Source organism: Robertmurraya massiliosenegalensis JC6, assembly GCF_000311725.1.
GTDB classification, from domain to species: Bacteria; Bacillota; Bacilli; order Bacillales; family Cytobacillaceae; genus Robertmurraya; species Robertmurraya massiliosenegalensis.
Genome location: NZ_HE978515.1, coordinates 80,310 through 137,980, shown reverse-complemented (window position 1 = coordinate 137,980; position 57,671 = coordinate 80,310). Strand labels below are relative to the sequence as shown.

Sequence of the window (57,671 nt, the reverse complement as noted above, 5' to 3'; positions counted from 1 at the left end):
TACCTTGTCAAAATTGGACAATCTAGAAGATTATGAGGCTAACAGGGAAGATAATCTATATGAACGAGTGGAAGCTCAAATCTTTACAGATAAAGGGATGTATTCGGGCCTTGTCTATGTGGAGAAACAAAAAGGTTTGTGTAAAGAACGGATCTCTCATGGAGATTGGAAATTACATCAGCTATTGAACAAAAAACCGGAGCCTATTTATTATTTTGCGTACGGTTCCTGCATGGACGTCGAAAGATTTGAAAAGGCAAAAGTTGCTCATTTTTTTGAAAAAGTGGTAGGAGCTTGTACCTTGGAAGGCTATTCTATGAAGTATCTATTTACAGCCCAAGATGGTGGGCGGGCGGATATTATTGAAGATGGTGGTGTGACAGAAGGGATTTTGTACGAAATTCCTTTTCAAGGACTGTCCTATCTTTTTGATAGGGAAGGCTTTAACCTCGGGTGGTATCGCCCCACATTTGTTGATGTGAAAATAGGTGAAAGAAGAATGGCAGACGTTTTAACTTTTTATGTATATGATAAACAACCGGAGTTAGCCCCACCCCTTCACTATGCAGCAGAAATTCTTCGAGGCTCAAAAGGGAGAGTAAGTCAAGGATATTATCAGAAATTGGAGGAAGAACTTGTCAGACTAGGGTGTAAATTGTAATACTTTCTGAGAAAAATGTTTTATACAAGCAAAACGGTGGTAAAAAGGAGTAACACCATCTCAGAAAGAAGGTACTCTGCATGAAAGTATTTACTGAAAATGGTTATTACGAAGTGGTGTACGAAAATAAATGCTATCAATTTCTTGAATTTATAAGACTTGATACAATTTGTGAAAAAACATATGTAACATTAAAAAATGTACTTACAGGTGAACTATTCACCTTTGATGAAGGTAAAATCGTGAAAATACGGAGAAAGCTATTTCATTATCAAAAAGAGTTGCGCCACACAAAGTAAATTCACTATAATGATGTAGTATTAAATGGTGAAGGAGTATAAAATGAGACATCTAACATGGAATAATTCAGAAACAATCAAAACGGTCAAGTGTGTTCATACAAATGCTGAAAAGTATATCGTGAATCGTGCATTAACAGTTGGTCATACTTACGAAGTTAAAAATGAAACAGAAGAGTTTTACTTTATTGTCGACAATAGTGGTAAAGTAGGTGGATTTTACAAAAATTATTTTGAGGAAATTCATCAGTGACATATAATAAAAATAACAATTGAAATCACCAAAAAAAACTGCGTATATATAATAAATCGCAGTTTTTTTGGTTGATTTTATTCATTTGAAACATAAAATCACGTTTACCGATATCTTTACAAATCGCAGCATTCTTAAAAAATAGCTATTGCATCATTTTACATTTATAGTGTAAAATTACACTATAAATGTAAATAATGGTAAAGGGTGTTGAGGATGTCAAAATTGGTGAAAATGGTTCTGCTTATCTCCTGTTTCATTGTGCTTTCTATAGCTACATTGATTTATGTCACTTTTTCAGGGCTACCATGGAAAAAATATACGGTTGGTCATGAAATCGTAGCGTATTTAGAGAAGAAGTATGATCAATCATTTGAAATCGAGGAACGTCACTATAATTTTAAAGAGGGAAACTATCATATAAAGGTTCATCCTGTGAAAAATCCGACTATATCATTTTCTGCAGGAGAGGAAAGAGGAACTCAAAGCTATACGGATGAGTATCCCGAAGAAGTTTGGGCAATGCAAGCAGAAATGGATTTTAAGGATATGATCCAGGAACTTTTTCCAAACTTACGTCGTTACCATATTAGTAGTGTTTATGGTCAAGGAATGGAATTAGTGGTAGAACCACCAATTAAAAATTATAAAGAAACCGAAGCAAGCATCGGTATATTAATTAATATTCCTCAACAATTTGAAGGCACAGATGAAGAATTTGAAAAAATGTATCATCTGATTCAATATATAAAAGATAATGGAGGAAATATTGAACTATTCATAGCCTATGAACCAGATGAAAATAACGCTCGAAGGACTGTATATGCAAATTTCACAAATGATGAAATGAGGGAAATAAATAGACTAGAAGATGTTAAAATATATTATGATAATGTAGAATGAAAATTTGCTTTAAAGCGACAATGAACAGTATATTATTTTAACTTAGAGGTGTATATATTGAAGGCCTATCTATATGTTGGGATTGGTGGAGCTATTGGGAGTTTATTGCGTTATTTCGTTTCATTAGTAACGCTCCACTTTATTGGCAATGCTTTCCCGTACGGTACCGTCACAGTAAATTTACTAGGAGCATTCCTTTTAGGATGGTTCACATCCCATATTCTTTATCAGACGAATCCTTCGTTAGCTGCTGGCATCGGGACAGGAATGATCGGTTCTTTCACTACCTTATCGACCTTTAGCGTAGATATGCTGTTTTTAATGGAAAATGATGCAATCATTTCTGTGTTCCTATACATCACCATTAGTGTGATTGGCGGCCTCCTTCTTGCATATGCGGGATTAAGAGTCGGAAAAAAGAGGGTGGATTCTAAATGATCGGATGGGGATTAGTAGCAGTTGGGGGATTCTTTGGAGCGATAAGTCGATTTTGGATTGGAAATGTTGCTAAAAGGATAAAGCGAACAAAACTTCCAATCGGGACCTTATTCGTCAATCTTGTGGGTTCATTTTTTCTTGGTTATTTGTTTGCAGGAGTTCCAGAACATGCATACTCATTTTTGGGTGTTGGATTTCTGGGTGCTTTTACAACCTTTTCTACAATGAATGTGGAAGCTGTTCATCTATTAAACGAGAAACGCATAACTACAGGTGTTCTTTATTTAGGGATTACATATTTAATGGGGCTACTATTAGCATTTTGGGGCTACATTTTAGCAATAAATTAAGAGGGTGCCAAAGACACCCTCTTAATTTATTGTTGATTTGTGCTCATTATATTGTCTTCATTCTTATATAAATATCTTGCTAACAGTGTTTGTAGTATTAAGAAAAACCCACCAATTGCCCAATAAAGAGGTAGTGCAGCGGGAGCATTTAATGAAACGAAAACGATCATGACAGGTGAAAGTATACCCATAAACTTCATTTGCTTTTGTTGATCAATGGGCATGTTTGAAAGGGATACTCTAAATTGTAAGTAGTATACGATACCTGCAATCGCCGTTAACCAAATATCAGGCTGTCCAAGGCTAAACCATAAAAAAGAATGACTGGCAATCTCTGCGGAGCCTCGTATTGCATAATAGAACCCTAATAGTATCGGCATTTGAATTAACATTGGTAAACAGCCCATTGATAATGGATTGATATTATGCTTTTTATATAAAGCAAACATTTCTTGTTGAAGCCTTTGCTGTTCGCCAGCCTCTTTTGTTTCTTTGAGTTTTTTTTGAATGACTTCAAGTTCAGGTTTCATAACATCCATTTTTAATTTCATTGTCCGTTGTTTTTTAGTTTGTTTAAGCATCATGGGCATAAGGAGAAGTCGAATAATCAACGTTATAAAAATGATGGATAAGCCGAAATTACCACCAAATAGATTGGCAGTGCCATGAATTAAACTTTCAAATGGAGAGACAAGAAAAGTGTTAAAGAAACCATCTCCATTGCCTTCTTGTGCCGAACAAGCAGATAGTAAGAACGTACTAACCAGCAATACGATCATCATTTTATATTTATTTTTCATCAATATGAACCTCCAGTATGAGTAGACTAGTATGCTTTACATGTAGAAAAAGCATATCTGTCGTCTTCATCTGGGGAGCTTGTTTTTTTGCGAATATATTGCATGACCCAAATTACGATATAATTATAGGTACGATTGGTCTTTTTGTAATAGTCACTGATAGGGAGCAAACTGCCTTCAGAATCTATTTGATGGGATGCAGTAAATTGATATTCAATATTCCAAATCCACACAAGATTGAGCAGGACAAGGAATAAACCAGCATACATCGTATAAAGAGCCGATAAGCTTATAAAGTCAAACAAGGATTCTAGCATAACTTCACCTCAAAATGTTAAAGCAACATCTTTCAGTATAAGAGGTGAAAGATGTAATTGCAACTTTACTGTTACTACGATTGTTACAAGGAAAAGGTTTCAAAAAAACTAGATAGATTGATTCAAATCAGGATTTGAAGCGAAAAGAAGTTTTGCCCTAATCAATCGTTTTCTAACAACAATCCCAATCCACGAAGCAAGCACTGCTTTCATCACTCCAACAATTAAAAATGGGGTAAAGCCACTTGTGAAAGCAGCAGTCCATGACAATTCTGCAGAAATTTTTAACCAAGACGTTCCAAATAATAATGTAATGATCATTCCAATAATATTTGCGATAATGGCATTTTTAAATGTAAACCCGAGTTTTTCCATATAGATGCCCATAATAAATGCTGCAGGAATAAATCCAACTAAAAACCCACCAGTTGGACCAATCAGTTTAGATATTCCTGCTGAGAATTCAGCGAATACGGGAACACCAGCAGAACCGATTATTAAATATAAGAGGACAGATAAAGTTCCATATTTCGCTCCTAAGATTGTGGCAGCAAGGCCTATCGCTAACGTTTGTCCAGTGATAGGAACTAGCGGTAGTGGAATCGTTATCTGAGCTAGAATTCCGATTATTGCAGCAAATAGTGCTGTAACAATCATGGATCTTAATTTTAGCCGTTCTTTGTTCATGATGAAAACTCCTTTCATTTATGTTAACTTACGTTGAATTTTAGTTAACAATTAAAATATAAAATATACTGAAATATATGTCAATCATAAATCGTATCGCTTAAGGGAGGAATGATTGTTAAAAATACGTAAATACGATAAAATGGTTTACAAAACAATCGGAGGTGGGGGGAGCTTTGAAAAAGGCGCTAATAAATATTGATTATACAGTTGACTTTGTAACAGGAGCTTTACCATGTGGGGAACCAGGTGTAAAAATTGAAGGTGAAATTTCGAAAGTAACCGCAGATTTTATTAACGATGGTCATTTTGTCGTTTTTGCAATTGATTTACATAAGAAAGATGACATGTATCATCCTGAAACAAAGCTGTTCCCACCGCATAATCTTGAGGGGACTAGTGGCCGCGACTTATTTGGACGTCTAGAGCAAGTTTATAATACTAACAAAGACCAAGAGCATGTATATTGGATGGACAAGACTAGATATAGTGCATTTGCAGGCACCGATCTTGAAATTAAACTGAGAGAAAGAGGGATCACGGATTTACATCTCGTAGGAGTTTGTACAGATATTTGTGTTCTCCATACAGCTATTGACGCTTATAATAAGGGATTCAACATCACTGTTCATGAAAATGCTGTCGCTAGTTTTAATGAAGTCGGGCATACTTGGGCATTGGATCACATTAAAGGTTGTTTAAATGGTAAAATAGTATAGATTTTTACAATGACTCGATTTCATGACTCTTTATGAAATCAAGTGGATAAGAAAGAAGGACAATGGTTATGAGTAATCACTATCAAGATGATAGCTTAACTTTACATACAGATCTTTATCAAATTAATATGGCAGAAACCTACTGGGAAGATGGCATTCATAATCGGAAGGCTGTTTTTGAGGTGTACTTTCGCAAGCTTCCATTTGGAAATGGATACGCTATTTTCGCTGGGCTTGAAAGGATCATTGAGTATATTCAACAATTTCGCTTTACAGAAAGTGATTTAGCCTATTTAAAAGAAGAGGGCGGCTACAAAGAGGACTTTCTAGCCTATTTAAAGACTGTACGCTTTACTGGAAATATTCGTTCTGTTGTTGAAGGGGAAGTTGTTTTTGGAAACGAACCATTAATTCGGGTTGAAGCCCCTTTAGCTGAAGCCCAACTAATTGAAACGGCCCTTCTTAATATTGTGAATTACCAAACATTGATTGCGACTAAGGCTTCACGAATCAAACATATTGTCGGCGATGAAATCGCAATGGAATTTGGAACAAGAAGAGCCCATGAACTTGATGCGGCTATTTGGGGGACGAGAGCTGCGTTTATTGGAGGTTTTAATTCTACTTCAAATGTAAGAGCCGGAAAAAAATTTGGCATACCTGTTTCTGGTACACACGCTCATTCATTAATTCAGGCTTATAAGGATGAATACACTGCTTTTCATAAATACGCACGCCGACATAAGGATTGTGTGTTCTTAGTTGACACCTATGACACCTTACGCTCAGGTGTTCCAACGGCGATTAAGGTCGCAAAAGAGCTAGGAGACAAAATTAATTTTGTTGGAATTCGTTTGGATAGCGGTGACTTAGCTTATCTTTCAAAAGAGGCGCGAAAGATGCTTGATGACGCTGGATTCCCACACGCCAAAATCGTTGCTTCTAATGACTTAGATGAATATACGATTATGAACTTAAAAGCACAGGATGCTAAAATAAGCGTTTGGGGTATTGGTACTAAATTAATCACTGCCTATGATCAAGCGGCATTAGGTGCAGTTTATAAACTGGCTTCGATCGAAGATGAAAATGGTGTCATGCAGGATACGATTAAAATTAGTGGCAATCCAGAAAAAGTATCAACACCGGGCTTAAAGAGAGTATATCGGATTATTAATAGTATTAATCATAAATCAGAAGGCGACTATATTGCATTAGATGATGAGAATCCACAGGAGGAAGAGCCCTTAAAAATGTTTCATCCTGTTCATACCTATGTAAGTAAATTTGTCACAAATTTTATCGCAAAAGAATTGCATCAGGATATTTTTACAAACGGAAAGCTTGTCTATGAGTCTCCATCTCTTCAAGAGATGCAAAAGTATGCCGAAGAGAATTTAGCACTCCTCTGGGAAGAGTATAAGCGTACGTTAAATCCAGAAGAGTATCCAGTCGACTTAAGTCAAAAATGCTGGGATAATAAAATAGAAAACATTCAGGAAGTCCAAGCAAAGCTTAAAAGGGACGCTTTTTTAAAATAAAGAACTTTTCGCTGAAGATTCAGATCCATTTAAAGTGTTGGACAATGTGTATAAAAGAGCATTAGTTACAATATAAGGAGGAGAGTCATTTGAGAGAGTTACAAAAACGGATTATGAATGAATTGTCCGTTCAAGCAGAAATGGACCCTAAAGCAGAAATTGCAAAAAGAGTCGACTTTCTGACAAGTTATGTTAAGAAAACGAACGCCAAAGGATTTGTGTTAGGAATTAGTGGTGGGCAGGACTCTTCATTAGCTGGTCGACTTGCCCAGCTTGCCGTGGAAAAACTGCGCAAAGAAGGAGTCGAAGCTAAATTTATCGCAGTCCGTCTACCATATGGTGTTCAAAAGGATGAAGAGGATGCACAACGTGCTTTAAGATTTATTCAGCCTGATGAATCTTACTCCTTTAATGTGAAGGGAGCTGTTGATGCTGTTAAAGTTGAATATGATAAAAGTGTTGGCGGAGAAGAACTAAGGGATTATCATAAAGGCAATGTGAAGGCAAGAATGCGCATGATCGCACAATATGCGATCGGCGGTCAAGCGAATCTTCTTGTGCTTGGAACGGATCACGCTGCAGAGGCAGTTACAGGTTTCTTTACAAAATATGGTGATGGCGGTGCGGATTTATTACCGTTATCTGGTCTAACAAAACGTCAAGGCAAAGCGCTTTTAAAAGAATTGGGTGCAGAAGAGAGCATCTATTTAAAGATTCCAACGGCAGATTTACTTGATCAAAAACCAGGGCAAGCGGATGAAACAGAACTTGGAATTACTTATGATGAATTAGACGATTATTTGGAAGGAAAAGATGTATCCGAAGAGGTTGCGGAAAAAATTGAAAAACGTTATCTCGTAACAGAACATAAAAGACAACTTCCAGCTACGATGTTTGATGAGTGGTGGAAGTAAAAATATAAATACGAAACGCCCATTGTCTTTGGAAATGATAATGGGCGTTTTCGTATTAAGATAATTTTTCTGTTAAAATCCTTTGAGCAAAGGCGGTTTTTTCTTCACTTGGAGGCTCGATATTCTTTAAAGGATATTCCATTCCAAGGGCTTCCCATTTATAGACGCCAAGCTGATGGTAAGGGAGGACTTCAACTTTTTGAACATTGTTCAGCGTGCCAATAAATTCACTTAGTGCTTTTAAATCCTCCTCATCATCTGTGACAGAAGGCACTAATACGTGACGAATCCAAACAGGAACATGGTTATCTGATAAATACTTGGCAAATTCAAGAATATGATCGTTTGCCATTCCAGTAAGATTTTTATGTTTTTTTCTATCGATATGTTTTAAATCGAGCAGAATTAAGTCTGTATATTGCAGCAACTCTTTGAGGTTTTTTTGAAATAGTTCTGCATGTGAATAGCATCCACCTGAAGAGTCGATAGTTGTGTGTATACCAAGCTTTTTACATTCCTTAAATAATTCAATTAAAAACGGCAGTTGTAAAAGGGGTTCACCGCCAGAAACAGTGATTCCTCCACCAGAAGATTCTATAAAGGGTAAATAGGATTTGAGATCATCAATGATTTCGGAAACAGACATTTGCTTGCCAATTCCTATTTCCCACGTATCGGCATTATGGCAAAACTGACAGCGAAGAAGGCAGCCTTGTGTGAAAATGACATAGCGTATACCAGGGCCGTCTACTGTTCCAAAAGTTTCGATTGAATGAATGTTTCCGTTCATGATGTTCAAACTCCCTTCAAATTAGCATGAGCATTATTTTCGTACTCAATATTTTGTGAGGAGTTAGAATGGTATCTAACTCCTCCATCACTTACTTATAAAGAACCATGGAATGTTCTGTTAATGACATCTAACTGTTGTTCTTTTGTTAACTTAATGAAGTTAACCGCATAACCAGATACACGAATCGTTAATTGTGGGTATTCCTCAGGATGCTCCATTGCATCTAATAATGTTTCTCTATTAAAGACGTTGACGTTTAAATGGTGACCTTGTTTAACGGCATAACCGTCTAAGATACTAACAAGGTTATTAACTCGGTTTTGATCTTCTTTTCCTAATGCTTTTGGCACAATGGAGAAAGTATTAGAGATTCCATCCATCGCATAACTATAAGGTAATTTTGCCACTGATGATAGGGATGCTAGTGTACCTTTTGTATCTCGGCCATGCATTGGGTTAGCACCAGGTGCAAATGGTTCACCAGCACGACGACCATCTGGTGTATTTCCAGTCTTTTTACCATAAACGACGTTTGAAGTAATCGTTAGGATAGACATTGTATGAAGAGAATTACGATAAGTTGGATGTTTACGTAGCTTCTTCATAAATGTCTCGACAATTTCAACTGCGATGCTGTCTACGCGGTCATCGTTGTTGCCGTATTTAGGGAAATCACCTTCAATTTCAAAGTCTACAGCTAAGCCATTTTCATCGCGAAGTACTTTAACTTGACCGTATTTAATTGCGCTTAAAGAATCTGCTACGACACTCAAACCAGCGATACCTGTTGCCATTGTGCGTAAGATTTCCGTATCATGTAAGGCCATTTCAATTCGTTCATAACTATATTTATCATGCATATAGTGAATGATGTTTAGTGTATTAATATATAATCCAGCTAACCATTCCATTGTTTGATCAAATTTTTCCATCACTTCTTCATAATTTAAAATTTCTGCAGTGATAGGGGAAGAAGCAGGTCCAACTTGAATTTTATGCTTTTCATCTTTATTTCCGTTAATTGCATAAAGCAGGGCTTTTGCTAAGTTTGCGCGTGCTCCAAAGAATTGCATTTGTTTTCCGATTTCCATGGCAGATACACAGCAAGCAATCCCGTAATCATCGCCATATTCAGGACGCATAATATCATCGTTTTCATACTGAATGGCACTTGTTTCAATCGAAATCTTTGAACAGAACTTCTTGAAGTTTTCAGGAAGCTGAGTTGACCATAAAACAGTTAAATTTGGTTCAGGCGCAGGTCCAAGATTGCGTAATGTGTGTAAGAAACGGAAAGAGTTCTTTGTTACAAGTGGACGTCCATCCATTGCCACACCACCAATAGATTCTGTTACCCAAGTTGGGTCACCTGAGAAGAGTTCATTGTAATCTGGTGTACGAGCAAACTTGACAAGACGTAGCTTCATGACAAAATGATCGACTAATTCTTGTGCCTCTTGTTCAGTTAGAACACCATTTTCCAAATCTTTCTCGATGTAGATGTCTAAGAAAGTAGATACGCGACCTAAACTCATTGCAGCACCATTTTGCTCTTTTACAGCTGCTAAGTATCCGAAGTAGAGCCATTGGAAAGCTTCTGTAGCATTTTGAGCAGGTTTAGAAATATCAAAACCATAGCTTTGAGCAAGTGATTTTAACTCTTTTAGGGCACGGTATTGCTCAGATAATTCTTCACGTAGACGAATGATATCCTCGCTCATAACAGAAGTCATATTATTAAAATCTTTTAGTTTTTGCTCCATTAGGAAATCGACACCGTAAAGGGCAAGACGACGGTAGTCACCGATAATACGTCCGCGGCCATATGCATCAGGTAAACCAGTAATAATTCCCACTTTACGAGCTAATTTCATCTCAGCAGTGTAAGCATCAAAAACACCTTGGTTATGAGTTTTACGATAATCAGTAAAGATTCTTTCCACTTCTTTATCCATTTCATAACCGTAAGATTCACAAGCCTGACTAGCCATCCTTACACCACCAAATGGTTGTAAAGAACGCTTGAACGGTTTATCAGTTTGGAAACCGACTACTTTTTCTAAATCTTGATTTAAGTAACCGGGACCATGAGATGTGATAGTGGAAACGATTTCTGTATCCATATCAAGCACGCCACCATTATCACGCTCTTGCTTTGTTAAATCCATTACTTGACCCCAAAGCGTTGTTGTTGCTTCAGTTGGTCCTTCTAAAAAGCTATCTTCCCCAGTATATGGAGAAAAGTTTCTTAAAATAAAGTCACGAACATTTACCTCTTCTTGCCATCTTCCTTTTGCAAAACCTTTCCACTGTTCCATCATAAAACACCTCTACTAAAGAATTTTGTTTATATAACAGTTAATACAATTTAACTATATTTAAAGTATAACAGATTATATGTGAATATCATCACATTGAAATGAGGTTTTCATGAACTTATTGTGAACAAAAGATTTATTGTCTTTGATTGTTTTGAGAGAATGGTGAAATAAAAAAACTGTACTATAACTTTTTTGATAATATTAGAAACTGTTCTATAAAAAAATAATTCTATTAACATTATTGTAACGTTAAAAACATATTTGTGCTTAAGGAAAAATGTAGATTTTTTGAAATGTTTTTTGAAGGAATGAAAAGTGGAAGGGAGAAAGTAGTGAATAGAAGGAGAGAGGGAGGAGAAATGCTTCCTCCCTTAAGATCAATCAACAACAATATTGGCAACCATCGGTCCATTACTGCCCATATCTGGATGTGTTAAACAAACAAGACGGTAAACCCCTTCTTCCTTAAGTTGCAGTTCAACGGTGGTTTCTTCTCCTTTTTTTACAACGCCTTTAATATCAGTTCCTTCGATAATGAAAGGATGCTCATGCCCATTGATGCCATATAAACGAAGCAGCACCTTTTCATTCTTGCCAACATAAATTGTTCCCGGATCCCAACGGTACGCTTCAATTTCTTTTCCATCTTCCGTCTTTGTTTTAAACTCGGTTGTCACAAGATGGATTTCACGAAGCTGCTCGGTTTGAGCGACCGTTGAGATCGTGTCCTTTGAGAGAAGGAGCCAAATTGAGCTCGCAACGATAGTAGCAAGAATAAGCGTGAATAACATGATCGAACGCCTTTTCAATACAATGAATTGCATCATAAATACCCCCTTTATAAGTTGTCCACTACTACTATATGCATGACTCTAGTAAGAACTTGTCTAAAAACTGATTTTTCATAAATTTAGCTTGATTGAGTAGAGGCACTTTCATGTTATGTACGAAGGGAAGGAGTTCATTAAAAAGAAGACTAACGTTTTTATTAGCCTTCTCGTTTACGTTCTTATTTAAGGTTTTGAGATACTTTTTCACATACTTCATCAGCAGATAGTCCATTTGCTTCAATAACAGGACCTGGTATGATGGTATCGTTCATTCCCATCACATTTGAATCTATTCCTGTTACAACACAACAGTCACATCCTCTAGCATCTGATTCCTGTCGTAGTTGAACGACGTCATACCCTTTATCACGAAGAGCTTCTTGAATATTAGTTAAAGAATCTTCCACACCAATTTTCGTCATCTTCACACCTCCTCCAATAAGTAGAATGAGTTATTAGGGATAAAAATATTCTAAAAAACCCGTTCTTGTAAAAATGTATAAATGTTCACGAATAAAAAAATGTTTAAAAAGAGAAGGTAAGCAATGGAGGTGTAATGGATGAAGAAACGAAAAGCGGATCCTTCAACGATTGGATTAAATTCAAGCCAAGTAGAGGGACAAGGTACGACAAATATGGAATTAGATGGGAAAAGTGCTTCGTCGGCACGTAAGAAAACAAAAAAGCAATAGTATAGTGGTGAAGGGTAAAAAGGAGATGGGCGATTCATTCCATCTCCTAAAATGTTTATGGCTGCTTTCTGATGATTTCATCCACAATTCCGTAATCTAATGCCTCTTTGGCACTCATGAAATAGTCTCGATCACTGTCTTTTGCAACTTTCTCAACGGGTTGGCCGGTTCGCTCTGAAATAATTTGATTTACATGCTCTCTTAATTTTAATATCCTCTTAGCAGAGATTTCGATTTCTGTTGCCTGACCTTGAGCACCTCCGAGCGGCTGATGAATCATTACTTCACTATTAGGTAAGGCATATCTTTTTCCTTTCGTACCAGCAAGGAGAAGTATAGCACCAAAAGAAGCAGCCATCCCTGTACATATCGTGTTAATATCTGGCTTTATCAATTGCATCGTATCAAAAATTGCAAAACCCGCTGTAGTTGAACCACCCGGACTGTTAATGTAAAGTGAAATGTCTTTTTTAGGATTTTCTGACTCAAGAAAAAGTAATTGGGCAATGACACTATTCGCTAAATTGTCATCGATTTGTTGCCCGATCATAATAATACGGTCTTTTAACAATCGAGAGTAAATATCGTAAGAACGTTCTCCGCGATTTGTTTGTTCAATAACATATGGAATGGTTGTCAATTCATTTTCCTCCCTTGTTTACGCAGCCATACTGAAAATATTGAGAGGGGAATCGGTAACTTTAGTACTGATAGGAGTTTTATTGTGAATGAAAATAGGGATGCTTGGAAGTTGTTTAATCAAAATATTAGGATCTTCTTCTAATAAAGATTGAACCATTAAATCCATGAGATTCTGAAGGTCTCTTTTCATCAAAGAATCCTCCGTTGTGTTAGATGTATTCTCTTTCTCAATACGTTTTCGGGCCCGGTATAAAAGAGCTTTCACAGTTGTTTCAGGCATTTTTATAATGTCTGATATCTCTTTAGAACGATATAGAAATGCCTCATTTAAAAAGAAAATTACAGACTGCTTCGGTGTCAACTTTTCCATCAGTTTTTGTACTGTGTCCATTATCGTCGTTGGATGGTTGTTTCTCTTCTCATGAACTTCATTTAATAATTCTGTCTCATCAAGTTTTCTTCTACGGATTGTATCAATCCAATAATGAAAAGCGATTTTTTTTAGGAGTGGATGATTGATTTCAGTCACTTCATACTGCTTAATGGCTCGGTACAAAGATTCCTGGGCAAGATCATCACCCTCCCATTTATTTTTGGTTAAAAATCGGCAATATGTTTGCAGTCCACGATAATACTTCTTCAGTGTTTCATTTTCCTCATATTGACTTTTATTCATCACATAAACCGGTTTACTCCCTGGCATTCCATTCACTCCTTTAATCCCTCTCATTTTTCATAACGTAAAAACAGAAAGAAAAGATACGGGGAAGAAAAATTTTTTATTATCTCGATTAAATGATTAATTATATTGTATGGGTTTTAGTATAATGGAAGCAATGAATTGCTAATGAAGAAAGCAACTTATGAAAAACAAGCTATAAAAGGTGGGTATAAATTGATAAAAGCGATTATTTTTGATTTTGATGGAACGCTAGTCGATACAGAGACAATGTGGTATCGAATGTATAAAGAAGTATTACTTCATAAATATGGGATTCATTTGCCGCTAGAGGAGTTTGCTAAAGTAATAGGGACAACAGATGAGGCCTTATATGCTTACGTAGAGGCGCAAACGCAAACAAAGATTGATTTTATCCAATTAGAGCAAGAGATTCATAGAATGATCATCGCACAAAAAGATCAACTTGTTCTAAGAGAAGGGGCTGAGGAATTCATTCAACAGGCACGAAAAATGAACTTAAAGATGGGCATTGCCTCAAGTTCTCCTCGAAAATGGATAGAGGATCTATTAGAGCATCTTCACGTAAGAAACGTTTTTTCCGTCATTAAATCAAAAGATGATGTTCAAGAAGTAAAACCAAATCCTGAACTCTATGTTAAAGCAGTAGAGGCTCTAGGGGTATATCCGCAAGAGGCAATTGCGATAGAAGATTCAGTAAATGGGAGTATAGCAGCTATTAATGCTGGCCTCACCACTATAGTTGTCCCAAATGAAGTCACGGCATTTCTTGAATTTGATAAAAGGGTACGAGTGTATCAGCAATTTACTGATATTCAGCTACCAACTTCATAAGACAAAAACGGCTTTGAACCTATGGAGGTACAAAGCCGTTTTTATTATGCGTACATCGCTGCTATTTGTTTTTGTAATTGCTCATCTTCTAAATACTCATCATATGTTACTTGTTTATCGACCATACCGTTCGGTGTCAATTCGATAATTCGATTGGCGATCGTTTGAATAAACTGATGGTCATGTGAAGCGAAAATCATGGAACCTTTAAAGTTAATTAAGCCATTGTTTAAGGCCGTAATCGATTCAAGGTCTAAGTGGTTCGTTGGTTCATCAAGAAGAAGAACATTGGATCCACTTAACATCATTTTCGACAGCATACAACGGACCTTTTCTCCACCTGAAAGGACACTTGCTTTCTTAAGCACTTCTTCACCAGAAAATAACATTCTTCCTAAGAATCCACGGAGGAAGCTTTCACTTTGGTCATTAGGGGAGAATTGACGCAACCAATCAACTAAAGTGAGATCATTGTTTTCGAAGTACTCTGAGTTGTCCTTTGGAAAATAGGCTTGTGAAGTCGTAACACCCCATTTAAAGCTACCGCTGTCAGGCTCCATCTCACCCATTAGTATTTTGAATAGCGTTGTTTTTGCTAATTCATTCGGACCTACAAGAGCGATTTTATCGTCCTTATTCATGACAAAGCTAATATTATCAAGTACTTTTACTCCATCAATCGTCTTTGTGATTCCTTCAACTCTTAATAGGTCATTGCCGATTTCACGCTCAGGTGTAAATCCAACATATGGATATTTACGGGAAGAAGGGCGAATATCATCTAATTGAATTTTATCAAGTAGCTTTTTACGTGAAGTTGCTTGTTTCGATTTAGAAGCATTTGCACTAAATCGAGCGATAAAGGCTTGTAGTTCTTTGATTTTCTCTTCTTTTTTCTTGTTTTGATCTTGTGCCATTCTTGAAGCTAATTGGCTAGACTCATACCAGAAATCATAGTTTCCAACATAGATTTGAATTTTTCCAAAGTCTAAATCGGCAATATGTGTACATACTTTATTTAAAAAGTGACGGTCATGAGATACAACAATAACGGTATTCTCAAAGTTAATAAGGAATTCTTCTAACCACTGGATAGCTTTAATATCTAAGTGGTTCGTTGGCTCGTCCAAAAGCAATACGTCCGGTTTTCCGAATAAAGCTTGGGCAAGTAAAACCTTCACTTTTTCGCCGCCGGATAAATCAGCCATTTTCTTTGTGTGAAGCTCTTCTTCAATCCCTAAACCTTTTAGAAGGATTGCCGCCTCAGATTCAGCTTCCCACCCATTTAGTTCAGCAAATTCACCTTCAAGTTCAGCTGCTTTCATTCCATCTTCATCGGTAAAGTCCGCTTTCATATAAATGGCGTCTTTTTCTTGCATCACTTGATAGAGGCGAGTGTGTCCCATAATGACGACTTTAAGAACTTCTTCTTCCTCGTATTCAAAATGATTTTGCTTTAGAACCGCCAGTCTTTCCCCAGGTCCTAAATGAACAGTTCCTGTTTGAGATTCAATTTCCCCAGAGATTATTTTTAAAAAAGTTGATTTTCCAGCACCGTTTGCTCCAATTAAGCCATAACAGTTTCCTGGAGTAAACTTAATATTTACATCTTCAAAAAGCTTCCGATCACCATATCGCAAACTAACGTCAGTTACAGTTAACATTTACTACCTCCAAATAAGCAATATCTCTCATTATAACATTTTCTCAAGTACAAGTGCAGTCTTTTTATTTCCAACAGAAAAATGCAAGAAGGATTTTTCCTAATCATCAAGAATAATAAAGACAAGTTATTAATAAAACGCTTTCAAAAAAAATGAGGCGGCAGAAAAGGGGGAAGACGATGGAAGTAGCAGTACATTCAGAAGTGCAAAGGGGGAAACGCTGGAAGAAAGTTCTTGCGTGGACCATTGGTATAGTGATTGTCTTATTGGTAGCGATTGCAATGGGGTTATATACGTATATGACAAGGGCACATCCCAAAATAGAGGGAGAAATCAATCTTTCTGGTTTAAATGATACAGTAGAAGTGATTCGTGATGAAAATGGTGTGCCGCATATTCGGGCGAGTAATGAGGAAGATTTATATTTAGCGCAAGGCTATATTCAAGCACAGGATCGTTTGTTTCAAATGGACCTAAGCCGTCGTCAAGCATCAGGCCGACTAAGTGAAGTGGTTGGAGAAGCGGCTTTAAATAACGATAAGTACTTTCTGACATTAGGCCTTAGACGGGCAGCAAAAGCATCTTATGAACAGTATTCGGCTTCAGCAAAGCATGTACTTGATAAGTTTGCAGAAGGAGTGAATCTTTATATTCATGAACTTCGCGAAAATGGGAAATGGCCGATTGAATTTGAACTTCTTCGGTATGAGCCAGAGGATTGGACGCCAATCGACTCCTTAACAATTGGGAAATATATGGCATTTGACTTAGGTGGACATTGGGAAAATCAAGCCTTCCGCTATTATCTCCTGCAAAATTTTCCTGAGGAAAAGGCATACGATTTGTTTCCATCTTATCCAGAAGATGCACCATACATCATCAGTAAAGAGGAATTAAATATCGAAAAAAGTTTTGCACAAGCAGTCATTCCTCATGAATATAATGGGAGCAATAATTGGGTCGTAAGTGGAGCGAAGACGGCATCAGGAAAACCAGTTCTTGCTGATGATCCTCATTTATCGTTAGCAACACCTTCGATATGGTATCAAATGCATTTAGAAGCTCCGACCGTAAATGTGAGTGGTGTTATTTTTGCAGGGATTCCTGGCATTATTCTTGGACATAATGAACAAATTGCATGGGGAGTAACCAATACAGGGCCAGATGTTCAAGATTTATATATTGAAAAAAGAAATCCAAACAATCCTTATGAATTTCTATACAATGATAGCTGGGAAGAAGCAGAGGTCATTAAAGAAGAAATTCAAATTAAGGATGAGAAGTCTGTAGAATATGAAGTGGTGATAACCAGGCATGGCCCAGTCGTTTCTGAATTTGCCGCAGATAGTGGAAAAGATACGGTTTTATCCCTTCAGTGGACAGCGCTTGAGCCGTCTTCAGAACTTGAGGCAGTGCTTAAAATGAATAAGTCTGGAAATTGGGAGGAATTTGAGAAAGCGCTCGAAGGATTCCATACTCCAGCACAGAATTTCGTCTTCGCATCTACAGACGGGACCATTGCTTATAAGGCAAATGGGAAAATTCCAATTCGCAAAAAAGGAGATGGACTATTACCTGTTCCTGGATGGACAGATGAATACGGTTGGGATGATTATATTCCATATGATGAATTGCCGCGTACGGTTAATCCAAAGGAAGGCTTTATTTCAACTGCTAATAATAAAGTAATTGGAGATGATTATCCATATCATATTAGTCATGATTGGGCACAACCCTTTAGACAAATGAGAATTCAAGAGGTTCTTTCAGGTACAACTCATATCACTGCTGAAGATATGATGAACTTACAAATGGATCAAATGAACTTACAAGCAAAGGAGTTTCTCCCTTTCTTTATCGATTTACTAGAAGTGTCTAGCAATGACAAAATTCGCCAAGCCTTATCCATTTTAGTAGAGTGGGATTATTTTGATTCCCCAGAGCAAGCAGCACCTCTTCTTTTTAATTTATGGATGATAGAAATCCAAGAAGTGTTATTTGAAGAAGAAATTCCTCAAGAAACACTAGACTTATTTGGTGGTATGCGCCAGGCAGTCGATCAACTTCTTAGAAAGGCGATTGAAGGCAAGCCTGGTCCATGGATAGATGAGCATGAGGGAATCGTTAACGTATTGGAAGAGTCGTTACTCCGCGTCATTGAGGAGATAAAAAGTCAACAAGGAAATAATATGGAGAAATGGCAATGGGGAGACTATCATCAAATTTATTTTCCACATCCATTATCTAGTGTGAAGCCATTACATCTATTATTTAATCAAGAAGGGAAAGTGCCAGTCGGAGGAAGTGCGGTTACGGTACAAGCAGCAGCCTTTAAAGACGATGGTACAGTAAACCATGGAGGCTCGTGGAGATTTGTCATTGATATGACTGATTCGACGATAGGCTATCATCTTGTTGGTCCAGGTCAGTCTGGACATGTGTTTCATAAATGGTTTCATGATCAATTAGATAAATGGGTCGATGGAACGTATCATAAAACAAATATTAAACGAGTTGAAGGTGCAGTTTTAACTATAAATCCAGAAGATTAAAGCTCCTTAAGATAATTTAATCCAAAAAATTTCGTTTTTTTCATAGTTTATTCATAATTGTTCGCTACAATGGACTTAACGAAGAACGAAAAAAGGAGATATTAAATGGATAAAAAGAAGCTAGTAGAACTTGTTGATCGTTTAAAAAAGTCCGGAATAAAAGCTAGCATTACAAAACCTCGGAAGACTTTATTAATGCTTCAGCAACCAACAGCACCCAGCAACTAATAAAAAAAAGGAGGTGGTGATTGATTTCACCGCTTCCTTTTTTTGATATATGTTCACTTAAAGCATTTGATTTCGATAGGAATGCCTTTTAATCTATCTTCTTCATGATTTTATTAAACATGTCTTCTCGATTGAATTCTTCTCCCATTGGGTATTTTTTTATATAACGATTATTTTCATTTAAAAGATAAACGAACGTCGAATGAATAAAGAAACCATCGCCTGGGTCTCTATATTGAAATTGGAAGGTTCCTGCAAGTTCTTCAATTTCTTTTAAATCTTCTTTAATATTATTTTGGTCCCCTGTTAAGAAGAGCCAATTCCCGTCATCCTCGACTTCAAAATTATACATATATTGTTGGAGAACTTCTGGGGTATCATTGTAAGGGTCAATTGTAATGGTAATGAATTGAACTTTGTCACCAAAGACACCAGCATCTTGTAAATCTTTTTTAAGCATATTCATTTTAAGCGTCGTTGTAGGACAAATATCAGGACAGTTTGTATACATAAATTCTACTACTTTTAGTTTTTTGTCAGACTCGGAAAATTTGTATACTTCATTTTTCATAGTAACTAAATCAATATCTTCTGGTATTGTTGCCATCGAATCACGAATTAAGAAAAAGGAAATCCCCGCAATAATTGCAATGGCTACGATTGCACTACATATTATATATATTTTCTTCATTTTGTAACCTCCCATATTAAAGATAAAAAAATAGTAAGGAAAATACTATGGATATATTGTGAACTTATTTATTTAATGGGAGAGAGGAAATGCTTTTGTTGTTAATAACCTCATATTTTGTCGAATTACTAAGAAATTTCTAGCGTACGATTTAGTGGTAAATTGGAGGTGAAATAGGATATTTATAGTAAAATAGAAACAACCGAAAATTTAGGGGGATATGTATGAGTAGGGATAGAGTCTTAATTGTTGATGATGATCCTGATATTCGGAATATTCTAGAACTTTATTTAGAGAATGAGGGATTTGAGATCGTTACTGTAACAGAGGGAAGCGAGGCCATTAATTCAATAGATGGTTTTAAACCAGATCTAATCATCCTAGATATTATGATGCCAGGACTAGATGGTTATGAAACATGTCAGGGAATTCGTGAAAAAACAGATGCTCCTATTCTTTTTTTAAGTGCTAAAGAGGATGATTTAGATAAGATTCTCGGTTTAAGAATAGGAGGAGATGATTATATAACAAAACCTTTTAGTCCAAGCGTATTAGTAGCTAGAATTAAAGCGCATTTAAGAAGAACAAGGATCTCTCGTAATAAAAAGGTTATAAAGGAAGAAAGAAGTGTAATTGAGTTCCCTGGTTTAATGATTGATTTGGACAGTTGTCTTGTTCGCAGTGGTGGTATAACGGTTACATTAGCGGCAAAAGAATACCAACTATTGTCCTTGTTAAGTCAAAATGTTGAAAAAGTGTTTAGTGTAGAGCAATTATTTCAGCTGATTTGGGGTGAGAACAGCCTTGGCGATAATCGAACGGTTATGGTCCATATTAGCAATTTGCGAAAAAAAATCGAGCCCAATCCTACCAAACCTATTTATATATTGACGGTCAGGGGTATAGGCTATAAATTTAATGGTTACATCCATGATATTCCACAATTAATATAATAGATTCTTAATAGATTCACCTTCTGGAAAAGCAGATTAGGATATATGTATTATTTATTAGACAAGAAACGCTTCACCTCATCCTTTGTTAATCCTAAACGTTTCGCTTCTAAAATTAAACATAACCATTCTTCATCTATTGTATTTGGCAGAATGGCAATTGTCGCTTGCTGCAACTCAGTGACTTTTTCCATAATTACCTCCAGTTTATTCACAAAATATTCACAAAACAATAATAGTATATGAACTATAAGTACTGTTCAAACCTAGTTAAAGTTTTATTAAAGTTTTGTTATGAAAAAATAAACTTGTATTTTTCAAGTTAGTAATGGATGTGGGATAGATGTTGCAAATAGCAGGATATAAGATTATTCGACTTTTGGATTCCACGAACGATATAGATTATTATGAAGGAATTAAGGAACACAATAATAAAAGGGTAGTCATTGTCCACACTGTTTCTAAATCAAAATTAGGACATGAGCATTATTACGATTCATCTACGCAGCCCTTTCTAATGGAACCAATTGAAATGAAGGCAATGGAAGGTCAACATTTTGCGATTTATGAATATTTTTCCTTCGAAAAAACATTGGCAACATTCATAAGGGAAAAGTCTCTTACACTCGAACAAATATTATTTATTTCCATCCAGTTAGTTTCCTTACTTTGGAAAATGCATCAGCATAAAGGGTTATTCGGGATATTGAACCCAGCTTTCATTTTTGTCAATCTCTCTGATAAGAAAATAAATGTTGCCAATCCGATTGGGGCAAAACAGAATGCAGAACAGCAACGTATTTTATATAGTTCACCTGAGTTAACAGGAAGAATGGAGAAGGAGGCTGACTTCCGTTCCGATCTATATTCTTTCGGCGTTGTATTATATGAATTGTTAACGGGGCAATCACCGTTTGAAAAAGCTGACCTTATTGCAATTGTCCATGCGCATTTTACAAAGATACCACCTCCACCAACGACGATCAACGGAAAAATACCAACACAGTTATCCCAAATTACTGAAAAACTTTTAGCAAAATCCCCTGAAAAGAGATACCAATCAGCTTTTTCATTAAAAACTGATTTAGAAAAATGTCAAGCTGAATGGGAATTAGAAAGGAATATTTCTAATTTCCCACTAGGACAGGGGGAGTCTGCCCAAATTATTAGGGAGAAAAGACTTTTTGGCCGAGACAAGGAACTTCAGGAACTTAATGTAATATTTAGTATGGTAGAAGCAGGAAACACAGAGTTTGTCCATATCAATGGAAATTCAGGTAATGGAAAGACAGCACTTGTAAATGAGTTTATACGATCATGTGATAAGAAAAATGTCATCGTTGCTACGGGAAAATGGGACCAATATGAAAGAAATATTCCCTATGGACCAATTATTCAAGCCTGGAAAACAATTTTCAGGACAATTCTTTCTCAAGGCGAGCAATCAACATTAAGATGGAGAAATCTATTCATTGAAAAACTAGGTCATCGTTGCCAAATACTTACAGATTTAATTCCGGAGTTTTCTTGGATTATTGGTCAGCAAATATTCACTGAAAAAATAGGTTCGTTAGAAAGACAAAATAGTATTTTATTAACGTTTCAACAGTTTATATCCGTATTAACAACGGAATATACACTTCTCTTATTTATTGATGATATCCAATGGGCAGATCAACCTACACTTGATCTCCTTCGTTATTTAGCGAATGATAGCGAGACCACAAAGCTTCTTATATTGTTAGCAAGTAGAGACGAAAAAGGGCAAAGTGCCAAATCTTTGCATAATTTAAAACTCGTTCAAGACTTAAAAAGGGAAAGTATTTATATCAATCCACTAAATAAAAATGAAGTGTCAGAATGGCTTTCCCATACCTATCAATTTCAAGGAGATTTTAGTCATTTAACCAACTATGTGTACAATCTTTCCCAGGGTAATCCATTTTTTCTTGAGCAGATTTTAAACACTTTAGAAAAGGAAAATTATATTAGTCTAAATTTTGAGCACAATCGTTATGAATTTTACATAAGTAGGTTCCCTGACAGATTGATTGGTCATAACATAATCGATCATATAAAAAACAAACTTGAGAAGTTGTCTTCACAAGCAAGAAAGACGTTGAAAATGGTATCCTGTCTTGGCACCAATTGTACTTTTAATGAAATCAGTCTGATAATGAATGGCTCTAGAAATGAGCTATTAATGGATTTGTATTTGCTCATTGATGAGGGATTCATTTGTTTTAGCAGGCAACAGAATATAGAGAATGACATTGTATTAGAATTCATACATGATAAGGTACAACAGGCCGTCTACACTAGTATGACAGAAGAGCAAAAGATGTTATCGCATTATCAAATTGGTTTGCGTAAATGGTTAGAATCGAATAAATTAGATAATCCAAGTTATCTTCATAAACTTACCGATCATCTAAATTTAAGTGTTAGTCTATTAGATTCACGGCAAAGAGATGCCCTTGCAAGCCTTAATGCCAAAGCAGGGCAACTTGCAAAAAATGCAGCTGCCTTCGATATGGCGTACCATTATTTCTTAAAAGGAAGGGACTTGCTAAAGACGGGGCATTGGGAAGAGAGCTATCCACTTTCATACGAAATTTTCGCAGGATTAGGGGAATGTGCTTATTTAAATGGTGATTTTGATCTAGCGGAAATGACATTTGAATCCCTATTGAAAAATGCGAAGACGAACAAAGAAAAAATGAGTGTGCATAATCTGAAACTCATGATGTATACCCATTTAAGTAAATTCAAAGAAGCGGTAGATACGGGTACAGCTGGATTAAAGCTTTTTGGGTGGAAACTTGATCGCCCAATTGGCAAGTTCACGATCTTAAAAGAATTGCTCCTTATTCAATGTTTGATGTTTAGAAAAAAGCCTGAGGATTTTTTACAATTGTCGCCTATGAAAAGCGAAGACAATCGCCTTATTATGGAAAGTTTTATAAACATGAATGGCCCTTCATATGATGTAAACCAAAATTTAGCAACTTATTTAATGCTGAGAGCTGTCAGGTTTACATTAAAGCATGGTGATACAGAAATGACAGCACTTGTGTATAACAATTATGGGCTCATTTTAAGTGCAGGGTTTGGGAAATTCGATAAAAGTCATCAATTTGGAAAGCTCGCCCTTGCACATGTTGAAAGAAGTCAAGTGAAAAAACTAGAGGCGAGGGTACATTTCGTTTTTGGAAGCTTTGTTAATCATTGGAAAAGTTCGATAGCGATTAATTTAGAGTCTCTGCAAAAATCTCAAAATTTAAGCTTGGAGACAGGGAACTTTCATTTAGCTGGGGCAGCAAGCTCATTCATTATTATTACAAGAATGATTAAAGGAGAACCATTAGAGGCTGTTCTGAAGGAAATAAATCAACAATTAGCCTTTGTAAATAAAATTCAATACTTTCTTTCTATGAAATTTTTGTTGGAAATGAAAGAATGGGTAGAGTGGTTAATAGATGAACAGAATCCACTACCAGCCCATCTTGATGAGCTACGTAATGAACCCTCTGCGTTCATTATGCATAATACGGTGCGTTTACAAATGTCATATATGGCAGAGGATGAAGAGAAGGCGTCAGAAATTATCGACGCATTGAATAACAAGGTTACCAATTCCCTTGTTCTTGTTATTGCACCCGAGTTTTATTTCTATCATACACTGTGGCTCTGTCGTTTTTATAATAAGAGGACAAAAAGCGAGAAAAAGAAAATCAAGTTCTATTTAAAACGTAACCTTAAGAAATTGGAAAAATGGGCGAAGCAAGCACCAGTTAATTATGAACATAAGTATTTGTTGATGAAACTGGAATCTGAAAAACTATTAACTAGAAATATAGTAGATTCCAATGTCTATGATTATGCTTTAAATAAGGCAATTGAAAATGGATTTTTACAGGATGCTGCCATTATCTGTGAATGTGCCGGCCGCTACTATCAGGAACAAAACAGCAAGCGACTGAGCCACTTTTATATGAAAGAAGCTTACCAAATCTACAAGCAATGGGGGGCAGGGCGGAAGTTAACGCTTCTCTCAAACCAGTTTTCTAATTTATTTATTCGTAAGGAAAGTAATCCGGAACTAGCAGGTGGACTAGATATTATAGATTTAGAGGCAGTGATCAAAACCTCTCAAGCGCTGTCAGGAGAAATCGTTTTAGAAAACCTCATTGAAAAAGTTATGGAAATCGTGCTTAAAAACGCTGGAGCCACAAAGGGGATATTGTGGCTCCAGGATGGAGAAGAGCTTACGATCGTCAGTCCACCTGAAGTTTCTAATGAAAAACTCAAAGCGGAAAATTTGCCAATGCAAATCATCCAATACGTAGAAAGTAGTCTTGAACCAGTTATTCTAAATCAGGCATGTGTGGAGGGACTTTTTAAAGAGGATACCTATATTCAAACAAAGAAGGTCATGTCCCTTATGACGATCCCATTATTGCATCAAAGTCGCTTATTAGGCATTTTGTATATCGAAAATCATTTGCTTCCCTATGCATTTACAGAAAGAGATTTGTTATTGATATCAACAATTGCCTCACAAGCAGCAATTTCTATTCAAAATGCATTTTTGTATATGAGCCTAGAAGAAAAGGTTAAGGCCAGAACAGAAGAATTGGAAATGGTGAATAAGAACTTAGAAAAAGCCAATGAAGAGTTAGCTGATGCAGAGAGAGTAAGAATGGAGTTATTGTCCAATATCTCACATGATTTAAGAAACCCGCTTACTTCGATTCAAGGCTATATTGAAGCGATGCTAGATGGAATTGTGATTTCTCCCGACAAACAAATGACCTATTTAAAACGCAGTAAGGAAAAACTCACTGGACTAAATCGATTAATCCAAGATCTATTCGAATTGTCAAAACTTCAGTATGGAAATATGACATTTTTGAAGGAAATCGTCAATATTAAAAAGCTTTTTTATCACTTATGTGATCAGCATGAGTGGGATATAAGGCAAAAAGGGTTAAAATTTAAATCCTCTATTGAGGAATCAGAGGATTTAAGTCAGTCATTAGTAGATGTCGATGTCGGTCGGATTGAACAAGTGGTTACGAATATCGTTTCAAATGCCATTAAACATACAAATGAAGGTTCGATCTCCATGTCGCTTCACAAAGAGCAATCGCAAGTGATTTTTTCCATTATAGATACAGGAATCGGTATATCCGCGAAAGATCTAGAGAGGATTTTTGAGCGTTCCTTTACAGGGCAAATGACTTCGTCCATAACGGGTAATGGATTAGGGTTATCAATCAGTAAAGAGATCATACATCATCATGATGGTGTTATTTGGGCTGAAAGTACTCAGGGAGAAGGGACGACCATTTTCTTCACACTTCCGATTGTTGAATTAGAAATAGAAACATCTGAGGAAATGGAAGCGATCAATGAATCTCTGTCAATACGTCAGTTATAAGCAATTTTTTTTGGAGTGGTACAGTTTACCACTCTTTTTCTTTTTGACTTATTATAGAAGCCCATTCGGGACAACTTTCCTATTCATAGTATAGGTGTAGAGATAATGGGAGGTGGATAAGAATGAGCGCAGGAGCTGGACACGGATATGGTGCTGGATTCGCTTTACTCGTTGTGTTGTTCATCCTTCTTATAATAGTTGGTGCTTCCTACATCGGCGGATGGTATTAATTTAGGAAAGCATCCGAATAAGAAGAGTTTAGACAAAAGGGCCGGTCAGAACATTGGAACGGTCATGTGTTTTACAATATTTAGGAAGGAAGTGTGGTAATGGGTTACGGATATGGAGGATTTGGTGGTTGTGGCTATGCTTACCCTGCAACTGGACACGGTACTGGCGGTTTCGTTTTAATCGTCGTATTGTTCATCCTTTTAATCATTGTAGGTGCAGCTTGGTTATAAGCAAAATAAACACAAAAAACCTGCTTCAAGCAGGTTTTTTGTGTTTAACGAAAAGCTTAAATTCCCGTTCAATTATCAAAAATTTTCAATTAAATGCGTGAAATCTATATATTTTGCCCATAATAATAAGAAGTAAGGTGGATGAATTAATTTTTTTGAGGGTGAAATGTAAAAGGAAGTCTAATTTTATGATGTAATTGCATTTATTCTTTGCTTGAATAAATGTACGTATGATTGGATTCTCCCTATAGTAAGACAAAACTTATGAATTCTCACGAAGGGGGCGTTTATCATTTTCTTTAATCGGAAATCACAAGAAGAAAAAGAGGAAGAGATTTTTCTCGATACAGAGGTCTACGCTTGTATGGACGATGGATGTATCGGTTGGATGAGAAAGGACTTTGCTAGCAATGATTTGAAATGTCCACTATGTGGAAATGACACTTCGATGGAGATTAGGGAACTTCCTAAAATCAATTAATGCTCTATTATAAACTTTATACATATTGACTTAACGAAAAAAAGGCTTTCTCATTCGACATGAAGAAAGTCTTTTGTCTTATTTGAATATTGACATTTTGTATGTAGTGAATATTGAGTGAAAACGTTCACACGACTTTCACAAATAATATGGGTAATCGTGTGGAAAAAGACTTATAATAAGGGTGTAAACAAAATAGGTTGTGACATTTTAGGAGGCTCAACCATGGTGCTCGTTCCGTAAATGAAAATTTTATTTTCGCGAACGCAAGCAAATGTTTTCCTTTATCACTTTGATTGAAAAGCGGATTACAAAAAAGGTTAAAGGATTGTAAACGACTAAATTAGCACTTTTATTTGTTAGACCAGTTTAATACGGTTTCTCGCCTCACTAAGCGTGGTTAAATAGTATATTAAATCCAAATGGTTAAGAGTAGACGATCTACCTATTAGGAAACAAATACTGTACGTAGAACGAAAGCTCTTACCCAAAAGATTCTAGTAAGAATTGGGATTGGTCGACAGTAAAGGTAAAAAGGCATTGTTGTTTAAACAATCTAATAAGACACCTTTCAATAGTAAGTTCGAAGCTTTCTATCAAATATAGCGATAGGGGATTGAGAAGTTAAAATTGAATAAGTTTGAACCAAGGTACTACTTGTTAGTATAAAGGCTAAATAAGTAGTGTAAAGCCTGATAAAACGGAACAAACACAGATTCAGTTAATGGATAATCCTAATAAAGGAATATCTCGATAAACTGATGAAATGGTTGGGTCTCCTAAGTGGTCACAACAAAAACCTCTCTACAAAAAACGGTAGAGAGGTTTTTATTGTTTATTATTTATAGCTTTCTTCGAGGATATCTACAAGTGAACCAACGTATGCAACGGCTTTTCGGATTGGATCAGGTTGTGACATATCAATGCCTGCATGCTTCAATAAATCAATTGGTTTCTTTGTACCGCCAGCTTTTAGTACTTCTAACCAGCGATCAACAGCAGGCTTGCCTTCTTCCTTAATCAACTGAGACATCGTTGTAGAAGCAGTTAATCCAGCTGAATACGTATATGGATAAAGTCCCATATAGTAATGTGGTTGTCTCATCCACGTTAGTTTAGCTCCTTCATCAATCGTAACAGTGTCTCCCCAGAATTCTGAAAGAACATTTCCTTTTGTCTCACAAAGTACTTTTGCAGTCAAAGGTATCCCGTTTTCTGCGAGTTCATACACTCTTCTTTGGTATTCACCTTCTAGAAGATGTGTTACAAAATTATGATAATAAGTCCCGAGTAACTGCAATACAACCCATCTTTTCATTTGCGGATCAGTCGTGTTCGATAATAGATGATCTCCAAGTAACATTTCGTTCATTGTTGAAGGTGCTTCGACGAAATATGTGGATGGTCTTGTATTCATAATGCGTTGATTTTTATTGGCTAAATAGAAGTGTCCAGCATGTCCTAATTCATGGGCAAGAACAAAGGCACCGCGCATTGTGTCCGTCCATGTAATCAAAATGAATGGGTGTGAACCATAAGGGCTTGAGCAGAACGCCCCAGTTGCTTTTCCAACATTATCAGCTAGATCAACCCATCTTTCTGTCAATCCTTTTTCCATAATGCTTAAATACTCTGGTCCCATTACCTTTAATGCATCTAAAATCACTTGACTTGCTTCTTCATAAGTCGTTTTTGGATTGAATTCAGGATCTAAAGGTGCCTTTAAATCACAAAAATGAAGCTCATCCAATTGTAATACCTTCTTTTTTAATTGGGCATAGCGACGCATATGCGGTGCTAATTCTTTTTGGATAATATTTAATTGGTTTTCATACATTTCTTTTGATACTTGCTGAGGGTGTAAAAGCATGTCTGTAACTGATTCGTAGTTTCTTAGGCGTGAAAGTGTGACTTGTTTCTTCACTTCAGCTGCATAGGTTGTAGCAAATGTGTTTTTATATTCTTTTAATGTATTTGTAAAAGATTCAAAAGCTTTTCTTCGTATAGTTGTGTCTGGAGTGAATTCGTAACGGTCTTCAAATAGCACAAATGAATTCGGTAGCTCATCACCATTCTCATCAATAATTGGATCGAATTGCATATCCGCTAATTTACTTGCTTGATAAATTGCGTATGGTGCAGCATGTACATCACCTAGAGCTGCCAAGACTTTTTCAGTCTCAGGGGAAAGTCGGTATGTTTTTTCATCCAATAAATCAAGTAACATCTTTTCAAAAGGCTTTAAAGCTTCTTCTTCATCCATGTATTGTTTTAAGGTTTGATCTGGAATTTCAAGTATTTCAGATTGAATAAACGATAGAGCTGCTCCTGTTTTTGAACGCAAATCTGCAATAATGGATGCATTTGCTTGGTTTTCAGGGTTTGTACTATCGCCGGATTGTAGTAGGGAAGCATATGTAGCAACTAATATTAATTTTTCAGTTAATTTTTCCTGTAACTCGAGGCATGCTAATAATGTACTTGCACTTTCATGGAGTTTACCTTTAAAAGCTGAAAAAGAGGATAGCTCCTTTTCAATATTTGCAATTTCGTTTTCCCACTCAACAGATGATGCAAATAAATCCTCAAGCTTCCAAGTTAAATCAACGGGTACTTCTTCACGTTTTAGTCGTGTAGCGATTGTTTTCTCCATAATTATCCTCCTTAAATTGGACGTATTTATTTCGATGCCCTAATTAAAATAATAACATGGATAATAAGGCAATTTATATAGTTTTCTAAATATTTTATAAAATTACTAGTACAACATTAAAAAAGCTCCAGCGCACAAACAATACGCCAAAGCCAATATTCTAATAAAGACTTTTATTCAGATTTTTTTGCTAAACAGCGGTCACATTCCATTAAATAACTTTCTGCTTGTTCCTTCATGATCTCACCACATTGTGGACAAATTTTTTTTGGTAACATACGGAAAAATTCAACAGGACTTTTAATCAACAAACTCACCTCTTTTCTAATACAGTATATATTTTTTATTTCTGTTATAATACAGTATACAACATCTTAAAAAAAAGTGAAGATATTTTTAATAAATTTTCAAAAAATGAATTGAATTTATTTGAGAAAGCGATAGTAATAGAGGTTAGCAGGCTTTTTCTTGTAAGTCACTGGAGGATTTTGAAATATATCTTTTAACTGGCGCTGGTTTACATTACAATCATAGTAGAAACTTTTCTTTGAAAAGGACTGATACATGTTGACTGTATATTTATCATTAAACCCGATATTGATTATTGCAGCGATCTTTTTAACGATGATGGCTACTTATTCAGGATTAGATATGTTTGCCATGCTCAGATCTTCTGAACGAAACAAGCCACTTCTTTTTATAGGAGGAACGCTTTCATTAAGTTTTGGAATATGGGTCATGAGCTTTCTTTTTGCACTAGATATTACAACCTTATCGAATTACAATCTCCCTGTTACGTTATTAGCAATTATGGTGGGGATATGCTTTACTGGAATGGCTTTTTATGCTGTTTCACTAACTAGGCTAACGTCTAGAAATCTTTTTGCGGCAAGTTTTTTTATGATGAGTGCCGTTTTTTCCATTCATATTATTGGCATGTTCGGTTTACAATTAGCCTTTACTTATAATTGGGTCATTTTAGTGGTAACAGGTTTACTAGTTTTTGCTTCCTTTTATTTTGCATTTTGGTTAATTTATGATTCGAAGACTTGGACAAAAAATGTTTGGATTAGACCACTAAGTTCTCTCATTATAACTGCGGCAGTAGTTGAGGGGCATTTCTTATTATTGAAAGCTTCTTCTATTACGTCTAGTACAGATGCTCCTGCTTTTAATGGTGATCCGTTTCAAGAGACATTTTTGCTTTATGCCATTTTAATTGTTGCGGTCATGATTTTGAGCGGATTAATTGGCTCTAGTGCTCTTGTGAGTAAAAGACTTGCCGTATCAGATTCAAATCTAAAAGATATTAAAGCAGCACTAGATGAATCATCGATCGTCGCCATTACAGATGCAAAAGGTAATATCACTTATGTAAATGATAAATTTGTTGAAATCTCGAAATACACAGAGGAAGAATTACTCGGAAAAAATCACAGGATTTTGAATTCTGGTTATCATTCAAAGGAATTTTTTAAATCCTTATGGAAGACAATTGGAACTGGGCAAGTTTGGAAAGGTGAAATTCAGAATAGAGCAAAGGGTGGGAGTACGTACTGGGTTGACACGACGATTGTCCCTTTCTTAAATGAAAAAGGGAAGCCTTATCAATATGTTTCGATTCGTACAGATATTTCCAATCGTAAACAATCAGAGCAAAAGCTTAGAGAGACATTAAAAGAAGTAAATGATATCAAATTTGCATTAGACCAATCGTCGATTGTTGCCTTTACAGATGCAAAGGGCATTATCACTCGTGTAAATGATAAATTTTGTGAGATATCAAAGTATAGTCGTGACGAAATCATTGGAAAAGATCACAGCATTCTAAACTCTGGTTTTCACAATAAGCAATTTTTTCAAGAACTTTGGAAAACAATTGGAAATGGTTCTGTTTGGAAAGGGGAAATCAGAAATAAGGCGAAAGACGGTTCTTATTACTGGGTAGACACGACAATCGTTCCATTTATGAATGAAAAAGGAAAACCGTATCAATATTTGGCGATAAGAAATGATATTACGGAGCGTAAAAGGACAGAGGAAATCCTCCATCGCCAAGATAAGCTTGCTGCTGTAGGTCAACTTGCAGCAGGTGTAGCTCATGAGATTCGCAATCCTCTTACTTCTATGAAAGGTTATGCTGAATTTTTGCTCGAAGATGAAACAGATGGGCAGAGAAGAGAGTTTGTAGAGATCATTTTAGATGAAATCAATCGTGTTAATCAAATTGTTGAAGACTTCATGGTACTTGCAAAGCCGAAAGTAGTTGATTTAAAAGAAAAAAATATTATCCCGATTATCAAAAATGTCCTCTCTTTATTGGAGTTTGAAGCACGAAAAAAGAAAGTGCGTATGCATTTCGAAGCCAATGACGACATTATTCAAATTGAATGTGATGAGGATCGATTAAAGCAGGTGTTTCTAAACTTTGTAAAGAATGGTATTGAAGCAATGCCTAATGGCGGCGACATTATTGTTCGGGTCAATGTGACACACGATCAAGTTCAAGTCTCTATTCAGGATACAGGCGTAGGAATACCGGAAGAGAAACTCAAGAAAATTGGCGAGCCATTTTATACCACTAAAAAAGACGGTAATGGGCTTGGACTCATGGTCAGCTACAAAATTATCGAAAGCCATAATGGTCAGGTCTTTATTGAGAGTGAATTAAACAAAGGGACAACCTTCAACATTATATTACCAGCTCACACAGCCTAAGGCTGATGTGGGTTTTTTATGTTGGAGGAAATGATAGATTTCGCAGTTGTGTAGATGATCAAAGCGCCCCGCGCTTTTGTTCTTGTCGAGAGAATTATATATTCCCTCGACTTAATGTTCATATCGGTATAAAAAAATAACAGGAAAAATTCCTCTTAATGAGCAAGCATCATGAAATAGAGCCGAAATAACAGGAAAAATTCCTGCTATTCCCTCAAAAAAAGCCAAAATAAACGATTTTGCTCTCCATAAGCGGAAAATCTTCCGTTATTTCTCCTAAAAGGGACTCCGTTGAGGAGATAACAGGAAAAATTCCGCTTAAGGGTGAAAGATGTTTGGAACGAATGAGACGAACCGAAGCTTCCTACATGTTGTAGAAGCTTTTTTTCTTGAGTCAATGATTTTTTGCAAAGTTCAAAATAACTACTAAAATTCGTCAAATTTTTAATTGATTTTTCGCTAGAATGGGAGTATGGGAAAAGGAGGGAATAAAATGGTAGCTACAGAGAATAACACGGTAAAAACGATTTGCGGTTATTGTGGAACAGGTTGCGGGCTCCTAGTAGAAGTACAGGACAATATCATTACTAAAATTAGGGGAGACAAAGAAGCTCCTGTTAATAAAGGACAGACCTGTGTAAAAGGTGCGTTTGCTTATAAATATGTACATGCTGATGAGCGATTGAAAAATCCTCTCATCCGTCAAGATGGAAAGTTAGTTGAAACGACATGGGATACAGCTCTTCAGTATATAGCTGATAAGCTTTCGCATATTAAGAATCAATTTGGTCCAAATGCGATCTCAATGTTCGCATGTGCTCGTTCGACAAATGAGTCGAATTATGTAACACAAAAATTCATGAGAGCGGTTATGGGCAGTAATAATATTGATGGTTGTAACCGAACGTGACACGCTCCAAGTGTTGCCGGTCTGGCAACGATGTTTGGCAGTGGTTCGCCAACGAACACACTGGACGATTTTGAAGAAGCGGATGTTCTTTTATTGATGGGGTCAAATACAACTGAAGCCCATCCGATCATTGCGAACAAAATGAAGAAAGCAGCAAAACAGGGGTTAAAGATCATCGTCATAGATCCGCGGAAAATAGATATGACAAAAGTAGCCCATAGCCATCTTCAGATTGAGGTTGGAACGGACATTGCTTTAATGAATGGAATGATGCATGTCATTATTGAGGAAGAACTCTTCAACACAGAATGGGTAGAAAGGCATACGTCCGATTTTGAAAATTTAAAAGCTCAAGTTAAGTCATTCACGCCTGCTTATACATCGAAAATAACGGGTTTAAGTGAAATAGACATTGTCGAGACGGCACGAGATTATGCATCCTCAAAAAATGCCATGATTGCCTATACTTTAGGCATAACGGAGCACCACTGTGGTGTGAATAATGTTTTTGATATCGCAAATCTTGCATTGCTCACCGGTCATATTGGCAAACGTGGAAATGGAATCATGCCGTTACGTGGCCAGAACAATGTTCAAGGAGCAGGGGATATGGGCTGTCTTCCGAATATGATTACAGGTGCACGTCCAATTACCGATGATGAATACCGTAAAAGATTTGAAGATCATTGGGGTGTCACGATCAATAGTAATGTTGGGGATACGCAAACAAGAACATTTGAACGGATGGAAATTGGAGAAGTTAAGGCTTTGTATATTATTGGGGAGAATCCTTTACTTGCAGATGTACATTTGAATCATACAGCAAAATTGTTCAGAAACCTTGATTTACTCATTGTTCAGGATATCTTTTTAACGGATACGGCTAAACAAGCAGATGTCGTTTTGCCAGCTAAATCATGGGGTGAGGTTGAGGGAACATATACGAATACGGACAGACGTATTCAGCGTGTGAGGGAAGCGGTGAAAGCGGCTTTAAATGTAAAGGAAGATTGGGAAATCTTATGTGATTTAGCAGCTCGTCTTGGCTATGATATGAATTATCATAATAGCGAAGAAATATGGGAAGAAGTTCGTTTACTTGCTCATGAAATGTATGGCGGTATCACGTATGAACGTTTGGAAAAAGAATATGCGATTCATTATCCATGTCCACATGAAGATCATCCTGGAACATTTGTTCTTCATGAGAGATTCCATCAAATGAATGAAAACACTCGTAAATCATCATTTGTGCCAGTAACGTATACACCACCAATGGAACAACCTGATGAAGATTATCCATTTACGTTAACTACGGGTAGACGGTTAGAAAGTTATAATACCCACACTCAAACAAGACATTATGCACCAGGAGTTAAGATCAAACAAGCAGAAGAGACTGTTGATATCCATCCTGATGATGCAGAAGCTTTAGGAATCGAAGATGGAGAAGTAGTTGAGGTATTTTCAAGAAGAGGAAAGCTATCTGTAAAAACGAAAATTACAGAACAAGTAGTGCCAGGTTTAGTATTTATGAGCTTCCATTGGACGGAGGTTCCAACCAATGTACTGACTTTAAATGAGTATGATCCCATTTCAGGAACGGCAGAATTTAAGGCGTGTGCAGTCAATATTCGAAAACTGAACGCTGTTTAATGTGACATTGTAGTATTCGGAAAAACTAAATCTTATGACCCCCTTTCAAAATACTTTTGAAAGGGGGTCATCGTTATTTCTCCATTTTTTCTTTATCTTTCACATCGGTATTAATAAAGTATCTTTGAATCGGCTTTGTAATTCGACTGAAATGTCCTTCTAATTTTTCTAATATATGAGAGGTTCGCTCAAAGATAATCGCTCTTAAATTGTCTATCTCGCTATTTACCTTTTTAATAAGACCTTCCTGTTGATCAAGACGTTCCATTACTGTAGTATGGTACAATTCTTGAACCTCCATTTTTTTCGAAAAGTCTTCATATAGCTCCTCATGCTTCTTCAATTGTTCGGCTACTGAATCTTGTTCCTCAAGATTCGTGCTGATTTTTGTTAACGCATCATCATGAGTCGATTGTTGATTTAAAATGGCTTCAGTTAAAAGACTGTCTGCTTCTAGTTTCTCCATTAAGGCTATACTTGTTTTCTCAACGCTTGAAATTCTATCTAAAAGTTGTTTCTTTGTCTCCTCCTGCCGAATTAAATATTCCTTTAGCTGATTGGAGAAGTTCTCTTGATCCTGAAGTTTCACAATCATTTGATTGAGCGTATGTTGCTGATTGTCATTGCTTCTTTTGAGAGACTGATTTACTTTTTCAACAGAATGAGTCAACGTCTTATTGATTGATGATTGTTCTTCAAGAATATTCTGCAAATAATTCAACTTAAATATTTGTTGATTTGAAGAGAGCGATGCCTTTTTCTTTGGAAGATATACTTGAGGGTTGACCTCTTGACTTAACATATGGATATTTCACCTCTTTCAATAAATTCGTACCCGCTTATAGTTTTTACGTGGTTGGGGAAGAATGTAATTTTGACTGTGTCCTACACTATGTTATGTAATAAAACGAAAAAACGAAACCAATGCTTGCTTAATCATGTAAGATGTCTAAAAAAAGCTTAAAGCAAATAAAAGGAGTTGATCAAATGGGGGCTATTGATCGAAACGGTTATAGATTCGAACCAGAATATAGTGTCATTAACCAGGATGGGGCCATTCATGTGTATCAAGATGGGGAATTTGTTGAGGAAATTACATTTCATTTTAGTGGTAAGTATCCTGAACCAAGCTTAATTGAAGAAATTGTGGAAAATTATTGCCAAAAGCATAATATCTAAAATCGGGTGAATATGAATCGTGAAAATTTGAATTCTCATAATAGATACTGAGGTGGTATTAAGTGAAAAAATGCCTGTTTAGTTTAGGATGTCTTTTCTTTTTGTTTCAACCCATACATAGCAATGCTAAAAAGAACGAGATATCAGAAGAATGTAAGAAGATGGTTGAAGAAACAAAAGCCGAGTATATCAATTTAGTCAATAATGATGTTTTAGCAAGCTTTGATTTATTGGAAAATAAAGTGGAGAATAATCTTTTATATTTCACTGCAAGTGATTTGTGGAAGAATGAAATGCTGACGGGGAAAAATGAGACATTTGATTCATTAAAGGAATTGATGGCAGGTAAGTATCGAGGTGAAAAAAGGCTGTATTTTATAAATCATGATCCGAGCACTGGCTACATTCTCTACAAAGATATTGACAATAATAATATTATGTTAACTATAAAAAAAGAATCCAATAAATGGGTTTTAGCAGATAAGGAAATAAAAGAAGGTAAAGATATCGTTATAGAGACGACAAAATGCGATGACCAGCACTTTATGCAAAAAATGTTTGATAACTTATATCCTTAAGGAAAATCGATAAGGGTTATATGTTAACGTATAAACCATTCTACAAAATAAAAGTAGAATGGTTTTTTGTGTGCTTTGGTTGTTGAATTTTGGAATAGTATTCAAATGATTTGTAAACGATAAACCTACATAGCTACAGGGTTGGAGTGCGTACGGATCCAATTCGACTGGATCACCTTATCAAAAGTCAACGATTGAATTAGAATTTGTTACAGCACATATCGTTTTGAGGTGTAACATGAAAGGACGATGGAGAGTAAATGAAAGAAGATTAATTATTTTTGCACTTACGATCATCACTTTATATTTGTCACCGCTTTTGATTCTTGGTGAGAATGCCCATATTAGAGTGCATGATAATTTAGATTCAAATTTAGCTTGGTACCAGATTCTATCAAACAGTGGTGAAATGTTCGGTAAAATCGATTCAACGATTCCACAGGTGATGAACGGATTACCTAGGAATGCATTAGGCTCTGAATTAACGATGATTGTTTGGTTCTATCACTGGTTTCCAACAATGATTGCTTACATGCTAAGTCAAGCCTTAACAAGATTTATCGCTTTTTTTGGCATGTATCTACTGTTAAAAAAACATTTTTTACCTGAGTGTAAATGGTCTTCTATTTCAATCGGAGTGGCGTTAACTTTTTCGCTTACGCCATTTTGGCCATCTGGAATGCTGAGCACACTTGGTATGCCACTTGCCTTATGGGCATTTTTGAATATACGAAAGGGAGAAAGAAATTGGCGAAATTATGTTGTGCTGACACTTTTGCCATTTTATTCGAGCTTTGTGTTAGGATTCTTTTTCTTTTTATTCGCAATGGGGATATGGTGGTTTATTGATGTTATTCGTAGGCGAGTAATCAATCTTCGTTTCCTATTGTCGATAGCGTATATGACTTTAATGTATTTACTAGTCGAGTATCGTTTAGTAGGTTCCTTTTTTTTAATTACTGATCCGAATAGTCGCGACGAATATTTCCATGCAAGACTATCTTTATGGAGAGTAATTCGTCTTACCTTCAAAAATTTTATATTAGGTCATACGCATGTGATGACCGTTCATGGACTCGTCATTTTACCTGTGATTTTACTTGCCTTGTATATGGTTTTTGCGAAGAAATTGTGGAAAAAAGAACGAGTGTTTTCGGTACTATTCATGATTAACTTTGCATTATCAACTTGGTATGCATTTTGGTTCTATAAAGGATGGTTACCGTTAACAGAACGTTTTCACGTTCTTGATACTTTTAATTTCGCCCGTTTTCACTTTTTAAGACCATTGATCATTTATGTGAGCTTTGCACTTGCGATAAAAATATTAGCAGAGCAACTTGTTCGTCTAAAGAAAGGGATCCATCTCTTTATCATTGCACAATTGATTGTCTTGTTATTATTTAATGATGAGATTGTCTATCATCGTAAACCAACGGTAAAAGAGTTCTATTCCGTAGAGTTATTCAATGAGATAAAAGAGTTTATAGGAATGCCAGTCGACAAATATCGTGTCGCAAGTATTGGTCTTCACCCAGCTATATCACAGTATAACGGCTTTTATACCCTCGATACGTATAACAATTTTTACCCTCTTTCCTACAAATATCAATTTAGAAAAATAATTGCAAAGGAACTGGAAAAAAATAAGACGATCCGAACGTATTTTGATGAATGGGGAGGTCGCTGCTATTTATTTTCAGCTGAATTAGGAAAACACTATATGTTTAAGAAACATTCAAAAAGAACGTTGAAAAATTTAGAGCTTAATATTGAGGCATTTAAAGATATGGGTGGAAAGTACATATTTTCTGCAGTCCCTATTGAAAATGCAATTGAAAACAGGCTCCATTTGGACAAAATATTTTCAAGTAAACAATCTCCGTGGAAGATCTATTTATATAAAGCGATGTAAGTATTTAGGAGGTAAATATGAACGAACCAATTCTTACAATTGTCGTCCCTTGTTATAACGAAGAGGAGGTGCTCTCCTATACTTTTGAAGAATTAAAAGGGCTTATGAATGAAATGGTCGAGGAGGGACTCGTTTCCAATAGAAGTAAGCTTTTATTTGTAGACGATGGTAGTGTTGATCAAACTTGGAAACTCATTTATAAAGAATCGCTCCAAAATGAGTTTGTAAGAGGCTTAAAGCTCTCAAGAAACGTTGGTCATCAAAATGCACTATTGGCTGGGCTATTTAAAGCAAAGGAATTATCTGACTGCGTTGTCTCCATTGATGCTGATCTACAAGATGAGAGTGCAGCGATTAAAGAGTTTCTCAAAAAATATAAAGAAGGTTATGAAATTGTTTATGGAGTCAGAAAAAAAAGAGATGCGGATACCTTTTTTAAAAGAACGACTGCGCAAATATTTTATAAATTGATGAGAGCAATGGGTGTGGATTTAGTGTACAATCATGCTGATTTTCGTTTAATGAGTAAGCGAGCGATTGAAAAGCTTGAAGGATTTAAAGAAATGAACTTGTTTTTACGAGGCATAGTCCCATTAATTGGTTTCCACTCAACGAATGTCTATTATGAGAGAAAAGAAAGAGTCGCTGGAAAGACGAAGTATCCGTTAAAGAAAATGCTTTCTTTTGCCTTTGACGGCATTACTTCCTTTTCCGTCACACCCATTCGTTCAGTCCTCTTAATTGGCTTAATTTCATTTCTTGGGAGTTTTGTATTTGCACTTTATTTTCTTTTTTTGAAATTCTTTGGAGATACTGAGTTAGGCTGGACATCGTTAATTACCTCTATTTGGTTAATTGGCGGTCTTCAACTCATTGCAGTAGGCCTAATCGGAGAATATATTGGTAAAATTTACAAGGAAGTGAAACGACGTCCTAAATATATTATTGATATTGATGCTTTTACGGTACCGATGGCTGGTCATCTAGGAGAGAGTGGTGGACTAGAAGATGAATCCATTCTCCTTGATCATGGGAAAATATCTAACACTAACTAACTCTTTTGTTCGCTTTTTACTGGTTGGTTGCGTCAATACATTCGTTGGTCTTTCAACTAGTTTTGTTTTATTAAATGGACTTGGATTCAATTATTGGCTTGCTACATTCTTTGGTAATTCCATTGGGGCTACTTGCAGCTTTATACTGAATCGTAGTTTTACCTTTCAGAGTAATGTGACGGTTAAAAAAGCCGGTATTCGTTTTATTCTCATTGTCCTTTTTTGTTATTGGATTTCCTATTTATTAAGCGCCGTTGTAGCAGAGTTTTTTAGCTTAAATGGATTATTTACAACAAATGAATTAGCGGTTTTAATCGGCGCTTTCTTTTATACAGTTTCAAACTATTTTGGACAAAAGTTTCTTGTGTTTCGTTAAAGTAAAAAGCGAAAAGGACTTCCTAAACGGAAGTCCTTTTCTTCGAAAATTGCGGCGAATGACTGTACTCCACATAGTACATTTCCAAAAGGAATGTCAAATCGTCTTACGCAATTCAGCTCATCGCTCAACTAATATAGCATGCATTTCAAAGAAAGACAAGTTTTTCAATTGAAAATATGTTTGAAATATTGTGAAAAAGGTGAAATAATATAGTTATAATTTATGAGAGTGATAGGAGCGACACATATGTCAGTGAGAGAAGAAGTCAATAAATTTGTTGAGAAAATAAATTCAAATCCTGTTCATATTCAAGATGAGAAGGATCGAGTTTTTCAAATTGATTTAGATGAAAGTGAACTCTTTCAAATTGTTATTGAAGGGGGAAAGATTTCCATTGCGGATGGGGAAAAACATGACGCAAATGTTACGTTACGGACTTCTGAAAAAAATTTCTTAAAGTTATTGAAAGATGACCTGAATACAACGATGGCATTCATGACTGGTGGCTTAAAAGTAGATGGCAATCTTGGCTTAGCGTTAAAGTTGCAAGAGATCGTAAAAAAATATCAATAGGGCAACGTAGTTGATAGACACTCTAAATTTTCAGTTTAAGAGTGTTTTTTGATCTTGTTGAAAAATTCTTAGTAAAACAGGACTTGAATTGGTGAAATCTATGGTAATATATAGATGAAGCAATTAGATAGCATAATGCTATCAATAATATAGCAATGTGCTAGCAAAAAGATAGCGAGTGCTAGCAGGTTGGAAGGAGGGTTAAAATGGCTAATCAAACAAGAAGTCAATTGAATGTTAGAGTCTCACATGAAACATTAAAGAAATTAGATGAAATTGTTGAATTTTATCAAGAAAATACAAAGCTAGGAAAAGTGTATAAAGGTGATGTACTAGCTGATATTATTGATAAATCATATGAGGTAATGACAAAACAAAAATTAAATAAGAGACCTCATTTATCATAAGGAGCAAAACGTTCGATCTTTATCTCTAGTGGAATTTATGAGGCCTAGAAATATAGACAGAGTTAAAATCCGAAGATCGTATGAAATACAGTCTTCTTTTTTTGTTTTTTGCTTATCTCTCGATGGGGTTCTGTATGAACGTTAGCGTCGCTAAGTTGTTGGTGGAGTAAAGAGTGTAGTTCGTCGATTTGTTTGGTCAGTTGTTCAATTTCTCCTTTCAATTCTTCAATTTCACTTCGATGCTGAAGTAATTGATAGGTAACGACAGAGTCTGCTTTGTTTTCTATGCTTCTTTCTAGCTTATTAACTTTATCTAAAAGGCTGTAATGCTCTGTCTGAATTTTTACGGAACCTCTACGATTCTGTTTCTTCACTTGTATTTGTTGAATAGGAACCCCGTTTTGAATCTGTTCTTTAAATTCCTTCAATGTCTCTATATCCGCTTCGGTGTATTGATAATGCCCAAATTCATTCCGCTCCATTTCCAGTCCTAAATGTTTTACCCACCTTTGCACTGTACTGGATGAAACCCCTAATAATTTTGAAACAGCACCTGTATTCAACTTGTTTTCACCTCCATTTGATTATCTATCAATTCTCTCTTTAACTAAAACTTTCCTTTGTTGCTGACAAAACAAGTATGTATTCGTCAAAGAAAGTGGTTATACTACTTTTTTAGCAGTAGAAATAAGCAAAATTTCGCCTTGATTTTCACTAAACAACTCTTAAATATTGAAATAAAAGAGGAAATCGAACATTGAAAACCGAACTATTAATTTGAAGACTTTATAAGTGGGAGGTAGTTATGAAATCAGTCGTAAAATCCCTATACCAAGGTTGTACAAATTATCCTCTTAACGAAAAGATCATTGTCGTTAGTACATATCAAATTGGGGAACAAATGATAGAGGCTTATATTTCTGAAGGTTTTCCTGCAGTAAACTTAAAAATTAGAACCGTATATGATTTAGCACGAGAAACGGTTGAATTGAATTCTCCTGCTGAATGGAACCTATTAGAGGACATTGTAGCAGAGCAAGTGATGTACTCTTTATTAAAAGAGTTAAAAGATGAGGATAGATTAAATTATTTTTCCAAAATCGAGATAACACCTTCCTTTACTAAGTCGATCTATTCGACGATCATGACGCTTCGATTTTCAGGTTTTTCCAATGAAATTTTCCCCTTTGACTCCTTTATTAGCATAGATAAAGCGAAAGATTTACATGCGATCCTGGTTAAGTATGAATCTTATTTAAATAGAACGGGTCAAAAAGACAAGGTTAACATCTTTCAAATAGCTTTAAACGATGTAAAGCGAAGAGATGATCTCGTCTTTTTTCTTCAATCAAATTTGTCTTTAACACTTCTGGAAGAGGAGTTTCTTCGTCGTATTCTTTCAGAAGACACGTATAAGCTTTCTGTGGATCATGTTCGTGGAATCAATCTACCTGAAAAATCAAGTGTACAATCAATTAGTTGGGGTGAAAGTACTTCTCTTAGTTTCTTATACGATCTAGGGAATGCAAAAGATGAGCCCAATCTTAATTGCTTCACAGCGAAGACGGAAGAATTAGAGTTGAAAGAAGTATTGAGAAGAATCAAAGCTTCAAGTGCACGATTAGATCAAGCCGTCATCTATTACACAAATAGAGATGCCTACATTACGCTCCTCTACCATTTATCGCAAAGGCAACAAATTCCAATCACCTTTGGAGAAGGATTGCCTATTCAGGTTAGTCGACCTGGTCGTCTTATGAGTGGACTCGTATCGTGGATTAGAACAAATTATAGTGTTCAACCTCTAGTTGAAATCATTCAAGAAGGTTTACTGGACTTTGAAGAGAATGCCCCTAACAAAACAAGAATCATTCGCTACTTAAGAGATTTAAATATTGGATGGGGAAAAGATAGATACTTGCTGAATCTTGAAGAGGCAATAAACCGACTCAAAGAACAGCTAGGACCTGATGAAGAGCAGAATCAGTATTTGATAATAAAACGTAATGAACTAAATTGGCTATTGAAGTGGTTTCAAACGATATTTAAACAATTGCCTCATTTTGATGAGCGGATCAATTATGAAAAATGTCTCCGTGGCCTAGCTTTTATGCTTAAATCTTACTGCACTACCAAAGGGCAGTTACACGATGATGCGGGGAAAACAGCTTTGTTAGAGGTCTTCGAACAGGTTGGACCATATACGAATGAAAACCTCTCGATTTATGAAGTATTTGAGCGAGTTAATGATATACTTCAATCCGTTCGTATTCTAAAATCAAAACCAAAGCCCAGCCATCTTCATGCCTCTTTATACCAAAATGGGGTTTATGGGAATCGAGAAAATATATATATTGTAGGTCTAAATAATCGTCATTTTCCAGGTGGCGCAAAAGAAGACCCGCTTTTATTGGATGAAGAACGTATTCGTATCGGGAGAAATATTCCCATTTTAAGCAATTCTGGACAAGATAATCTCTATGTAATGCTACAGCTTCTAGCTCACGCTGAAGGTCAGGTAACGGTAAGCTATTGTCATTTTGATGTAAATGATAATCGCTCGGTAAGCCCAGCGTATCTTTTTCTCCAATGCTACCGATATTCAACTGGGAACTTAGAGGCTGACTTTAAGGAGTTAAAGACACTTAGTGCTTCTTTAATAACCAAAGAAATCATCGAGGAAAAGGATTACTGGTATCAAAAACTTGTAATAGACGACCCGAAAGATATTGATAGCTCCATTTTGGAGCATTATGAGAATTTATTGAATGGCTTGGAAGCTGAAAAGTCACGTCTTCTGCCTCAGTTCACAGAATACGACGGGTTGATTCACATTGATGAGAATATGTATGATCCGAGACTGAATGATAAGAAGCAAGTATCTGCGGCGAAGCTCGAATTGCTTGCGAAATGTTCTTATGCCTACTTTCTCCAGGATATACTCGGAATTCGTCCACGTGAAGAATTTTCCTTTGAGCCTTATAAATGGTTAGATCCAGCAACGCGTGGGAGCCTTCTTCATAGTATTTTTGAAGGGTTTTATAAGGCAATTCCAGGTGAAACTCCATCGGTTCAAAAGCACGAGCAGTTATTACAAGAATTAGCCAATATACTCATTCAAAGGCAAAGAGAGCTCATTCCACCGCCAAATGAACGAATTTTTAATAAAGAGGTAAAGGATATACTAGACTGCTGCAACATCTTTTTAAAAGAAGAAGAAGCCCACTGTCAGTTTTATAACCCTTTACATTTTGAATACAGTTTTGGTTTAGATGGACAAGAACCTGCAGTATTGACCCTGCCTTCAGGGGCTACCATTCATGTTGCTGGAAAAATTGACAGAGTGGATCAATCAGCGGACGGGTATTATCACATTATCGATTACAAAACAGGAAGTACATATGACTACAAAAACAACCAAATATTTAAAGGTGGACGGCAGCTGCAGCATATGCTTTATGCCTTAGCAATTGAACAACATCTAGACCTTGAAGAAGGAAAAGTACAAGAGAGTGCTTATTATTTTCCTACAGTAAAAGGAATGGCAGCACGAGTTGTTCGCAAACAGGATCAGGTAGTGCGGGAAAATGGGCTCGATATATTGGAACGATTAATAGATTTATTAAGGACTGGAACTTTTGCGATGACGAATGATGTAAATGACTGTAAGTTTTGTGATTTCCAATCTGTTTGTCGACGTCAGTTCTATGATTCAGATGTACTCGAAATGAAACAAACTGATAACAGCAAGGAATCTTTGAAACGTTATTTGGGGGTGAAAGCCTATGAGTAAAATAATTGTCGATCAATCTTCCCGTGATAAAATCAAGAATCAATTTCATACCAATTTTCTTGTTGAAGCTGGTGCAGGCTCTGGAAAAACAACAAGTTTAGTGGAGCGGATGGTCAATCTTATTTATACTGGTACAAGTAAAATTGAACAAATGGTCGCAATTACTTTCACAAGAAAGGCTGCTGATGAATTGAAGGTTCGTTTTCAGTCTGAATTAGAAAAGAGCTGGAGACAGGAAGAGAATGAAGACAAGAGAGTTCTTTTGTCAGAAGCCTTACAAAATATCGAGCGTTGTTTTTTAGGGACTGTTCATTCTTTTTGCGCCCAACTTCTTCGTGAAAGACCGATAGAGGCCAACATCGATCTTTCATTTAAAGAATTAGAAGAGACTGAAGACCTAGAACTTCTAGATGAAGCGTGGAGAGTGTATTTAGCTGAAATTGAAGAGAATAACCCTGAACAAATGGATGCTATTGATAAATTAGGGATTGCGGTGGATGAACTTTTTCAATGTTTAAGAGATATGAAGGACTACCCTGATGTCAATTGGATAACGGCATCGGATCTCGCAAAACCGGACTTGAAAACACCATATGAAACGTTTATGAGGCTTGTTAAGGAGGCGAAAAAAGCGATCCCTGAAAGAGAACCTGAAAAAGGATATGATTCGCTACAGAAAGCCCTTTTACAGGCAGTTCAAAAAGAGCGGTTTATTGATGTAGAGAAGGAAAAGGACCTGTTAGCAGTTCTTGCCCTATTTGATAAGAAGCTGAAGGCAACGCAAAACCGGTGGGATTCTAAAGAAGATGCTAAGTTTTATGAGGAGAAAATATCCGCTACCTTCGATGACCTGATAAAGCCGCAAATCCAAGCATGGAAGGAATATAGCCACCCCATTATTACAAGTTTTTTACAAGGGGCTATAAATGAATATACAAAGATTAAGAATGAAAGATCTCTTCTTAATTTTCAGGATCTACTAATTAGAGCAACTGCGTTACTTCAAGCGAATAGTGATGTTCGAAGTTATTTTCAAGAAAAATATCGTTTTTTGCTTGTAGATGAGTTTCAAGACACGGATCCCGTTCAAGCTGAGTTAATGTTTTATTTAACAGGCGAGGATATCCATGAGAAGGTATGGAGTAAATGCAAGCCGAGGGCTGGAACACTATTTGTGGTAGGAGATCCGAAACAAGCAATATATCGCTTTAGACGGGCAGATATTGATACTTATAATCGTGTCAAAGAGTTAATCGTCGCTCACGGTGGAGAAGTATTGCAGTTAACGATGAATTTCCGAACCCTTGATTGTATTACCAATCAGTTAAATCTAGTGTTTCAAACCTACCTACCAGAACAGGAAACGCCTTTTCAAGCTGCATTTCGTCCTTTGAATTCTTATCATCAAGATGATGGAAAAAGGTGGACTGGAATTAAGAAGTTGGTCGTTGTTTCAGAATACTCGAAGAAAGATGAAATCATTGCTGCAGATGCTCATAATATAGCCTATTGCATTCAAGAGCAACTCAAACAAGGCTATAAAGCGAAGGATTTTATGGTATTGACAAGATATAATGACGGGATTGAGAAATATGCTGAAGCAATTGAAGCGTTACATATTCCAGTAAGTATTAGTGGCGAAGTGATCATTGGCGAAACAAAGGAGTTTCAAGAATTAAGAACATTATTAAAGGCTTTTGTCGATCCATCTGATTCATTAAATTTAGTAGCAGTACTAAGAGGGGTATTTTTTGGTTTTAGTGACAATGACTTGTACCAGTGGAAAAAGGGAAAAGGACAATTTTCAATGTACAGCCATATCCCAGAGGGGTTACCACTTCCTATAAAAAGAAAATTTGATAAGACGTTTCGTAAGCTCCGTATGTATCAAAACTGGGTTAGAAGTTTTTCCCCAACGGTGGCAATCGAAAAAATGATCGAGGATGTCGGATTCTATCCGCTATTAATAAAAAATAATCGCAGTAAGCGGACATATAAAAGCTTAATCCAAATAATTTCTTCTTTACGCAAGTACGAATCAGCTGGTCAAACAACCTTTAAAGAAATTTTTGAGCAATTAAGTCGTTTTGTGCTTGAAAAAACCGTTGTTTTAAATATAGAAGAAGAAGCAGATGCTGTCCGTGTCATGAATGTTCATAAAGCAAAAGGACTTGAAGCACCAGTTGTGTTCCTTGCCCATCCTGCAAAAGCTGTAAAGCCAGAAGCATTTGTAAAGAAACATATTAAAAGAGAAGGTTATTATTCTGAAGGATATATCACTTTTTCCATTCGAAAAGGTTTTCAAGACCATGAAGTTGCTTTACCGATAGGATGGAAAGAACTGAAGGAAAAAGAGATTCTCTATTTAACAGAGGAAGAAGTACGTATTATTTATGTAGCTGCAACAAGAGCGGAGCAAACCCTTATTCTTAGTTCTAGTGCAAAGAATAATAGTAAAAATCCTTGGAATATGTTGTTGGGGTTGGATACTATCGAAGAAATTGAAACAGGCGAGATGGAAGAATTGAAGAATAACGCTACAGAAGTCGTTAATCTCGATGAGTATTTGGAGAAAACGAGATCAATTTCAGCATGGTTGGAAGAAGGGAAGAAGAAAACGTATGATTATTGGAGTCCAACAAAGGATAAGGATTATGCGACTGTTTCTACAATTGAAAGAGTAGAAGGTGGAGGTTTAGAATGGGGAACCATCGTGCACGAAGTGTTAGAAAAGAGTGTGAAGGGCTACGATGTGACACGTTTTATTCAATCCATTCTCCATAAATATCAATTGCCATTAAATAAAGAGGATGAACTGATTGAGATTGTTCGTAAATTCCAAAACTCTAGCATTTGGCAAGATTTAATGACAGCTGATGAAGTTCATGCTGAAATCCCATTCGCTGGATTGGTATTGAAAGATGAGCCGTTGTATCAATGGTTTGAAAATGCTGAAGCAGAAAAGATGATCATGAAAGGCGTGATCGACTTAATATATAAAACAAAAGCTGGCTGGGTGATTGTCGATTATAAAACAGACAGACCAACACATTACGAAGATTTTCAAAAGCTAAGTGATTTCTATAGCAGCCAAATACAATTCTATCAAACGGTCTGGGAAAAGTTTACGAACGAAAAAATCGTCGAATCTAAACTGTATTTTGTTTATCAATAAAGAGGAGGAGCTTTAACTGCTCCTCTCATGTTGCTTAACTTATAGCAATATCAGCACCAAGCACACCTACTAAACTTTCATCCTTATAAATGGGGAAAGAAAGGGTGATACAAGACTTCTTTGTTAGTGCAGAAATATAAACCTCAGAAACATATGGTTGACCTGATAGTGCTTGAGTAAACCATGGACGTGCCTTTGCGTTGACGAGACCAGCTGGCGGATTTGAATAGACAAAGGTTCCGTCTAGGTTATTGCTCCAAAGCGCTTCTAGATCTTGAAATTTTTGAAGCGTTTCATCAAAGATTGATTGATGGCTATCTGCATTCATTGATTGAATTTCATCGCTTTTTAGGATCTGGGCTAGATTATTTCTCGTTTTTTCGATGACGGAAATATCGACAATTTTTGTTGAGTTTTCATTATGATGGACAAGGCTTTCCAGTTCAGTGGATGTACTCATTAACGAATCACTAATCGTTAACATTTGTTTGACGTTTTCATGTTGGGCATCCATATCATGATTGACTCGCAAAACACCATCCTTTGTTTCGACCGAAAGTTCGGTAATGCGTTCAAGTAATTGAACAATCTCTTGAATATTCTCAGACTGTTCGCCAACAGCTGTAGTTGAGTCTGACACCATCTTTGTTATTTGTGTTAAATTTCCTTTGAAAGATTCCATATAGTTTAAGATATTTCGTAACTCTAATGTACCTACCTTGACTTCTTCGGTCTCGTTTTCAACCATTTGTGTTGAAATCTTAATTTCTTCTTGTATTAGATTTAAGTTTTCTCTCGTTTCTTCTACAGCTAGTGAAGTTTGATTCGCTAGTTCGCCAACTTCGTTTGCCACGACAGAAAAACCTCTTCCGTGTTCCCCAGCTCTTGCCGCTTCAATGCTCGCATTTAATGCTAATATTTTTGTCTTTTGTGATATAGATCCGATTGTATGTACAATTTCATGAATTTTTTCAGAAAATTTAACAAGGTGATTCATTTGTTGAAGGAGTGTGTTATGACTGTGACTTAATTCCTCGAATTTATTTTGTAAAGCATGAAATGAGTTCCATGAAATATTTAAATCGTCCTGTGATGCACTTGCTTTAGAAAATATCTCTTCGGAAGAAGCTGATATATTTAATGCTGATGATTCAATGGTTTGCATTTTCTCTGCTACTTGCAGCGTATAGCTAACTGTTTTTTCACTGTGAGCTAGTAGTTGACTAGTGCTGTCTTTACTCGAATTAGAAGTTCGCTCAAGTTCCTTTGTAGCGATTTTTACTTGCTCAACTACTCCATTTAATTGGTCAACAGCTACTTGAATCTGCCCATCAATACGGTGATCTAGCTTGGTGATTTGCTCCAATTCGTTCTCTTTTATATTTTTTTTAAAAAAGAGCATTAAGACCCCTCCTTCATGTTACTTTTCCTAACATTAGTATAATACAAAAAGTAACATAAAGGATGAGAATCTTTCTAATATTTTGTTACTAGTAAATAATCTTCGATTTTTGTCCATTTTTCATTTCGTGTACCGATTGGCATAGCTTGATGCGACAAATGAGTTTGGTTTGATTTTCGGTTCAAGCCCCAGTGATTCTATTCTTGCTACCATTTCTTCTACGTAAATCCTTGTTTTGTTACGTTTGCCGGCTCCGATATCAATATGACCTTCCATTGAAAACGTAGCCCCTTGATAGATAAATGGGAGTATGATATCGATCATATTATTCTTTCTATCTTCAGTAAACAAAGCTACTATTTCTTCTGTTAAGGATGTTTCCTTCGAGATTCTTTCATGTAAATGTTCCATTCTTCTACGAACATATACTCTTCGAATACACGCCCACGCACCTTTCCCCTCATTTTGAATGACGATTCCTGTAATAAAAAGGGTATAATCATGATGTACCTGTGAATCAGTGCCAATCATTAAACGATAATTACCACGGGGATTTAATTTCATAAACTTTAAAATTCGCTCGAAGACTTGTTCAAAGGACATTTCTTTTTCTTGAAGGTTTTGAAACAGGAAATGATTCAAAAGTATCTGTCCTTTCATAAAGGATGTTTTTGCACGGTTGAAATGATTCGAATGCTTTGCCATTTCGATTTTCACATAGCAGAATACCAAAGATGGAATAAGCAAGCTTTTTTCTCTGTTCTTTTTTACTTGTCAGAATAAAAAAGGTTTGTTTTTATGGATCAATTGCTACATTGTTTGAGAAACGACTCTATAAAAAACTTGTTTCTATAAACTTATGCAAGAAAGCGTTAAATTTGTTTGTGTCTTGTGGAAAGATATTGTTAAGTTCTTTAAAGGAGAGTGTAAATGTCACATTTAGAAGTGGTACATCTAGCAGCAATTGAACATACAAAGAGCAAGGTCTGGGAGGATATATATCGCTACCTGGGATGTAAGGAACAGCAACCTTCCATTGACCAATTTCTAGTTGAGCGAAAGAATTATTTGACACAAATTTGGATCAATGTATGGGTAAATAAGGCATCTAACCAGATCCCAAGAAAGGAAAAAGTGGAGTGGCTCGAAAAATTAGGATACGAAGTTGAAGGAGTTGATCGAAAGCTAATCAATCACTCCTTTCGTCAGGAGATTCGCGAATATCAACCTTTTGACGTATGGTTGTGGGTTCAACAAAGATTTGATGATCTAGAAGAATGGGATGAAATTTATAAAAAAGCACGGGAGCAATTTTTAACTAACGAAGAGGAAAAGTTACATCAAGAAGAAAAAATGAAATTGTGGCAAAAAATAGATGTAATAGTTGATGAAAGTTTAACTGACAATTATCAACTTTTTTACTTACATACCCGTTATTATATAGCTACTAACCTTGTAAAAATCATCAAAACGCAAACGAGGTATGAAAAACTTGATCTGTTCTCACTTGAAATTCCCCTTCGCAATATAGGGCATTTTCATGCAAGTGATTATTCCACCCTTCATACTTTTTTAGAGGAATTAACTGGTGATATCAGAAAAACGAGATACCGGGGCAGATATCTTTATCAATATGAGACATATCATACTATTTTTGAACAACTTATTCGAGAAATCGTGTATGACAAAGTACCACTCTTCATCTTTGAAGAACTAGGTGAGAATAGTCAAAGTATAGAGTCGATTAAATTGGCAGAAATTGAAGAATTATTAAATGAAGAATTACCTGAAATCGCAGTTGATTTTTTTAACTTAATAAAAGAAGAGTATGTAGATGATCTACTAGCATTGGCTGCTGTGCCATTTGATTCGGACCGTCATGAACAAATTCTCATGGATGATTTAGCGCAGCGAGATAAAAGGAAGGAAGAGGAGTTAGCAGCATTAAGAAGAAAGGAAGAAGAAGAGGCACGTCGGATTGATGAAATTTTTGGACAAGAGTATCAGCCGCAACTAGGGAGTAATATTCGCTATGTGCTTCATATAGGTGACACGAATACCGGAAAAACGCATCATGCTTTAGAGCAATTGAAAAAGGGCACAAGCGGACTTTATTTGGCTCCATTACGACTTTTAGCTCTAGAAGTATATGATAAATTGAATGCTGATGGAGTACCTTGTACGTTAAAAACAGGTGAAGAAGAAAAACTTACAGGAGATGCAAAGCACTTTTCTTGTACGGTTGAAATGTTTCATGAGAAAGAGTATTTTGATGTGGTCGTGATTGATGAAGCGCAAATGATTGCTGATAAGGATCGAGGTTTTTCTTGGTATAAAGCGATCACGAAAGCAAATGCACGTGAGGTTCATATTGTAGGTAGCAAAAGCTTAAAAGAAATAGTATGCAAGCTTCTAGGTAATGCAATTATCGAAGTAAGAGAATATTATCGAGACATTCCATTGCAGGTGGAGAAGCGCCTTTTCAGTCTTGAACAAACGAAAAACGGCGATGCATTAGTCTGTTTCTCACGAAAACGAGTGCTTGAAACGGCATCAAGACTACAAAATTCGGGCTTTACCGTTAGTGTCATTTACGGTAGCATGCCGCCAGAAACAAGGAAAAAAGAAATGCAACGCTTTATTGATGGTGAAACGAAAGTAATCGTCTCAACGGATGCAATCGGAATGGGCTTAAATTTGCCCATTCGACGTATCGTCTTTTTAGAATCGGAAAAGTTTGATGGTACGAAAAGAAGAAGGCTGACTTCTCAAGAGGTAAAGCAAATCGCAGGAAGAGCTGGGCGAAAAGGGTTATATGATATAGGAAAGGTAGCGTTTAGCTCAGATATTAAAGTCATGAAGCATCTACTCAAAATGGAAGATCAACCCGTAGAATCATTTGCCATTGCACCGACGGCAACTGTGTTTGAACGATTTCAAAAATATTATCGTGAGCTTGATATGTTTTTTGAATTGTGGGGGAAATTTGAAAGTCCACAAGGTACTGAAAAAGCAAGTCTTTCACAGGAAAGAGAGCTCTATCATGTCATTCGTGGAACTGAAGTAGAAGCCCGACTTTCCATGATGGATTTATATGGATTTTTACACTTGCCATTTTCAACAAAGGACCAAGGGTTAATTCATCAGTGGCGAGATACAATGTTTGCGATTGTAGAAGGGGCAGAACTACCAGAACCCGTCATTAAAAAACGTAATTTAGAAGAACAGGAATTATCATATAAAGCAATTGGACTACATTTATTGTTTTTGTATCGTCTGGATAAAAGGCTTGAAGCGCATTATTGGGAAAAAGTACGGGAAGAGTTAAGTGATGCTGTTCATGAATCAATCAAAACAGAAGTAAAGAAAATGAAGAAAAAATGTAGAAGATGTGGGAAAACTTTACCATGGGAGCATCCATATCCAATATGCGATTTTTGTCATGAGAGACGTTTGGAACGTTGGTAGAGGTAAGAAAATCTAGGGAAATTGCTTGAACAATTTACCTCTTTGTAAGAAAATAGGATTATTCGATTAATTTTGGTGAATGAATTTAACTACATAAGAGGTGTTATTGTTTGGCAAAAGTACATAAGAAAACAAAGTTAAAACGTCTTATTTTCCGCTACATTATGATCGTCATTGGAGCGGCATTTGCAGCAATCTCGATTGAGCTGTTTTTAGTACCAAATAAGATTATAGATGGCGGAGTCATTGGTGTTTCATTGTTAACCAACTATTTAACAGGGATTAATTTTGGAATCCTTATTCTCGTTATTAACCTTCCATTTTTATATGCGGGTTATAAGTATATTGGGAAGAGCTTCTTTATCTCGTCTCTCGTCGGAATTATATCTCTTTCTATTTTCGAACAGTTACTCCATCATGTTGAGGCGTTCACAACAGTTCCCCTGCTCGCCACCGTATTTGGCGGCTTGCTCTTAGGTGCTGGGGTAGGAATTGTCGTAAGAGCTGGTGGAGCCCTGGATGGTACCGAAATTCTAGGGATCCTTCTTACGAAGAAACTGCCTTTTTCCGTTGGTGAGTTTGTCATGTTCGTCAATGTCTTTATTTTCGGTTGGGCTGGTTTTGTCCTTGGCTGGGAACAGGCAATGTATTCAATCCTAACTTATTATATTGCTTCAAAGGCGATTGATGGGGTTTCACAAGGGATTCTTAATGAAACGAAAGCAGCGATCATTGTATCTGATGAATACGAGGAATTGTCAGAAACGATCGGACAAAGGCTTGGACGTGGTGTCACTAGACTGTATGGAAAGGGTGGCTATCATGATAAAGAAAAAGAAGTCATTTATGTGGTTGTGACACGCTTGGAAGTTGCAAAATTAAAAAGTATGATTTTTGAAATCGATCCGAATGCATTCATCACGATCATGGACACCCATGAAGCTCACGGTGGAAAATTCAAATCGGCTATACATTAATACTAGAAAACCTGTATCGAATCGGATACAGGTTTTATTATTTTTCCATCTTTTGGGTAAATTACTAAGTAATCATTTATTTATGGGGAAGTGAAGCCATTGAAAATTAAAATAGCTTTATTCATTTTTCTACTTACCAGTCTTTTTCCGCAAAGTTTGAGTGCAGCTAATTTGGAACAAGAACTCCAATCGATCATTCAAAATGAACCTGCTTTAAAGGGAGCGATAGTTGGCATAAGTATTCGCTCGGGGAAAACAGGGGAAATGCTGTACCAATTTAATGGTGATACTCGTTTAAGACCAGCCTCAAATATGAAGTTGTTTACGGCTGCAGCTGCCCTTTCTGCATTAGGTGAAGAACATATCTTTAAAACAGAGGTATATACTGATGGTGTCATGCATGGGAATACATTAAAGGGAAATGTATATTTAGTAGGGAAAGGTGATCCAACACTTAAGTCAGAGGACTTTCAAGCATTGGCTTCTCAATTAATGGAAAAAGGGATTAGGAAAATAGAAGGGAATCTTATTGGTGATGATTCATGGTATGATGCAGTGCGCTTGTCTCAAGATATGATTTGGACGGACGAGGAGCATTATTATGGTGCACAAATTTCAGCATTAACGGCTGCCCCTAATGGAGATTATGATACAGGGTCGGTCATCGTTGAAATTAAACCGGGCAAACATATTGGCGATAAAGCACGGATTGAACTGATACCTCAGAATGATTACATCAAAGTGTTAAATCGTATATCGACAGTCTCACCTGAAGGAAAAGCTTATTTTCACATGGAACGAGAGCATGGTAGTAATCATTTGATTTTAGAAGGGATGCTTCCGATCGCTACACCTAGAAAAAAAGAATATATAGCCGTTTGGGAACCAACAGGATATGCACTTGATTTGTTTAAACAAGGATTGAAAGCACAAGGAATTATTCTTGACGGGAAAGTACAAAGAGGTCAGTTTAAGGCAGGGAAGATTATTGCTATTCACTTTTCTATCCCATTATCACAGTTGTTAGTACCATTTATGAAGTTGAGTAATAATGTTCATGCTGAAGTCCTTATAAAGGAGATGGGAAAACAAAGATTTGGAAAAGGAAGTTGGCAAGAGGGAATAAAAGTACTTAATGAAGAACTCAAGAAATTCGGGATTAATACGAAAACACTTATGATCCGTGATGGTTCTGGTATTTCTCATATTGACCTTGTCACAACAAATGAACTCTCGAAACTCTTATATGTGATCCAAAACAAGCCATGGTTTTCAACGTACTACGAATCATTGCCTGTTGCAGGGAAAACGTCAAAAATGATTGGTGGTACGTTGAGGAAGCGGATGGCTGATTTACAGGTGCAGGCTAAAACCGGTACATTAACGACCGTTACTTCAATTTCAGGTTACACGAAGACAAGAAGTGGGGAATCGCTGATTTTTTCTGTCATCATGAATAATCTTCTAGATGAACATAAAGGAAAACAAGTGGAGGACAAACTTATCAAAGTTATTGCAAATCAATAATGAATAGAAGTAGAGCTGTGAATTTGCAGCTCTATTTATTTTTCTCTCTTTGCTTTTTTTTGTACTGAGAAGCCAGTTTTTACCCTTATATCACGGTTATGGCTATACATGAAGTGTGCGACGACAATTTTCGCTCCCTAAATCAGGCAATTTGTTTCTTATAGCTTTCCAAAAGCAATCATGTTTTTCGAAAAAGGACCTTTTAGAAAAAGGGATTCACTGACAAATGTAGAAATTAGAAAGAACAGAGTCGTAAGGAGGAACAAGAATGCGTTTTTCTGTTAATTTATCAACGATTTTCACTGAAGTTCCCTTTTTGGACCGTTTTAAGAAAGCAAAGGAAGCGGGGTTTCAATATGTCGAATGTCAATTTCCTTATGATTATGCAATAGAGGAAATTGAGGCGAAGTTAAGGGAAAACAAACTTTCGATGACATTAATTAATTGTCCAGCTGGGAACTGGGAAGCCGGCGACAGGGGCTTGGCGGTGGATAAAAAAAGAGAGGCTGAGTTTAAGATGGCAGTTGAACAGTCAATAGCATATGCAAAAAGGTTAAAGGTAGAACGTATACATTGTATGGCTGGAATTGTCCCTCAAGCTTGCCTTTATGAGGAAGCAAAAAAGACATATATAAAGAATATGGCTTATGCTGCTAAAAAGATGGCAGAGCATGGCCTTGTTCTTTTGATCGAGCCAATCAATGCTATCGACATGCCAGGTTATTTTCTCTCGTCCTTACATGATGCCCTTAACATAATCGATGAAATGAATTTACCAAATGTTAAGCTACAATATGATTTTTACCATGTACAGAAAATGCATGGTGATTTGCTATCCAACTTTCAACAACATTTACATACAATTGGTCATGTGCAAATTGCAGATTGTCCGGGGAGACATGAACCGGGAACAGGTGAAATTCATTATGGGAATATTTTTCAACATATCCAATCAAGCAGCTATGCTGGATATGTAGGTTTAGAGTATTTTCCTAAAGCTAGAAGTGAGGATAGTTTTTCTTGGTTGGGATCATCGAGAGAAGGAGCAAGTCTATGAAAATTGGATTTATTGGCTTAGGAGTTATGGGTTCGCGCATTGCGATCAAGCTTTTGCAGGGTGGTTATGATGTTACGGTGTATAATCGCACGGTAGAAAAGACAGTTCCTTTAGTGGCGATGGGAGCAGAAATGGCAGAGGATATTGCTAGCTTATCAAAAGACTGTGATATTATTTGTTGTTGTCTGTCAATGCCAAAAGATTGTGAGCGAGTATTTCTCGATCATGTAATCCCGAATGCTAATAAGGGAGCTATTTGTATCGATTTTTCGACCGTGGGCATGAAAACAAGTCAGATGATTTATCAGGTTGCTCGCAAAAAAGGAATATCGTATCTTGATGCGCCAGTGAGTGGCGGGCCAGAAGGAGTTGAACAAGGGGCATTGACGATTATGGTTGGTGGTGATGCTGAATCATTCGAAAAAGTGTTGCCATTGTTTAAACAGTTCGGAAAAACGATTGAATATTTAGGGAAATCAGGTTCTGGAAGTGTGGCCAAACTGATTAATCAATACCTTGTCGCCGTTCACACTACCGCTTCATCAGAAGCAATGGTTGCAGGAGTATCTTTCGGGTTGGATGCTGAGCAGTTATATCAATTGTTAAGAGTAAGCTATGGCAATAGTCGTATGCTTGAGCGCCATATGGAGCAATACGTCCTTGAACGAAAATTTCAGCCTGGTGGTGCCGTAAAATATGTTCATAAGGATGTAAAATTGGCGAATGAACTATTTTCTCAAACGGGGATCAAACATAAATTAGGGGATCATGCTGAGGATGTATTTTTTCATGCGATTGCTAAAGGGCTAGGGAATGAAGATATGTCTGCTGTTATCAAGCCATTGGAGAAACAGTGTGAGGTGGAAGTGAAACGTCAATCATCATGAATTAAAGAGGCTGGGACATAACTAGCTTCAAATTCACCTTTCTCTATTTTTGTATTAACGCCAGACCTTCGATTTTCCTCATACAAAAAATCGAGTGAAACGAAAATTAGCCTTCAAGAATCCAACCGATTTCCGTTTTGTCTAACTTTCTACTACAAGACCCTATTTTGCGCCAACCAGCTCTCACCCTTAAGC

The 57,671-nt window shown here is 36.4% G+C and carries 52 protein-coding genes (1 of these 52 only partly in view); 34 read left to right on the top strand and 18 right to left on the bottom strand.

The genetic code is table 11. The features are described from left to right. From BMSHG_RS16990 to crcB (BMSHG_RS16965), 6 genes are all read left to right on the top strand, one after another. Positions 1-661: the 3' portion of a gamma-glutamylcyclotransferase gene (locus BMSHG_RS16990; RefSeq protein WP_019155662.1), read on the top strand. 188 nt of this gene lie to the left of the window's left edge; only the last 661 of its 849 coding nucleotides appear in the window; its start codon lies beyond the left edge, outside the window; its stop codon occupies positions 659-661. An 80-nt stretch (positions 662-741) separates the two neighbouring features. Beyond that, a complete protein-coding gene (locus BMSHG_RS16985; protein WP_019155661.1) occupies positions 742-960 on the top strand; it encodes a hypothetical protein in 219 nt (72 codons plus the stop codon). 43 nt (positions 961-1,003) lie between these two features. Continuing rightward, positions 1,004-1,213 carry a DUF6501 family protein gene (locus tag BMSHG_RS16980; protein WP_019155660.1) on the top strand — a complete coding sequence of 70 codons (210 nt, stop codon included), beginning with the start codon at positions 1,004-1,006 and terminating at the stop codon, positions 1,211-1,213. Positions 1,214-1,429: 216 nt separating this feature from the next. Next, positions 1,430-2,116, top strand: coding sequence for a YfjL-like protein (locus BMSHG_RS16975; protein WP_019155659.1), 687 nt, complete (start codon positions 1,430-1,432; stop codon positions 2,114-2,116). 57 nt (positions 2,117-2,173) lie between these two features. Further along, positions 2,174-2,554, top strand: a complete 381-nt coding sequence (gene crcB, locus BMSHG_RS16970; RefSeq protein ID WP_019155658.1) for a fluoride efflux transporter CrcB — start codon at positions 2,174-2,176, stop codon at positions 2,552-2,554. Then, complete coding sequence (gene crcB / locus BMSHG_RS16965; protein WP_019155657.1) at positions 2,551-2,904, top strand: fluoride efflux transporter CrcB; 354 nt, start codon at positions 2,551-2,553, stop codon at positions 2,902-2,904. The genes crcB (BMSHG_RS16970) and crcB (BMSHG_RS16965) overlap by 4 nt, the downstream gene beginning before the upstream one ends. Positions 2,905-2,930: 26 nt before the next feature. Here the strand turns inward: crcB (BMSHG_RS16965) and yidC are convergent, their stop codons facing one another. From yidC to BMSHG_RS16950, 3 genes are all read right to left on the bottom strand, one after another. Further along, positions 2,931-3,704, bottom strand: a complete 774-nt coding sequence (gene yidC / locus BMSHG_RS16960; protein ID WP_019155656.1) for a membrane protein insertase YidC — start codon at positions 3,702-3,704, stop codon at positions 2,931-2,933. A 26-nt stretch (positions 3,705-3,730) separates the two neighbouring features. Further along, complete coding sequence (locus BMSHG_RS16955; protein WP_019155655.1) at positions 3,731-4,021, bottom strand: hypothetical protein; 291 nt, start codon at positions 4,019-4,021, stop codon at positions 3,731-3,733. Between the two features lie 108 nt (positions 4,022-4,129). Beyond that, entirely contained in the window at positions 4,130-4,708 is a 579-nt protein-coding gene (locus BMSHG_RS16950) for a biotin transporter BioY (protein WP_019155654.1), read from the bottom strand. Positions 4,709-4,884: 176 nt separating this feature from the next. Between BMSHG_RS16950 and BMSHG_RS16945 the strand changes: the two genes are divergently transcribed. The 3 genes from BMSHG_RS16945 (at position 4,885) to nadE (ending at position 7,882) form a co-directional block, all read left to right on the top strand. Then, positions 4,885-5,427: a cysteine hydrolase family protein gene (locus tag BMSHG_RS16945; protein ID WP_019155653.1), complete on the top strand. Its 543-nt coding sequence runs from the start codon at positions 4,885-4,887 to the stop codon at positions 5,425-5,427. A gap of 68 nt (positions 5,428-5,495) precedes the next feature. Continuing rightward, entirely contained in the window at positions 5,496-6,968 is a 1,473-nt protein-coding gene (locus tag BMSHG_RS16940) for a nicotinate phosphoribosyltransferase (RefSeq protein ID WP_019155652.1), read from the top strand. A gap of 89 nt (positions 6,969-7,057) precedes the next feature. Beyond that, on the top strand, positions 7,058-7,882 hold the full coding sequence (gene nadE, locus BMSHG_RS16935) for an ammonia-dependent NAD(+) synthetase (RefSeq protein ID WP_019155651.1): 825 nt from the start codon (positions 7,058-7,060) through the stop codon (positions 7,880-7,882). 55 nt (positions 7,883-7,937) lie between these two features. On the opposite strand, the gene pflA is transcribed toward nadE, so the two are convergent. The 4 genes from pflA to BMSHG_RS16915 form a co-directional block, all read right to left on the bottom strand. Next, on the bottom strand, positions 7,938-8,672 hold the full coding sequence (gene pflA, locus BMSHG_RS16930) for a pyruvate formate-lyase-activating protein (protein ID WP_019155650.1): 735 nt from the start codon (positions 8,670-8,672) through the stop codon (positions 7,938-7,940). 95 nt (positions 8,673-8,767) lie between these two features. Continuing rightward, complete coding sequence (gene pflB, locus BMSHG_RS16925; protein ID WP_019155649.1) at positions 8,768-10,993, bottom strand: formate C-acetyltransferase; 2,226 nt, start codon at positions 10,991-10,993, stop codon at positions 8,768-8,770. A gap of 380 nt (positions 10,994-11,373) precedes the next feature. Further along, positions 11,374-11,820, bottom strand: a complete 447-nt coding sequence (locus BMSHG_RS16920) for a cupredoxin domain-containing protein (RefSeq protein ID WP_019155648.1) — start codon at positions 11,818-11,820, stop codon at positions 11,374-11,376. A 185-nt stretch (positions 11,821-12,005) separates the two neighbouring features. Further along, positions 12,006-12,248, bottom strand: coding sequence for a YkuS family protein (locus tag BMSHG_RS16915; protein WP_019155647.1), 243 nt, complete (start codon positions 12,246-12,248; stop codon positions 12,006-12,008). Between the two features lie 138 nt (positions 12,249-12,386). Here BMSHG_RS16915 and BMSHG_RS28035 point away from each other — a divergent pair, with 138 nt between their 5' ends. Next, positions 12,387-12,518, top strand: coding sequence for a YuzL family protein (locus BMSHG_RS28035; protein WP_019155646.1), 132 nt, complete (start codon positions 12,387-12,389; stop codon positions 12,516-12,518). Positions 12,519-12,573: 55 nt separating this feature from the next. Here BMSHG_RS28035 and clpP read toward each other — a convergent pair whose 3' ends face one another. Both clpP and BMSHG_RS26440 read right to left on the bottom strand, forming a co-directional pair. Beyond that, complete coding sequence (clpP, locus tag BMSHG_RS16905; RefSeq protein ID WP_019155645.1) at positions 12,574-13,158, bottom strand: ATP-dependent Clp endopeptidase proteolytic subunit ClpP; 585 nt, start codon at positions 13,156-13,158, stop codon at positions 12,574-12,576. An 18-nt stretch (positions 13,159-13,176) separates the two neighbouring features. Then, complete coding sequence (locus tag BMSHG_RS26440) at positions 13,177-13,863, bottom strand: sigma factor-like helix-turn-helix DNA-binding protein (protein WP_019155644.1); 687 nt, start codon at positions 13,861-13,863, stop codon at positions 13,177-13,179. Between the two features lie 144 nt (positions 13,864-14,007). Here BMSHG_RS26440 and BMSHG_RS16895 point away from each other — a divergent pair, with 144 nt between their 5' ends. After that, positions 14,008-14,694 (top strand): HAD family hydrolase, encoded by a 687-nt coding sequence (locus BMSHG_RS16895; RefSeq protein ID WP_051030948.1) that lies wholly within the window; start codon positions 14,008-14,010, stop codon positions 14,692-14,694. A 44-nt stretch (positions 14,695-14,738) separates the two neighbouring features. On the opposite strand, the gene BMSHG_RS16890 is transcribed toward BMSHG_RS16895, so the two are convergent. Then, the gene (locus tag BMSHG_RS16890; protein WP_019155642.1) at positions 14,739-16,358 is read right to left on the bottom strand and encodes an ABC-F family ATP-binding cassette domain-containing protein; all 1,620 of its coding nucleotides are present in this window, start codon (positions 16,356-16,358) and stop codon (positions 14,739-14,741) included. 179 nt (positions 16,359-16,537) lie between these two features. Between BMSHG_RS16890 and BMSHG_RS16885 the strand changes: the two genes are divergently transcribed. After that, positions 16,538-18,910, top strand: coding sequence for a penicillin acylase family protein (locus BMSHG_RS16885; protein ID WP_019155641.1), 2,373 nt, complete (start codon positions 16,538-16,540; stop codon positions 18,908-18,910). A 105-nt stretch (positions 18,911-19,015) separates the two neighbouring features. Next, positions 19,016-19,138: a hypothetical protein gene (locus BMSHG_RS29310; protein ID WP_019155640.1), complete on the top strand. Its 123-nt coding sequence runs from the start codon at positions 19,016-19,018 to the stop codon at positions 19,136-19,138. Between the two features lie 88 nt (positions 19,139-19,226). On the opposite strand, the gene BMSHG_RS16875 is transcribed toward BMSHG_RS29310, so the two are convergent. Then, a complete protein-coding gene (locus BMSHG_RS16875) occupies positions 19,227-19,829 on the bottom strand; it encodes an SCO family protein (protein ID WP_019155639.1) in 603 nt (200 codons plus the stop codon). A gap of 224 nt (positions 19,830-20,053) precedes the next feature. Here BMSHG_RS16875 and BMSHG_RS16870 point away from each other — a divergent pair, with 224 nt between their 5' ends. After that, positions 20,054-20,782 (top strand): response regulator transcription factor, encoded by a 729-nt coding sequence (locus BMSHG_RS16870; RefSeq protein ID WP_019155638.1) that lies wholly within the window; start codon positions 20,054-20,056, stop codon positions 20,780-20,782. A 50-nt stretch (positions 20,783-20,832) separates the two neighbouring features. On the opposite strand, the gene BMSHG_RS27710 is transcribed toward BMSHG_RS16870, so the two are convergent. Continuing rightward, positions 20,833-20,976 (bottom strand): anti-repressor SinI family protein, encoded by a 144-nt coding sequence (locus BMSHG_RS27710; protein WP_019155637.1) that lies wholly within the window; start codon positions 20,974-20,976, stop codon positions 20,833-20,835. Positions 20,977-21,125: 149 nt separating this feature from the next. On the opposite strand from BMSHG_RS27710, the gene BMSHG_RS16860 reads away from it, so the two are divergent. From BMSHG_RS16860 to BMSHG_RS27695, 4 genes are all read left to right on the top strand, one after another. After that, complete coding sequence (locus BMSHG_RS16860) at positions 21,126-26,225, top strand: AAA family ATPase (protein ID WP_019155636.1); 5,100 nt, start codon at positions 21,126-21,128, stop codon at positions 26,223-26,225. A gap of 122 nt (positions 26,226-26,347) precedes the next feature. Next, positions 26,348-26,455, top strand: coding sequence for a YjcZ family sporulation protein (locus BMSHG_RS27705; RefSeq protein ID WP_019155635.1), 108 nt, complete (start codon positions 26,348-26,350; stop codon positions 26,453-26,455). 99 nt (positions 26,456-26,554) lie between these two features. Then, complete coding sequence (locus BMSHG_RS27700; protein WP_019155634.1) at positions 26,555-26,686, top strand: YjcZ family sporulation protein; 132 nt, start codon at positions 26,555-26,557, stop codon at positions 26,684-26,686. A gap of 268 nt (positions 26,687-26,954) precedes the next feature. Further along, complete coding sequence (locus BMSHG_RS27695; protein WP_316245676.1) at positions 26,955-27,167, top strand: cold-inducible protein YdjO-related protein; 213 nt, start codon at positions 26,955-26,957, stop codon at positions 27,165-27,167. Positions 27,168-28,005: 838 nt separating this feature from the next. Here BMSHG_RS27695 and pepF read toward each other — a convergent pair. Both pepF and yhfH read right to left on the bottom strand, forming a co-directional pair. Continuing rightward, entirely contained in the window at positions 28,006-29,820 is a 1,815-nt protein-coding gene (pepF, locus tag BMSHG_RS16845) for an oligoendopeptidase F (protein WP_019155633.1), read from the bottom strand. 173 nt (positions 29,821-29,993) lie between these two features. Beyond that, positions 29,994-30,128 (bottom strand): protein YhfH, encoded by a 135-nt coding sequence (gene yhfH, locus BMSHG_RS27690; RefSeq protein WP_019155632.1) that lies wholly within the window; start codon positions 30,126-30,128, stop codon positions 29,994-29,996. Positions 30,129-30,384: 256 nt separating this feature from the next. Here yhfH and BMSHG_RS16835 point away from each other — a divergent pair, with 256 nt between their 5' ends. Both BMSHG_RS16835 and fdhF read left to right on the top strand, forming a co-directional pair. After that, entirely contained in the window at positions 30,385-32,538 is a 2,154-nt protein-coding gene (locus BMSHG_RS16835) for a PAS domain-containing protein (protein ID WP_019155631.1), read from the top strand. A gap of 472 nt (positions 32,539-33,010) precedes the next feature. After that, a complete protein-coding gene (gene fdhF, locus BMSHG_RS16825; protein ID WP_316245674.1) occupies positions 33,011-35,104 on the top strand; it encodes a formate dehydrogenase subunit alpha in 2,094 nt (697 codons plus the stop codon). Between the two features lie 73 nt (positions 35,105-35,177). On the opposite strand, the gene BMSHG_RS16820 is transcribed toward fdhF, so the two are convergent. After that, a complete protein-coding gene (locus tag BMSHG_RS16820) occupies positions 35,178-35,906 on the bottom strand; it encodes a hypothetical protein (RefSeq protein WP_019155628.1) in 729 nt (242 codons plus the stop codon). Between the two features lie 185 nt (positions 35,907-36,091). Here BMSHG_RS16820 and BMSHG_RS16815 point away from each other — a divergent pair, with 185 nt between their 5' ends. The 7 genes from BMSHG_RS16815 (at position 36,092) to BMSHG_RS16785 (ending at position 41,190) form a co-directional block, all read left to right on the top strand. Next, positions 36,092-36,283, top strand: a complete 192-nt coding sequence (locus BMSHG_RS16815) for a YbxH family protein (RefSeq protein ID WP_019155627.1) — start codon at positions 36,092-36,094, stop codon at positions 36,281-36,283. A gap of 101 nt (positions 36,284-36,384) precedes the next feature. Next, entirely contained in the window at positions 36,385-36,861 is a 477-nt protein-coding gene (locus BMSHG_RS16810) for a hypothetical protein (RefSeq protein ID WP_148346974.1), read from the top strand. A 238-nt stretch (positions 36,862-37,099) separates the two neighbouring features. Next, the gene (locus BMSHG_RS16805; RefSeq protein ID WP_019155625.1) at positions 37,100-38,776 is read left to right on the top strand and encodes a DUF6044 family protein; all 1,677 of its coding nucleotides are present in this window, start codon (positions 37,100-37,102) and stop codon (positions 38,774-38,776) included. Positions 38,777-38,793: 17 nt separating this feature from the next. Next, positions 38,794-39,831, top strand: a complete 1,038-nt coding sequence (locus tag BMSHG_RS16800; protein WP_019155624.1) for a glycosyltransferase family 2 protein — start codon at positions 38,794-38,796, stop codon at positions 39,829-39,831. Continuing rightward, positions 39,785-40,207: a GtrA family protein gene (locus tag BMSHG_RS16795; RefSeq protein ID WP_019155623.1), complete on the top strand. Its 423-nt coding sequence runs from the start codon at positions 39,785-39,787 to the stop codon at positions 40,205-40,207. Before BMSHG_RS16800 ends, BMSHG_RS16795 begins: the two co-directional genes overlap by 47 nt. A 249-nt stretch (positions 40,208-40,456) precedes the next feature. Continuing rightward, positions 40,457-40,783 (top strand): SCP2 sterol-binding domain-containing protein, encoded by a 327-nt coding sequence (locus BMSHG_RS16790; RefSeq protein ID WP_019155622.1) that lies wholly within the window; start codon positions 40,457-40,459, stop codon positions 40,781-40,783. Positions 40,784-40,989: 206 nt separating this feature from the next. Then, entirely contained in the window at positions 40,990-41,190 is a 201-nt protein-coding gene (locus tag BMSHG_RS16785) for a hypothetical protein (RefSeq protein WP_019155621.1), read from the top strand. Between the two features lie 62 nt (positions 41,191-41,252). Here the strand turns inward: BMSHG_RS16785 and BMSHG_RS16780 are convergent, their stop codons facing one another. Continuing rightward, the gene (locus BMSHG_RS16780) at positions 41,253-41,753 is read right to left on the bottom strand and encodes a MerR family transcriptional regulator (protein ID WP_019155620.1); all 501 of its coding nucleotides are present in this window, start codon (positions 41,751-41,753) and stop codon (positions 41,253-41,255) included. A gap of 242 nt (positions 41,754-41,995) precedes the next feature. On the opposite strand from BMSHG_RS16780, the gene BMSHG_RS16775 reads away from it, so the two are divergent. Continuing rightward, complete coding sequence (locus tag BMSHG_RS16775) at positions 41,996-44,983, top strand: PD-(D/E)XK nuclease family protein (protein WP_019155619.1); 2,988 nt, start codon at positions 41,996-41,998, stop codon at positions 44,981-44,983. After that, a complete protein-coding gene (locus BMSHG_RS16770) occupies positions 44,976-48,158 on the top strand; it encodes a UvrD-helicase domain-containing protein (protein ID WP_019155618.1) in 3,183 nt (1,060 codons plus the stop codon). The genes BMSHG_RS16775 and BMSHG_RS16770 overlap by 8 nt, the downstream gene beginning before the upstream one ends. A gap of 34 nt (positions 48,159-48,192) precedes the next feature. Here BMSHG_RS16770 and BMSHG_RS16765 read toward each other — a convergent pair whose 3' ends face one another. Continuing rightward, complete coding sequence (locus BMSHG_RS16765) at positions 48,193-49,560, bottom strand: methyl-accepting chemotaxis protein (protein WP_019155617.1); 1,368 nt, start codon at positions 49,558-49,560, stop codon at positions 48,193-48,195. Positions 49,561-49,680: 120 nt separating this feature from the next. After that, positions 49,681-50,220 (bottom strand): ribonuclease H-like YkuK family protein, encoded by a 540-nt coding sequence (locus BMSHG_RS16760; protein WP_026073497.1) that lies wholly within the window; start codon positions 50,218-50,220, stop codon positions 49,681-49,683. Between the two features lie 270 nt (positions 50,221-50,490). Between BMSHG_RS16760 and BMSHG_RS16755 the strand changes: the two genes are divergently transcribed. From BMSHG_RS16755 to BMSHG_RS16735, 5 genes are all read left to right on the top strand, one after another. After that, a complete protein-coding gene (locus tag BMSHG_RS16755) occupies positions 50,491-53,028 on the top strand; it encodes a helicase-related protein (protein ID WP_019155615.1) in 2,538 nt (845 codons plus the stop codon). Between the two features lie 164 nt (positions 53,029-53,192). Continuing rightward, positions 53,193-54,005 carry a YitT family protein gene (locus tag BMSHG_RS16750; RefSeq protein WP_083879390.1) on the top strand — a complete coding sequence of 271 codons (813 nt, stop codon included), beginning with the start codon at positions 53,193-53,195 and terminating at the stop codon, positions 54,003-54,005. A gap of 99 nt (positions 54,006-54,104) precedes the next feature. Further along, entirely contained in the window at positions 54,105-55,532 is a 1,428-nt protein-coding gene (dacB, locus tag BMSHG_RS16745) for a D-alanyl-D-alanine carboxypeptidase/D-alanyl-D-alanine endopeptidase (RefSeq protein WP_019155613.1), read from the top strand. Between the two features lie 268 nt (positions 55,533-55,800). Continuing rightward, positions 55,801-56,589, top strand: a complete 789-nt coding sequence (locus BMSHG_RS16740; protein ID WP_019155612.1) for a hydroxypyruvate isomerase family protein — start codon at positions 55,801-55,803, stop codon at positions 56,587-56,589. Beyond that, positions 56,586-57,476 (top strand): NAD(P)-dependent oxidoreductase, encoded by an 891-nt coding sequence (locus BMSHG_RS16735; protein WP_019155611.1) that lies wholly within the window; start codon positions 56,586-56,588, stop codon positions 57,474-57,476. Before BMSHG_RS16740 ends, BMSHG_RS16735 begins: the two co-directional genes overlap by 4 nt. The last annotated feature ends 195 nt before the right edge of the window (positions 57,477-57,671 follow it).

What these genes read in the sequence shown, in the direction of transcription:
- crcB (WP_019155657.1), top strand. Translation starts at nt 2,551, where the DNA reads ATGATCGGATGGGGATTAGTAGCAGTTGGGGGATTCTTTGGAGCGATA.
- BMSHG_RS16800 (WP_019155624.1), top strand. Translation starts at nt 38,794, where the DNA reads ATGAACGAACCAATTCTTACAATTGTCGTCCCTTGTTATAACGAAGAG.
- BMSHG_RS16980 (WP_019155660.1), top strand. Translation starts at nt 1,004, where the DNA reads ATGAGACATCTAACATGGAATAATTCAGAAACAATCAAAACGGTCAAG.
- BMSHG_RS16820 (WP_019155628.1), bottom strand. Translation starts at nt 35,906, where the DNA reads ATGTTAAGTCAAGAGGTCAACCCTCAAGTATATCTTCCAAAGAAAAAG.
- BMSHG_RS29310 (WP_019155640.1), top strand. Translation starts at nt 19,016, where the DNA reads ATGGATAAAAAGAAGCTAGTAGAACTTGTTGATCGTTTAAAAAAGTCC.
- BMSHG_RS27710 (WP_019155637.1), bottom strand. Translation starts at nt 20,976, where the DNA reads ATGGAAAAAGTCACTGAGTTGCAGCAAGCGACAATTGCCATTCTGCCA.
- BMSHG_RS16740 (WP_019155612.1), top strand. Translation starts at nt 55,801, where the DNA reads ATGCGTTTTTCTGTTAATTTATCAACGATTTTCACTGAAGTTCCCTTT.
- BMSHG_RS16765 (WP_019155617.1), bottom strand. Translation starts at nt 49,560, where the DNA reads ATGCTCTTTTTTAAAAAAAATATAAAAGAGAACGAATTGGAGCAAATC.
- BMSHG_RS16950 (WP_019155654.1), bottom strand. Translation starts at nt 4,708, where the DNA reads ATGAACAAAGAACGGCTAAAATTAAGATCCATGATTGTTACAGCACTA.
- BMSHG_RS16785 (WP_019155621.1), top strand. Translation starts at nt 40,990, where the DNA reads ATGGCTAATCAAACAAGAAGTCAATTGAATGTTAGAGTCTCACATGAA.
- BMSHG_RS16885 (WP_019155641.1), top strand. Translation starts at nt 16,538, where the DNA reads ATGGAAGTAGCAGTACATTCAGAAGTGCAAAGGGGGAAACGCTGGAAG.
- BMSHG_RS16790 (WP_019155622.1), top strand. Translation starts at nt 40,457, where the DNA reads ATGTCAGTGAGAGAAGAAGTCAATAAATTTGTTGAGAAAATAAATTCA.
- BMSHG_RS16915 (WP_019155647.1), bottom strand. Translation starts at nt 12,248, where the DNA reads ATGACGAAAATTGGTGTGGAAGATTCTTTAACTAATATTCAAGAAGCT.
- BMSHG_RS16985 (WP_019155661.1), top strand. Translation starts at nt 742, where the DNA reads ATGAAAGTATTTACTGAAAATGGTTATTACGAAGTGGTGTACGAAAAT.
- pflB (WP_019155649.1), bottom strand. Translation starts at nt 10,993, where the DNA reads ATGGAACAGTGGAAAGGTTTTGCAAAAGGAAGATGGCAAGAAGAGGTA.
- yidC (WP_019155656.1), bottom strand. Translation starts at nt 3,704, where the DNA reads ATGAAAAATAAATATAAAATGATGATCGTATTGCTGGTTAGTACGTTC.
- BMSHG_RS16860 (WP_019155636.1), top strand. Translation starts at nt 21,126, where the DNA reads ATGTTGCAAATAGCAGGATATAAGATTATTCGACTTTTGGATTCCACG.
- BMSHG_RS16870 (WP_019155638.1), top strand. Translation starts at nt 20,054, where the DNA reads ATGAGTAGGGATAGAGTCTTAATTGTTGATGATGATCCTGATATTCGG.
- BMSHG_RS16805 (WP_019155625.1), top strand. Translation starts at nt 37,100, where the DNA reads ATGAAAGGACGATGGAGAGTAAATGAAAGAAGATTAATTATTTTTGCA.
- BMSHG_RS16735 (WP_019155611.1), top strand. Translation starts at nt 56,586, where the DNA reads ATGAAAATTGGATTTATTGGCTTAGGAGTTATGGGTTCGCGCATTGCG.
- BMSHG_RS28035 (WP_019155646.1), top strand. Translation starts at nt 12,387, where the DNA reads ATGAAGAAACGAAAAGCGGATCCTTCAACGATTGGATTAAATTCAAGC.
- BMSHG_RS16775 (WP_019155619.1), top strand. Translation starts at nt 41,996, where the DNA reads ATGAAATCAGTCGTAAAATCCCTATACCAAGGTTGTACAAATTATCCT.
- BMSHG_RS27700 (WP_019155634.1), top strand. Translation starts at nt 26,555, where the DNA reads ATGGGTTACGGATATGGAGGATTTGGTGGTTGTGGCTATGCTTACCCT.
- BMSHG_RS26440 (WP_019155644.1), bottom strand. Translation starts at nt 13,863, where the DNA reads ATGCCAGGGAGTAAACCGGTTTATGTGATGAATAAAAGTCAATATGAG.
- BMSHG_RS16920 (WP_019155648.1), bottom strand. Translation starts at nt 11,820, where the DNA reads ATGCAATTCATTGTATTGAAAAGGCGTTCGATCATGTTATTCACGCTT.
- BMSHG_RS16815 (WP_019155627.1), top strand. Translation starts at nt 36,092, where the DNA reads ATGGGGGCTATTGATCGAAACGGTTATAGATTCGAACCAGAATATAGT.
- BMSHG_RS27705 (WP_019155635.1), top strand. Translation starts at nt 26,348, where the DNA reads ATGAGCGCAGGAGCTGGACACGGATATGGTGCTGGATTCGCTTTACTC.
- BMSHG_RS16955 (WP_019155655.1), bottom strand. Translation starts at nt 4,021, where the DNA reads ATGCTAGAATCCTTGTTTGACTTTATAAGCTTATCGGCTCTTTATACG.
- BMSHG_RS16835 (WP_019155631.1), top strand. Translation starts at nt 30,385, where the DNA reads ATGTTGACTGTATATTTATCATTAAACCCGATATTGATTATTGCAGCG.
- pepF (WP_019155633.1), bottom strand. Translation starts at nt 29,820, where the DNA reads ATGGAGAAAACAATCGCTACACGACTAAAACGTGAAGAAGTACCCGTT.
- BMSHG_RS16895 (WP_051030948.1), top strand. Translation starts at nt 14,008, where the DNA reads ATGAAGAAAGCAACTTATGAAAAACAAGCTATAAAAGGTGGGTATAAA.
- pflA (WP_019155650.1), bottom strand. Translation starts at nt 8,672, where the DNA reads ATGAACGGAAACATTCATTCAATCGAAACTTTTGGAACAGTAGACGGC.
- BMSHG_RS16760 (WP_026073497.1), bottom strand. Translation starts at nt 50,220, where the DNA reads ATGAAAGGACAGATACTTTTGAATCATTTCCTGTTTCAAAACCTTCAA.
- BMSHG_RS16795 (WP_019155623.1), top strand. Translation starts at nt 39,785, where the DNA reads ATGAATCCATTCTCCTTGATCATGGGAAAATATCTAACACTAACTAAC.
- BMSHG_RS16755 (WP_019155615.1), top strand. Translation starts at nt 50,491, where the DNA reads ATGTCACATTTAGAAGTGGTACATCTAGCAGCAATTGAACATACAAAG.
- BMSHG_RS16940 (WP_019155652.1), top strand. Translation starts at nt 5,496, where the DNA reads ATGAGTAATCACTATCAAGATGATAGCTTAACTTTACATACAGATCTT.
- BMSHG_RS16890 (WP_019155642.1), bottom strand. Translation starts at nt 16,358, where the DNA reads ATGTTAACTGTAACTGACGTTAGTTTGCGATATGGTGATCGGAAGCTT.
- BMSHG_RS16975 (WP_019155659.1), top strand. Translation starts at nt 1,430, where the DNA reads ATGTCAAAATTGGTGAAAATGGTTCTGCTTATCTCCTGTTTCATTGTG.
- BMSHG_RS16875 (WP_019155639.1), bottom strand. Translation starts at nt 19,829, where the DNA reads ATGAAGAAAATATATATAATATGTAGTGCAATCGTAGCCATTGCAATT.
- BMSHG_RS16770 (WP_019155618.1), top strand. Translation starts at nt 44,976, where the DNA reads ATGAGTAAAATAATTGTCGATCAATCTTCCCGTGATAAAATCAAGAAT.
- BMSHG_RS16750 (WP_083879390.1), top strand. Translation starts at nt 53,193, where the DNA reads ATGATCGTCATTGGAGCGGCATTTGCAGCAATCTCGATTGAGCTGTTT.